Source organism: Pseudoalteromonas fuliginea, from assembly GCF_000690055.1.
Lineage (GTDB): Bacteria > Pseudomonadota > Gammaproteobacteria > Enterobacterales > Alteromonadaceae > Pseudoalteromonas > Pseudoalteromonas fuliginea.
Window position 1 is genome coordinate 1 of the sequence record NZ_JJNZ01000009.1, and the last position, 57,671, is coordinate 57,671.

Below are 57,671 nucleotides of genomic sequence, written 5' to 3' on the forward strand. Positions count from 1 at the left end.
TCTTTGATCAATTTAACGAATTAAATTGCACTATAACGTCGTTAAAAATTTTTTATTTAGAACAACTAGATACAAAAACTTTTGCCTAGTTCTAGCGTAATTTTCTTAACGTTAAATAGACCCCATACATAAGCAGATTGGTATAAAAATTTTATTTAGAGACGCTGAGTTTTTTGGAAATAAATAACTTTTCGTGCGTATGCTCCACATTAAGTTAAATAATATGTACAAAACTAGAGTACATATTATTTAACTAATTAGTGTGTTTTAAAATACCTGATGCCTGGGTAAGTTGAGGTTTATAGGCTGTGGCACTTTTTATATTTTTTAGTACTGCCACATGGGCAATCATCGTTCCTGCCAATTTTTATATCTGCAACAGGTAATATAACGCCGTCAGAATATTTCCACTGATTTTTTTCTTTAATGAATTTTGATTGTTCGTGCAATTCACAGTATAAATTATCATAAAAGTAGTGCGCTTTAAATTCTACAAAACCATGACTATCATCGTGCCCTGAGTCTATAATTGTCAGTTTTATAAAGCGGCAACCATCTGCAAATTCTTTAATTTCTTTAACGGGGTTTTCGGGCTGTTTATCTGTTGTATATGTTTGATAAATATACTTAGCATTTTTGAGTGCATAAGCACTATAACGAGAGCGCATAAGTAGCTCTGGTGTTTGAGGATGCTGTATTGCCAAATGAAAAGGTTCGCAGCAGTCAACATAATTTTGTTGGCTGCCACAAAGACATAATGTTTTATTCAGTGAGGTCATAATTTTGGTGTAAAGCTAAAATGTTAGTTTAACAAGATTATTGAGCTAGTAATATCTCTGTGGTTTGTTTGTTTTTCGTGAAGCAATATAACTTTGTATTTGTTTTACTCATATCCAGAGATAAGCTAGTTAATAGCTGGTTATTAACTATATCAGTCCAAGTAATTACAGCTGCAAAATTACCGTTGTGTAAAGCCGAATTTAATACGTACTCTAGATTCACTAAGTGTTTTTGTCTAATAACGAGTAATTTACTCGTATCGATAGAGCACGAATCAAGTAGCGCTTTACTAGGGACGTGATCGGGTGCGATTAATAATGTCCAAGCATTTAAGCTATTGTATTGATGTAATACTTTTAATAGCTCAAATGTTGCCGAAATTTCATCTTCAATTTCAATTAAATTAACACAATCGCTTTTATTGTCTTGTTGGTAGCTTTTAACTGTTCGTACGGTAATTGGTTGTAACATATCGCTTCACTCACTGGGTTTTTATACAGTATTTACATACAGTAGTTTATACAGTGTTTGTGTGCAAGTGTTTTTTGCTATTTTTTTGTACGATAATTTAAGATTTAGACTTTTTTTAAATTGTTATTTTTTTAAGTTGTTAATATTTAATGATTTAAATTTACCTTTATGTTGTCGTTTCCAACTGTGCATTATTGTGTTGAATACTGTATACACCTGTTGAAGGTTGATATGGCAGCTTTAAATAATGATTTCATGTGTAAATTACAGCATAGTTTCGTATGTGTAATTTACTCTTCGTTAGCGTTATTTGGTATTAGGTGAGAAAACTGCAATTGGTGAATTTGTTCATATAAACTTGCAGCGTAGCATTGGGCATCTTTAAAGCGTTTAGTTTCAATGTGTTTACGCAAGTCAGTTAATGCAGTAGTTGCTGGCTCGTGACCTTGACTACTTGATAAGCTTAGCCATGCAACAGCATGAAATACACTTTGCGGAACACCTTGGCCTTTTACAAAAAATAGTCCTAAGTAAAATTGTGCTCGAAGTTCTCCAGACATCGCAGCTAAACGCATCCACTTCGCAGCAAGTGCATTTTGATTGTTTTTTAAATAATACAGTGCTTTGTTCAGTGTATTTTGCTGACTATTTTCGTTAGTTGGCGTTGAGTTAGTGTCGCTAGGTTGCGTGACAAAGGACAGTATATTGTCTAACTGCTGCTCTAAATCTTGGCCTGTCGGTGTTGTTTTTATCATGCTCACTCATTCGTTATGTAACTAAGTCAATAGTTTAGTATATCGCAAGGTAAAATGTCCTGTAAAAGATGATTTTTATGTTAAAATATTGCCACTTTTTACAACCATAAGTCTATTATGCTCGAAGCTTTATTTAAAATTAGTGAGAATGGCTCATCAGTCCGCCGTGAATGCATTGCGGGTATTACTACATTTATCACAATGGTTTACATTGTATTTGTTAACCCTGCCATGTTAGCAGAGGCTGGAATGGATCAGGGAGCTGCTTTTGTAGCAACTTGTATTGCAGCTGCTATTGGTTGTTTTATTATGGGGTTGTGGGCTAATTATCCTTTAGCATTAGCGCCTGGAATGGGGTTAAATGCATTTTTTACATATGGTGTTGTATTAGGGATGGGTTACACATGGCAGGCGGCATTAGGTGCTGTTTTTATGTCTGGGTGTATATTTTTACTTCTAAGCCTGTTTAAAGTTCGTGAGTGGATTATTAATGCCATTCCTTTGGTTTTAAAGCGGGCCATTGCAACGGGTATTGGCGCATTTTTAGCTTTAATTGCTCTTAAAAATGCGGGGATCATCGTTGCCAGCCCTGCAACGTTAGTACAATTAGGTGATATAACTTCAGCTGGCCCATTATTAGCTATTTTCAGCTTTTTTATTATTGCTGCGCTTTTATATCGTAACTTTAAAAGTGGTGTGTTAATTAGTATTTTATTAGTGACCTGTATCGCACTGGCTTTAGGGCTTGTTGAATACCATGGAATTGTTGCTACGCCTCCTTCTATTTTACCTACTTTTATGCAGCTTGATTTTGGTGCTGCACTTGAATTGTCTATGTTGAGCGTTATTTTCGCATTTTTGTTTGTGGATTTATTTGATACCTCGGGTACTTTAGTTGCAGTTACTCAAAAAGCAGGGCTTGCTGATGAAAAAGGAAATATGCCTCGGTTAGGAAGAGCGCTAAGTGCTGACAGTACAGCAACAATTGCAGGCGCTATGTTGGGCACTTCTACTACAACATCTTATATAGAGTCTGTTGCAGGTGTATCTGTAGGTGGGCGTACTGGTTTAACAGCGGTTGTGGTAGGTATTTGCTTTTTACTTATGATGTTTTTTGCACCACTTGCGCAAATGGTACCAGCTTACGCAACCGCTGGAGCCATTTTATATGTTGCAGTTTTAATGCTACAAAATCTGAAGTTTGTTAATTGGGATGATATGACCGATGCCATTCCCGTTACAGTCGTTTTACTGATGACGCCATTAACGTTTTCAATTGCTCATGGTATAGCACTTGGTTTTATATCTTATACGGTAGTAAAAGTGTTGTGTGGTAAGCAAGACGAAGTCACAATTAGCGTATGGATTTTAACGGCACTGTTTATTATTAAATTTGCATTTTTGTCTTAAATTTATACAGCTAGATAAAAAAGGCCATACAAATTTGTATGGCCTTTTTTAGTTATTTTTAACATTCAATAATATTAACAGCCAATCCACCGCGAGCGGTTTCTTTGTATTTGGTTTTCATATCATTGCCGGTTTCAAGCATGGTTTTAATCACTTTATCAAGTGATACCTTTTGCTCGCCACTGCCACGAATAGCTAAACGTGAGGCATTAATTGCTTTAATCGCGCCCATTGCATTGCGTTCAATACACGGCACTTGTACTAAGCCACCAACAGGGTCGCACGTGAGGCCTAAATTATGTTCCATACCAATTTCTGCTGCGTTTTCTACTTGCACAACATTGCCACCAACAATTTCTGTTAATGCGCCTGCTGCCATAGAGCACGCAACGCCAACTTCACCTTGGCAACCTACTTCGGCACCCGATATAGAGGCATTCTTTTTATATAAAATACCAATAGCAGCAGCCGTTAATAAATAACGTGTGGCTATATCGCGGTCTACTTCTTTCACAAATGTGTGATAGTACATAAGTACAGCTGGTAAAATACCCGCAGCACCATTAGTTGGTGCGGTAACTACACGGCCACCTGCCGCATTTTCTTCGTTTACGGCAAGGGCAAATAAATCAACCCAGTCCATTGCACGAAGTGGGTCGTTACTGACTTCTATATTTAGTTTTAAGTATAAGCTAGGCGCACGGCGCTTTACTTTTAAGCCGCCAGGTAAAATACCTTCTGTACGCATACCACGGTCAATACAGGCCATCATTACTTTCCAGATATGAAACAGCGTGTCTTTTATTTCATCTTCAGTGCGCAGTGTTTTTTCGTTCTTCATCATCAAGCTTGAAACACTAAGCCCTGACTCTTTACACATTTCTAGTAACTCTTTTGCGCTACCAAATGGGAATGGGGCTGGGTTTTCTTCTCTAATATCGAGGGCTGCTTGTTTTTCGTTTTCAAACTCTTCGTCAGTAACAATAAAGCCACCGCCAATAGAGTAATATACTTTGCTGTAAACTTTTTCGCCGTTGTTTGAGGCGATAATTTCCATTGCATTTGAGTGCTTAGGCAGCGTTTTGCGACGATGAAAAACAATAGCGCCTTGTTTTGGAAACTTAGCTTTGTGTGTTTTGTTTAAATAAATAACCTGATCTTGTTCGATGGTCGCTAAAATGTCGTCGACTAAATCGGCATCTATAGTTTCAGGGTCGTAACCGGCTAAACCAAGAATTACGGCTTTACCCGAACCATGGCCAACACCTGTTTGACCCAAAGAGCCATAAAGCTCTACTTTAATATCGGTAACATTTGCTAATAATTGTTGTTCTTGTAGGTCATTAACAAATAAGCGTGATGCGCGCATTGGGCCAACGGTGTGTGATGACGAAGGGCCAATACCAATGCTAAACATATCAAATGCACTGATCATAATGTGTGTGTCTCTACTTTGTTTTATCAGCACGAAGCTGCTCTTTGAACGGTCGAGCATGATAACGTGGAATTGTGATTGTGTAACTATTAATAACGAAGATTTAAACTGGTAAGGCGAGTTGTTTTGTAAAGTTTTTTATAATGCTTGCAGTCGCACCCCAAAGTAAACCATGCGGCGTTTTAAAACCTTGCAAAATAACCGTTTTCCCAAATCGTTGAAAAGGTAAGGGTTGCCAGTTAGCTTCGTTATTTAGCTCAGTGACCGAGAGCAAAAAGCTCGCTTGTACTTCATTATAGTCATTTTCCCAGGTGGTGCCTTTATTAAGTAAACCCACATAGGGGCTAATACTAAAACCCGTTAATGTTGAATACTCAGGTAAGTGACCTAATACATTAACGTTGTTTTGGGCAATATTTAGCTCTTCTTTTAGTTCGCGAAGGGCTGTGGAGCGAAGGGTAATGTCGCTTACTTCAAACTTACCCCCTGGCAAACAAATCTCTCCAGGGTGATGGTGTAAATAAGTAGGGCGTTTACACAGTAAAATATGTGCATGGTTATCTATATCAATAATTGGCAGCATAACAGCGCTAGCGCGTTTTTTACGCGTGTCTTTTAACTGGTTTGGCGCAGCTGTAGGGCTTAACAGAAACCGCGCCATAATGTGTTCACTATTCAAAGCGACCTACTGTTTTAATAAAGGGAGGATTTTATTTACTTTATCGTAAGTTTCTTGATATTCCAATTCGACTTTAGAATCAGCGACTATTCCGCCACCTGCCCAGCAGTAAATTTGCGCTTTGTGGCACACCAAGGTGCGAATAGTGATACTCGTATCCATATTTCCACATGCACTTAAATAACCTATTGAACCACAGTAAATGCTGCGGCGATGCGGCTCTAGCTCTTCAATTATTTCCATCGCTCTAATTTTGGGCGCACCGGTGATTGAGCCACCCGGAAAAGCCGCTTTTAGCTGATCGACGGCTGTTTTACCTTCATCAAGTTCAGAGGTTACCGTGCTTACTAAATGATGCACTGCCGGAAAGCTTTCAATAGCAAAAAGAGAAGGGACGTGAACGCTGCCAGGTTTTGCCACTTTGCCTAAGTCGTTACGCAGTAAATCAACAATCATGACATTTTCAGCGCGATCTTTATCTGATGCTGCGAGTATTTGGGCTTGGCGTTGATCTTCCAGCGCATCCGCTTTTCGCGGTAGTGTGCCTTTAATAGGTTTGGTTTCTACAACGTTATTATTTACTGATATAAAGCGCTCAGGGGAAATTGATAAAATAGCCCCTTGAGGGTGATTTATAAAGCTTGAAAACGGTGCTTTATTTGCCTCACGCAATTTAATATAAGCAGCCCAAGGGGAGCCTTCAAACTGAGCGTTGAAGCGCTGCGCTAAATTAATTTGGTAGCAATCGCCACTTTTTAAATACTCCTCAATTTGGGCAAATTTTGTAGCGTATTCTTTTTTACTCATATTTGATTGCCAGTCGCTGTTTAGGGCAAAGGACTGCGTATTAACTTGGGAGTTAACGTGCGTATTTAAATATTGCTCATAAAGCGCTAATCGATCGGTGTTTGGCTGCGATACATAAAACCAGCTTTGTTGCAGCTTGTCGTAAATAAGGGCATCTAAGTAAAGGCCAATAGCCATTTGGGGAAGATTAATGTCTTCAATAGCATGAGTGGGGATGTTTTCAATTGTACGCCCCAGATCGTAGCCAAAGTAGCCAAGCCAGCCGCCGTTAAAGGGTAAATCGTAATCGGCTTTTGTTTTATCAAGATGCGAAAGCTCATTATTCATAATTTCAAAGCAGTTATCACTACTTTCTATATTATTTAAAAAGCTTTTATTATTTTTTACTTCAAGGGTACTTTGCGGCTCAATGGCAACAATATCAAAACGACTGTTTATATGATTACTATTTGCAGAATCTAATAGAATTGCATAGGGCAAATGTGAAAAATGCGCAAAAACGTCAATGCAGTTTTGTGTTATGCCTAATTTAATACAATTTTTTTTATTGTTTAGCATTTACTGCCCCTTTAAGAACTGGCTCGAAACGGGCTGGGAGGGTATCATAAGTCAAATTTTTTGGCAGCACTAAGCTGCAAAAAACAGTGCAAACCACCGTCACCGGTTTGATTTAGATTACGCGACAACGCGTAACGGTAACTTAAGGAACCACTATGAGTACAATTTGTCAGCAAGACTTTATTGATAGCATTGAAGATGCATTGCAATATATTTCGTTCTATCACCCACTTGATTTTGTTCAAGCACTCGAAAAAGCGTACAACAAAGAACAAAGTAAAGCGGCTAAAGACGCCATTGCACAAATTTTAATTAACTCACGCATGTCGGCTGAAGGCAAGCGTCCACTTTGCCAAGACACCGGTATTATTACCTGTTTTGTTAAAGTAGGTATGGATGTTAAGTGGGATAAAACAGATTTAACCGTTCAACAAATGGTTGATGAAGGTACTCGTCGTGCATATTTGAATCCAGATAACCCTTTACGTGCATCTATTGTTGCAGACCCTGCTGGTACGCGTAAAAATACTAAAGATAATACGCCTTCGGTTGTGCATATTGATTTAGTAGCGGGTGGAAAAGTAGAAGTAATGGTTGCGGCTAAAGGCGGCGGCTCTGAAAACAAAAGTAAAATGGTTATGTTAAACCCGTCAGATGATGTTGCTGCATGGGTAGAAAAAACACTACCAACAATGGGTGCTGGTTGGTGTCCGCCAGGCATGCTAGGTATAGGTATTGGTGGTACGGCTGAAAAAGCAGCAGTAATGGCTAAAGAGTCGTTAATGGATCCGGTTGATATCCATGAATTAATGGAACGCGGCGCAGAGACAACTGAAGAAAAACTGCGTTTAGAAATTTTTGACCGTGCTAATAAATTAGGTATTGGCGCACAAGGCTTAGGCGGTTTAACAACGGTTGTTGATGTTAAAATTAAAACAGCACCAACGCATGCAGCTTCAAAACCTGTAGTAATGATCCCAAATTGTGCGGCAACTCGCCATGTACATTTTACACTTGACGGTTCTGGCCCTGCTAATTTAAAAGCACCTAAGCTAGAAGATTGGCCACAAGTAACATTTGAAGTGGGCGAAGGCACACGTCGCGTTGACTTAAATACACTGACTAAAAAAGATGTTCAAGAATGGAAAATGGGTGAAACCGTTTTACTTTCGGGCACTATTTTAACAGGTCGTGATGCAGCGCATAAACGTTTGCAAGATATGATCAACTCAGGTGAAGGTTTACCTGAGGGCGTAGACTTTGATAATAAATTTATTTATTACGTAGGCCCTGTGGATGCGGTACGCGATGAAGCAGTAGGTCCTGCTGGCCCTACAACAGCCACTCGCATGGATAAATTTACCGATATGATGCTAGAAAAAACAGGCATTGTAGGCATGATTGGTAAAGCTGAACGTGGGCATGCAACGGTTGAGTCTATTAAAGAGCATAAATCTGTTTATTTGATGGCTGTAGGCGGCGCAGCTTACTTAGTATCTAAAGCGATTAAAAAAGCGCGTGTAGTTGCTTTTGAAGATTTAGGTATGGAAGCTATTTACGAATTTGAAGTAGAAGATATGCCAGTGACTGTTGCAGTAGACAGTGAAGGCGCCAATGCGCATACACAAGGCCCTGCTATCTGGAAAGCTAAAATTGAAGAGCTTGATAGCAAGCTAAAATAACGTACGTTTTGTATTTTTAAAAAGCGAGCCTAGTGCTCGCTTTTTTGTTTTTTTAAATAGAGTTATTAGTAAGTTTACAGCTCTGACCAGTTTGCGAAAAAGCTCACTTTTTACTGAAAACCTATAGGCAGCAGTACGTGTCGGGCAAGTAGCACTTGTATATTAAACTTTACATGCAATAACTGTGTTACGTTCACGTAAACGTAAGTAGGTGTGGTTGTTCTATTTATAGTTTTTAAAACTTACAAACGACGCTTTTGTGAATTTTTTATCTATATAAAAGTTTTAATTAGGTTATTTAATTTAAGCTTAATGTTTTCATTGGTTTTATCATCTGTGAGTATAGCGAACACGTATATGAAGTGATAAAGTCTCGGCAATTTCCAGCGCGCATACCCTCTCACGGGTTAACTATTTCGGAGTATTTTAAGTGGCTGTGTTTAATCGAGTTGAATTTGATAACCATGAACAAGTGGTTTTTTGTTCTGATGAAGAGTCGGGTTTAAAAGCAATTATTGCTGTACATAATACCAACCTAGGTCCCGCAGTTGGCGGATGTAGAATGTGGGACTATGCGAACGACGAAGATGCTGTTTATGACGTGCTACGTTTATCAAAGGGCATGACTTATAAAAATGCAGTTGCGCGCTTACCGTTTGGTGGCGGTAAATCTGTGATTATAGGTAATGCGAAAGAAATTAAATCTGAGCAATTATTTCGTGCATTTGGCCGTCAGTTAGAGCGATTAAATGGCAGTTATTACTCAGCAGAAGATGTAAACATCACATGTGCTGATGTAGCTATTATGAATAAAGAAACTAATTACGTACTGGGTCTTGAAGGTAAAAGTGGTAACCCATCGCCATTTACAGCATACGGTACGTTTTTAGGAATTAAAGCAGCGCTACAGCATCAACGTGGCCATCAAAATTTTGCAGGCGTAAAAGTGGCTGTTCAAGGTTTAGGTGCTGTTGCTTATGGTTTATGTAAACATTTACATGATGCGGGCGCTGAGTTGTTTGTAACTGATATTAACCAAGCTGCCATTGACCGTGTAGTAAGTGATTTTGGTGCAACTGCGGTTGGCATTGATGACATTTACGACTTAGATGTTGATGTTTATGCACCTTGTGCATTAGGTGCAACCGTTAACGATTTAACGATACCGCGTTTAAAAGCGACTATTATTGCAGGCTGTGCTAACAATCAGCTGGCAGAATCTCGCCACGGTGAAGTTATTCGTGAAAAAGGCATTTTATATGCACCAGATTACGTAATTAACGCCGGTGGTATTATTAATGTTTATTATGAAACAGCGCCAGATGGTTACAGTGCAGCAGCGTCTAATAAACATGTTGAAGGTATTTTTAATACGTTAACTGAAATTTTTGCTCGCAGCGAAAAAGAGCAAAAATCAACGCATTTAATTGCTGACGAATTAGCCCAAGAGATCATCAAAAACGGTCTGTAATCTAAGTTTGAATTTATATAAAGGTGTGCAATTGCGCACCTTTTTTTTATCTGTAAGTTAAGGGGGGTTGATCTTTGCGGATTTAACCTTGAAAGATCAGCAGACTCTAATGCAATTATTACTGAACAGCGGTACACTTTATTTTTAATTTTGTGCGGCAAATTATGACTCCCTCAACTTCTCTCATGCAGCCCATCGATTTAGATAATTGGCCTAGAAAGCAACACTTTGAATTATTTAAACACTTTTCTCAGCCTTATTTTAATGTGTGTGTGCGTTTAGATGCTCAAGCGCTGTATGACTATTGCAAAACCAATCAATTTTCTTTTTTTCAAGCATATGTATATTGCACCTTAAAAGCGTGCCATGAGTACGATTCAATAATGCTACGTATTATAGATAGTAAGCCATGGCTACTTAACAGTGTTCGCGCTAGTGTGGTTGAGTTGTCTGAAAACGATACGTTTGTTTTTAGTTATTTTAATAGCGCAAGCGATTTTAAAGAGTTTGCAAATCATGCAAGTGACGTAAGCAAAAAAGCGAAATTACAGCCGTTATTTTCTGATGCATTTGCCCAAACAGAAGGGCAGGCAGATTTAATTCATATATCTGTTTTGCCGTGGCTGAATTTTAGTGCGTTTTCGCATGCATTTAGTGCAGGGCAGAGTTTAGGCATTCCTAAATTTGTATTTGGTCAGTTTGATAAACACACAGGTACAATGCCTTTAGCTATCGATGTACACCACTCATTAATGGATGGTTTGCACGTAGCGAAATTTATAAGCACATTGCAGGATACATTTGACACTTTTTGCAAAAATTAACTTTAAACACATCATTTAACGGCAGTGCAAAGTAGTAATTAATCTGAACTCTGGATAATAAATCTATCTTAAGCAGCTATTTTTAGCGCTAACTGCGTTGAATTTACTTGCAATAGGCCCGCTATTGACGCGTAAATTTGCCTTGTTTTCACTGAAAATCTCAGGCTAGAGAAAATAAATTTAAATATCACCATGATCCAATACGTTAGTAAATCTCTTAACCAAAGTTCAGGTTAACTAATCTATAAGCAATGCGATGTGAATTACTTTATATTTAAATACATAACCTTATATGCTTGAAAAGCACGTGTGCTGGACATATTTATATACCATACCTTAGCTCAGGAAATCCCCATGATAAATGGACTGTTAATTGTTGTTTTAATTCTTTTTGTGGTGATTTTCTGGCGTTGGCCATCAATTCAAAACCGATTATGGCGCAGTAAATATAAAGACTTTGCTTTAAATTCGCAGCAAAAAGATATTTTACTGCGTTGCATGCCCATCTATAAAAAAATGACCGACGCCGACAGAGAAAAATTAGAGCGACATATTACGTGGTTTTTAAACGAAAAACGCTTTGTTGGTTGTGATGGTTTAAAATTGACACCCGCAATGAAGTTAATTGTAGCCGCTGATGCGTGTGTATTAGTGCTTAATAAGCCTTGGCCGTTATATAAAAATGTAAAAGAAATTTTATTATACCCAAGTGCTTATTACGCCCCGCAATCAACACGCGATAGTGCAGGACTTGTGAGTTACCACAATACGGTAAGACTAGGCGAGTCATGGCCTGGCGGCACGCTCGTTTTAAGCTGGCATGACGTGCTTGAAGGTAATCGCTTGCCAAGTGATGGACATAATTTAGTTTTTCATGAATTTGCGCATCAACTCGATCAAGAAACAGGAAAAACAACAGGCACGCCACTTTTAAAAAGCTCAGCAGATTACAAAGAGTGGGGCCGAGTATTTAGCCGCGCGTTTACGCAGTTGAAAAGTCATGTTGCTTATAGCATGCCACACGTTATTCACAGCTATGGTGCAACTAATGAAGCCGAATTTTTTGCTGTTATCACCGAAACCTTCCTCGAAAAACCCGCAGAGCTGCGCCGATACGATCCTGAAATTTATAGTATGCTCGTTAATTACTATCAATTTGACCCTATAGTTTGGCATTAAACTTATATAAACCGCGCTTTATCATATAACACTGGCAAGTTGTGCTTGTTTTTGTTGCAATTGTGTAAAATAGTTTTACAGCAACAAAAACAAGCGAGAAACGCATGAAAAAAATGCTTCATACAGTATTGGCATTGTCGGTGTCATTAGCGATAGGGCAAGTGAATGCCGCCGAAAAAGACGAACAAAAATGGCAAGTAGATTCACCTAAGGGGCAATTCGTTGACGCTGCAATTAGTGTTGAGCAAGGCACATGGATGAATATAGATATTAGCCCTGATGGTAAAACCGTGGTGTTTGACTTACTTGGCGATATTTACACTATGCCAATGAGTGGTGGTACAGCTACAAAGCTCACCTCTGATATTGCATGGCAAATGCAACCACGCTTTAGTCCTAACGGCAAAAGTATTGCGTTTACCTCCGACCAAGGTGGTGGCGATAACATTTGGATAATGGACTTAAATGGCGAAAATCAACACGCTGTTACCGATGAAACCTTTAGATTACTAAATAGCCCTGCATGGAGTCCTGATGGCGACTACTTAGTTGCGCGTAAACACTTTACAGCTAGCCGCTCATTAGGTGCCGGTGAAGTGTGGTTGTATCATAAAGCGGGTGGCAAGGGTGTGCAGCTTACAAAACGCGAGAACGATCAAAAAGATTTAGGTGAGCCAATGTTTTCACCTGATGGTCGTTATGTATACTTCTCGCATGATGCAACACCCGGTAAAACCTTTCATTATTCAAAGGATTCTGTAGCGGGCATTTATAAAATTAAGCGCTACGACCGTGAAACGGGTGAAATTGAAACCATAATCGATACGATGGGCGGTGCTATTAGGCCTACACCGTCACCTGATGGTAAAAAACTGGCGTATATAAAGCGTGATGATTTTCAAACTAGTCTTTATTTATATGACTTAACCAGCGGTGAGCACACTAAGCTTTACGATAAGCTTGAGCGAGATATGCAAGAAACCTGGGCTATTCATGGTGTATACCCAACCATTGCATGGACACCCGATAATGAAGAACTGGTATTTTGGGCTGGTGGCACAATTCACAAGCTAGATGTTGCAGACAAATCTGTTAAAACCATACCTTTTAAAGTGCAAACAAGTAAAAAAATTCAAAAAGCAGTGCGATTTACACAAAACTTAGATACCGACGAGTTTGATGTAAAAATGCTGCGTAATGTGCAAGTAAGCCCAGATGGCGAAACTGCAATTTTTGAAGCGCTTGGGCATATTTATAAACGTGATTTAGAGTCAGGTAAAATTAAGCGCTTAACAAAGCAAACTGATCATTACGAATTATTTCCACAGTACTCTCGCGATGGTAAAAAAATAGTTTACACCACATGGGATGATAACAAACAAGGGTCTGTAAGAGTGGTTTCTGCGCGTAGTGGTCGTGGCGATACAATTACTAAAGAGCCCGGGAAATATGTAGAGCCTACGTTTAGCCCAGATGGTAAAACGGTTGTTTATCGTAAAGCCACTGGCGGCAGTATTTTAAACCCTAAGTGGTCACTTAATCCGGGGGTTTATAGCGTAAGCGCTAAAGGCGGTAAAAGTGAGCTTATTTCAAAAAGTGGTTATCAACCACAATTTGGAGATGCAAACGATCGTGTTTTCATTATGAGTCCTTGGCCAAAACCAACGTTAAGTGTAGTAGAGCTTGAAAGTAAAAAAGTTAGCAAACTATACGAGTCAGAGCATGCGACAGAATTTAGAGTATCACCAGATGGCAAATATTTAGCGTTTGCAGAGCGATTTAAAGTATTTGTAACCCCGTTTGTACAAAGTGGTAAAACAATTAATATTGGGCCTAAAGACAGTCAATTTCCAATAGAGCAGTTATCGGTACGTGCTGGTGAAAACATTAGCTGGAGTGCTAAGAGCAACAAACTTTATTGGACATTAGGGCCTGAGCTTTATCATGCAAGCCTTGAGGGGATGTTTGCCATTAACAAAGCCGAAGATGCCGACTTTAAAGTGAAAAGTGGCGATAATATTGGTTTCAGTAAAAAAATGGCAGAGCCTAAAGGCATGATTGCGCTCACTGGTGCAAAAATTATAACGATGGACGGCGAAAAGGTTATTGAAAATGGTGTAATTATCACTGATGGCAAGCATATTAAAGCAATTGGTACAGCCAGCGAGATAAGCATCCCTAAAGGTGCTGAGGTTATTGATGTAACAGGTAAAACTATTATGCCTGGTATTGTTGATGCTCATGCACATGGCTCGCAAGCAAGTGACGAAATTATACCTGAGCAAAACTGGAAAAACTTTGCAGGTTTAGCGCTGGGTGTAACTACAATTCACGATCCATCAAACGATACCTCTGAAATATTTACCGCAAGCGAAATGCAAAAGGCAGGCATGATTGTTGGCCCGCGTATTTTCTCAACGGGTACTATTTTATATGGCGCAAATATGCCAGGTTATACGTCGCATATTGACTCGTTAGACGATGCAAAGTTTCATTTAGAGCGCCTTAAAAAAGTAGGGGCGTTTAGTGTTAAATCGTATAACCAGCCTCGCCGTGAGCAGCGCCAACAAGTTATTGAAGCAGGCCGTGAACTTGAAATGATGGTTGTCCCTGAAGGTGGCTCATTATTACAACATAACTTAAGTATGATTGTAGATGGACACACAGGTATTGAGCATTCAATCCCTGTAGAGCACATATATGACGATATAAAGCAGTTATGGTCACAAAGTGATGTTGGTTATACGCCAACTCTTGTAGTGGCTTATGGTGGCATTTGGGGGGAGAACTACTGGTACGATAAAACTGATGTGTGGAATCATCCGCGTTTAAGTAAATTTGTGCCAAAAAATCAATTATTACCGCGCTCTATGCGCCGCATTAAAGCGCCCGATCATCACTATAATCACTTTAATAACGCACGCGTTGCTGCTGAGCTGCAAGACCTAGGTGTATTAGTTAACTTAGGTGCTCACGGTCAGCGTGAAGGCTTAGGTGCACACTGGGAGATGTGGATGTTTGCACAAGGCGGAATGACACCGCTTGAGGCTATACGTGCTTCAACACTCGATCCGGCTAAGTATTTAGGGCTTGATAAAAACGTAGGCTCACTTGAAGTGGGCAAACTGGCTGATTTAATGGTTATAGATGGCGATCCGCTTAAAAATATTCGAGATTCGGATAAAGTAGATTACACCATGATCAATGGTCGATTATTCAATGCAGAGACAATGAATGAAGTGGGTAAAAAAGAGCGCGAACCACTTTATTTTGAAAAACTGTAATTTATTTTGATCTTTTGGAAGCGGCTATTAGCCGCTTTTTTTAGCTTTGTGTTATGTGTTTTAGCAAAGTAATACTTGGCATAACGAGAGATTGGTTACGCATTACACGTGCTTGGCATATTAATCCCTCTTTGAGAGTAAGTAAGGTATGTGCAATTTCTAGCGCTTTAACTTTATTATTTTTGAGTTCGGGTGTAGCAAGTAATGCAGTTAAAATGATGTCTAATATGGTTTGTTTATGTTGCATACATTGCTTTGCTATAGGGTGTTGAGCATTAGGATACTCTGCTGCAGCATTTATAAAAAAACAGCCATTGAAATGCCCAAGCTTTGGTACTTGGTTGGCAAACCATAGTTTTAACCCAGTAAATAACGAAATAGCGACTTCAATAGCTAGTGGTTTATTACAGATCTCTTCAAACCAGCTATTAAACTGTGTATCTCTTTTGGCTAAGCACGCGCAAATTAACTCATCTTTACTGGCAAAGTGATTATAAAGTGTTTTTTTTGCCACGTTAGATTCTGCTAGAATTTCATTAATGCCAACAGCATGTAAGCCTTTGGTGTAAAACAAAGTAAGTGCAGTATTTACAATATGTTCTTGTTTAGTCATTTAGTCTCCTCAAAAACAAAGGTTGACACAAGTAGACTGAGTTGTCTACCCTATGTGTGTAGACAAGTCGGTCTACTTTTAATGTAAGAGATTAAAATGAATTTAAGTGATATCAAATTAGCCTGTGTTGCCGGTGTTTTTTCAGCGCTTGTGCTTGGATTTCTAGCGTGGTTGAACAACATGGGTGATTATGGGATATGGTTAATGGCACCCTTTGGTGCAACAGCAGTACTTGTATTTGGTATTCCAAATAGCCCATTAGCACAGCCAAAAAATGTGATTTTTGGTCATCTTTTAACTGCATTTGTGGGTATCGTTTTTGTAACTTATGTTGGCGATGGCAGTGCATCAATTGCATTGGCCGTTGGCATTGCAATTACACTAATGATGCTCACTAAAACAGTACATCCGGCGGCAGGTGCTAATCCTATTCTGATTATTGCATCTGGGCAGAGTTGGGACTTTTTGATTATGCCTGTATTAGCCGGGACGATGTTTATTGTTATTTGTGGCTTTGCTGCAAAATGGTTACTGGCTTTCTCGGTAAATAGTAGGCATAAAAAAACCGCTTAACGCGGTTTCTTTTAAAAATCATAAATGTTGATTAAACAACACCGCGCGGTAAGCGACAATCATGATCTTTACGAGCTAAAATTACAATCCAAAGCTCTTCCGCTGTGTAGCCTTCTTCATTTTCGGTGACAACAGTGAATGGGGCTTTTTTCTGTGCTTTTACAGGCGCAGCCGCTTTGGTTTTAGTTTTTTTAGCAGGCGCTTTGGGTGTCGTTTTACCAGAGCTTAATTCTTCAGTTAGCTCTACTAAATCAGCTAGGCGTAAGTTTTTACCGCCATCGATGCTGTACCAGCCAGGTTTAGTTGTGATTTCAGGTTTTTTACCATTGGCAGCTTCGTACGCTGATTCAAAGGCAGATAACACTTCTGTTTTGTCTAGTTTGCTCATCAGAGACCCTATACGTTGTGAACACAGATAAAGAAGACGTATTTATACCTATTTTAAAACAGTTTTTCAATTTTTTGCGATTTTCCTTCCATTTTAAACCTATAAACGCCAAAATTTGCACAAAATTCAGTGCAAAGTAAGGTAAGTTATATGCAACGTAGAGAATTTAACCAACTTCTAAATGACATTTTAAAGCCTCATTTAATTAAAGACTTTTGCCCAAATGGCTTACAAGTTGAAGGTAAAAATGAAATTAAAAAAATTGTGACGGGTGTAACCGCGAGTCAAGCATTAATAGATGCTGCTATAGAGCAACAAGCAGATGCTATTTTGGTTCACCATGGTTTTTTTTGGAAGGGGGAATCCCAACCTATAACGGGAATGAAAAAGCGTCGTATAGGCGCGCTACTAGCTAATGATATTAATTTATTTGGCTATCACTTACCACTCGATATTCACTCGGCAATAGGCAATAACGCGCAACTGGCAAAGTTATTAGATATTGAAATAGAGGCTGGGCTTGAGCCAGTTACAAATAGCGTAGCAATGAAAGGACGTTTAAAAACGCCTCTAAATGGTGAAGATTTTGCAAATAAAATAGCAAAAGTACTTAATCGGGCCCCACTCACAAGCTTAGTACGCTCAGCTAAAATTGAAACTATTGCACTGTGCACCGGTGGAGGGCAAGGGTATATTGATTTAGCTGCAGAGCAAGGTATTGACGCGTATTTAACCGGTGAGGCATCAGAGCAAACAATTCATAGCTCTCGTGAGCAAAATATTGATTTTTTTGCAGCAGGGCATCATGCAACAGAGCGCTATGGTGTAAAAGCTTTGGGTGAGTTATTAGCGCAAGAGCATGGTTTTGAGGTGATATTTATAGATATAGATAACCCAGTTTAACTAGGCTATCTATTAGCTAACCTGAACTTTGGTTGAAATAGATTTTATTGTCCAGAGTTCAGGTTAGGACTATATAAGTTACAGCGCCTCTGGATCTATCCAGCGGCGCAAACTTATCCATGTATTTCCTACTACTTCGTGACTATATTGCGTAACCACAAGTAAGGCTTGAGCATTTGGAATAAACTGCTTGCTCCACGGCAGCGCTGCAAAATTATGGTAATCAGTGGCTGCGGTTATGACTTTAATGCCTTGAGCATTAAATAAGTCTTTGGCACGGGGCATGTGCAGTACAGATGTTACTAGTGCAACTTTAAAGTCGACTAATTTTGATGCGAGTAACTTAGCTTCTTCACCGGTATCCATTGCTTTTGGGTTTTGGAATATACGGCTTTTATTAATTCCTAAACTCACCGCTGTTTGATACATAAGCCCGCTATTAGTGGTATTTTGATAGCCCCCGCCTGAAACTATAAGCTCTGCATTAGGGTAGTGCTTTGCCAGTTTTACACCTTCGACTAAGCGCGTTAGCGCACAATTACCTAATTGATTATTTGAACTTAAAGCCGAATTTGGGTTTATGTCGCAACCTAGCACGACTATTTTGTCTATTTTAGGGTGCTTTAGGGCATTAAATGCAAGCGACGCAGGTTCATTATTTTGGATAATTAAATTGGCGATAAAGGGTGTACTCAATACAAGTAATACAATTAAGCTTAAAGTAGATAAGAAGAGAGCTGATTTACGGCCTTTAAATGCGAGTAGGAGCATTAGACACGCAAATAAACCAAATAGAGGTAGTGGCATAAGTAAACCACCAATCATTTTTTTAATAACAAACATAATAAGCAACATAAAAACAAGAGTATTGCTTTCATGTTACTCATTAGATTGCGATTTATCGACCGTTATTTAGCTTACAGGTATTTAAAAAATGGCGATAAACAGGGTTATCTTTCATATCTTTTTTCATTGCTAAGTACATCGGCCGAGTAAGCCCAAGCGCACCTAGCGGGATGGACTTTATTAAACCTTGGCTTTCATAAGGGGTAACTAGCCAATCAGGTAATGCAGCAACACCCATACCAGCACTCACTAATTGAAAAATAAGGAGTCCTTGATCAACTGTTTTTAAGGTGCCATCGAAACGTGCATTTTGAATAAAGTATTTAAAAATATCTTGGCGTTCGCGCGGGATAGGGTATGAAATAATGGTTTCGTTTTTCAAATCAAGCGCTGTTACATATGCTTTTTTAGCAAGTTCATGATCAGGCGCCACAATAAGCTTCAGTTTAAAATCAAACAAGTGCGCGTATTCTAATGTGTCGGGTTCACGTATATCAGACGTCAAAACTAAGTCGAGTTCATCGTTTAGTAGGTCAGGAATAGCGTCATAACTAAAACCACGCTCGTAATCAATTTTTATATCAGGCCAAAAGTTATTAAATTCTTTGATCGTAGGCAATAACCAATGAAAACATGCATGGCATTCCACACTTAAACGCAGTTGAGAAATAGGCTGGTTTAAGCTTTCTTTTAAACGGCATTTAGTCGCTTCCATTTTTGGTAATATTTCGTGAGCTAACTCAAGTAATAACATTCCTTGGGGCGTGAAGCGGACTGGCTGAGTTTTACGTTCGAATAATTGGCAATCTAATTTATTCTCTAAGTCTTTGATTTGATGTGATAAAGCAGACTGTGTTAAAAATAATTCTCGTGCTGTATTAACCAAAGATCCTGTTTCTTTTAGGGTTGCTATGGTTTTTAAATGTTTAATACCAATCATCTTTAAAAATTCTCATGGAAAAAGTGAGTTTAGCTCAGATTAATTACATACTACGCCTATATAAAAAACGTTTCAACGTCTAGATGGCTAAAGTTTTTCTGTTTATTGTCATAAATTTATTAAAAATTTAAATTTCTAATGATAGAAGTCATTTAATACTGACTTTACAAGTTTTATATGAGTTTGCTTCATGTTGAATCAAAGGAAGGAAAAATATTATATATTTTAACTGGACGTAATTTTTAGCGTCGAAAATAACTGCTCGAGATAGATTTATTATCCATAGTTCAGGTTATCTAAGGATGATTACCATTTAATCGTGGTGTGAAGTGTGTAGTGAGCTCGATAACTACTTCTGCGTTACTTTAGAGGCTTACATCCATGTAAAAATAAGTAAAACCGATTAACAAAGAGTAAAATCGGCTATATTATAGGGGGTTATTTATTAATAATATGGCTTCGTTTGCGCTGACAGGTTTTGATTTCAAAAATCCTTGCCCAAAATCGCATTGCGTCGATTGTAATATAGTTAGTTGTTCTACAGTCTCTATCCCTTCAGCTACGACAGCAAATTTTAATGATTGCGCCAGAGATAAAATAGCCTCAACCAACGGGTTAGTTGAATCTTGAAGGTGGTCAATAAAACTCTTATCAATTTTTAAAACATGAATCGGAAGTTGATGTAAATAGCCTAATGCAGAGTATCCAGTGCCAAAATCATCTAAACAGAGCTTAACTTTTAGAGGGGATAGGCCTTCTATAATTTGCGTTGCTAGATCTAAATTCTCTATTAAACCTGATTCTGTAATTTCTAGGCATAAAGAACCCAAAGGCAATTGATATTTGTTGTAAATAGCATGAATTTGCGCAACAAAATCAAGACTAGCAAAATGCCGAGATGATACATTAACTGTAATTTTTAAGAATCGATGGCCTTGCTGGTGCCAGTCTGAAATTTGTTGAGCAGCTAAATCGAGCAAGTGCAAATCAAGGTTTATAATCTGCCCAGTGGTTTCAGCAATAGGAATAAAGTCATTCGGTGAAACAAAGCCTTTTTTAGGGTGATGCCAACGAACTAAGGCTTCAAAACCAATGACTTCACTTTCAGCGATGGTAAAAATTGGTTGAAAATAGAGTTCAAATTCGTTGTGCTCAATACCGTGTTGCAAATCGTTTTCGATATCAGCATGGGTCTTAAGCTTTTTACGCATGGTATTATTAAAAAACTTAACTTGCCCACGACCTGTCGATTTAGCCTCGTACATAGCAGCGTCAGCTTGTTGAAGTAATATATAAGCTTTATCATTTATATTATCACTATATGCAATACCGATACTGGTTGAAGCTTGTAATAAATGACCATCAACATCGATTGGTTTTGAAAGTACAGTTTGAATCCGTTTAAGCGCTTCGTTGACTTGGTTCCGATGCGTAATATTTTCCATGAAAATAGCAAACTCATCGCCACCTAAACGGGCAAAGGTATCGGTATTACGAACGGTGGCTTTAATTAATTCACATATTCGAATTAAGAAGTGGTCACCAACTTCATGGCCTAGAGAATCATTAATACTCTTAAATCGGTCAAAATCTAAATATAACAGCGCATGGCTGGTGCCTTTTTTGGCACGTGTTAGTCTTAATATAGCGTGCTTCGCACGTTCTATTAATAGTGAACGATTAGCTAGTCCAGTCAATTCATCGTGTAAAGCACGGTGTTCAAGCTCCTGGCGAGCAAGTTGCCTATCTATTGCCATGCTAATTTGACGGCTCACATACGTTAATAATGAGCTGTCATGCTCACTGTAATGTAAAGACTTATCATAACTTTGAACAACAATAACACCACTGATACGTTCATTTGCTTTAAATGGTACGCCCAACCAAGACTCGGATTGTCGGCCTATCATTTTGAAGTGGCCATCTGCTATTTGTTGTTTGTAATCTTTTTTTGTAAAAAGTAATGGCTGATCTTTTTGTAGTAAATAATATGAGGCAGTGTCTTTAAGTTGCTCTTTTGAAAATTTTTGATGGGTGCTTGTTTGAATACCCTCTTCAACAATGTAGACAATGTCGAGTATATCTACTTGTTTATCGTAAAGTGCAATAAAAAAATTATCTGCACGTAACAAGCTATTAATTATAGCGTGAAGAGATTCAAAAAAAGTATCTAGGTCACTGGCTTTATAAGTTAAGTTAGCTATTTGCAAAAGACTATTTTCAAGCTTTTGCGCATTATTTAATTGCTCAACAGTTTGTTGTAAATTATTGACAGTATTAACTTGGTTTATTTTGGCACTAAGTAAATGTGCGACAGTGGTGAGTATTTCAAGATGGGCATTAGTAAAATAGTTCTTAATGGGATGTTCACAATCAATTACCCCTAAAATTTGCTCTTTATATATAAGAGGAACACATAATTCTGACTGAGCAGGGCGTTCATCTGCTATATAGCGGCTATCAGTACTTACATCACCAAGCATCACTGCTTCACCGGTGCGTGCAACAAAGCCCGAAATTCCCTCACTAAACTGTATTACCTTTCGTTGCGCTCTATATTTGTAGCGTTGATGGGGGATCCCCATAGATGCAACTTGGTTTAATATAGAAGCTGAGTCATCGGCAAGGTAGATAACACAATCAACAAAGCCAAGTCTATTAACGACTTGAGTTGTTACGTATTCTAGTAACTCTTCTAGAGTATCAAGCTGTAATAAACTAGATGAAAACTGATTAATGATACTAAGCTGTTCAGTTTTTATTTCCAGAGCTTCATTGGTATCGACTTTGTTCGACATAGGCAGCTAATTTTATTCTTTATATTTATAAACACAGCAACTAAGTTAACGTAAACTTTATCTTTCTACAAAATAAAACGATGAATGCTTTTTATGAGCTGTAAAGTTTTATTTAATAGTAGAGCTGAGTCCATTATTTTTAATAAGGTCTTTACTCGAAAACCTCCTATGCCTATGATCGGATAAATTCAGCCGTGGAATAAAAAAATGATTAGTAAAACTAAAGATGCAATCACAACACTCACTATAACTCGACCAGATGACTGGCATGTACACTTACGTGATGGCGATCAGCTAAAAGATACCGTTCGCGATATTAGTCGTTATATGGGTCGTGCGATTATTATGCCTAACTTGGTTCCTCCGGCAACATGTACTGATACAGCACTTGAATACCGTGCACGTATTATGGCGGCAGGTCCTCAAGGTGATTTTGAGCCATTAATGGTTTTGTATCTTACTGATAAAACAACACCTGAAGAAATTAAAAAAGCTAAAGAAACAGGTAAAATAGTTGCGGCTAAACTTTACCCAGCAGGCGCTACAACAAATTCTGACTCCGGTGTGACTTCCGTTAAAAATATTTACTCAGTACTAAAAGCAATGCAAGAAGTGGGGATGCTTTTATTGGTTCACGGTGAAGTTACTGATTCGTCGATAGATATTTTTGATCGAGAAAAGGTATTTTTAGATACAATTTTAGGTGATGTTGTTAGCGATTTCCCTGAACTTAAAATTGTACTAGAGCATATTACAACGAAAGATGCGGTAGAGTTCGTAGTAAATGCACCGGATAATGTAGCGGCTACTATTACAGCTCATCATTTACTTTATAATCGTAATCATATGTTAGCAGGGGGGATACGTCCCCATTATTACTGTTTACCAATATTAAAACGTAATACACACCAACAAGCATTAATGGCTGCAGCAATAAGTGGCAATAAAAAATTCTTTTTAGGAACTGATTCGGCTCCGCATTATAAAGACAAGAAAGAAGCTGCTTGCGGTTGTGCTGGGGCATACACAGCTCACGCTGCGATTGAATTATACGCCGAGGCATTTGAAGAAGTTGGTGCACTGGATAAATTAGAAGGTTTTGCTAGTCACTTTGGTCCTGATTTTTATGGTGTTATGCGTAATCAAGATACAATAACACTACAAAGAAATCCTTGGAGAGTTCCCGCTAGCTATTCGCTAGGTGATTCGCAAGTTGTTCCCATTAAAGCCGAAGACATGATTGAATGGGAAGTGAGTTAATCATTCAGTAAATCAGCTTAAACTTTATAAATTATTATGTGATTTTTACTTGCGCTGATCATTGTACAATTTTTGTTTTGATCAAATATTTCGCATTTAAAATACGCGACTGATTCTAAAAAGAGTAACCGAATAGTATTTTTTTGTATTAAAATTAGCCGTTTAGACATTATTTAATAAAAAAATATATTTTTAATAAATAATGTCTAATTAATAGAGCGAAATAAAAAATAATGTGTTAATCTTAACTTGCTTTGAGTTTTTGCGTATTGAATTTACGGATATTGTGCTGCGTTTAAGGTTACCGGTTAGGTTATTACTTCTTCCTGTACTATACCTCCATTTTGTGGGCATTGACTCGGGGAGGATATTGCCATAATAATATGGCTGAATTTTAATTATTGACTTACAGGAAAATTTAGTATGTCGGTTACTGGTAAAGTAAAGTTTTTCAACGAAGCTAAAGGCTTTGGTTTCATTGAACAAGAAAATGGTCCTGACGTGTTTGTACATTTCAGCGCAATCACTGGTTCTGGTTTTCGCACTCTTAGCGAAGGTCAAGCAGTGACATTCAGCATCAAGCAAGGTCAAAAAGGCCCTGAAGCTGAGAACGTAGAAGCAGCATAATTTATTATGTGAACCTTCGTTCAACGTGGTGAAACAGTTATCTGTTTCACCATAATTCCTTTGTTAATACTATTAAATCTTCCTCACTATCTCCTATAAAGCTATCAATTATTACACTGCATACTTAAATTAATTAATTTTAAAGCGCTGACATTTGTTAAATGCATCTTTATTGTTCAAGTAGCAATATTCTTTGAGCATTTGGTTGATCAAGTCGTTAAGCGAAATACCACGTGTATTAAATGACAGGGTTATCTTTTTGCTATTAAAGTTTATTATTTTTCTGAGTTAAATTTTATTCTTAGAGATTTTTTGCGACACGATTTTTAATCTAGTGCTCTCGTTAGCGGCTAAAGCCTTACATTCCTTATAGTCATATCGATCTACATAAGCACTTTATCAATTCAACGAATAAAATAACCATTTAACCTATTTGAAGTTTATTCTTTTTGTCGACACGATTTTCTTATATCAAAATAGATCACTTAATTAAGCGAATTGCTATTATGCAATTTTCTTGGCGTTAAATTGACCCCATTTCTAAGCAGACTTTTATCATAAATCGAACAAGTAAAGCTTCATTTGCTACTTTCAGCCCTTATCTAAGCATACAACAAAGAGTCAATTACCTCTAGCAAGACCCTTTGAATAAAATGTATTTGGCATTAATGCATTGTTATCGCCTTTATGAGCATAACGGCACTACAGTAAGCATTGCTGTGTGTGATTGAGCTACGGTATTAAAATTAAAAAATTAAACTTCAACTGCTTTTAGTTATTATAAGACTACCTTTAAAGCATAGTAGCGAGCTATGTAACGAGGTGAAATGATATAGTTTTCACAGAGCCTACCATAAAAATTGTAATTGAATTAAATAGATCATATTCAAGATAGGTGACTAACGTTGATTGTAGTAACAACTTCAAGCTGCTCAGATTGGAGTATGGTATTTCATTGAAAGCTTGTTCCTAAAATTAGCCATCTCTAATACATGCCCAGCAAAAGATAAATTCAAATATTTGGACAACTTCTGAGAGTAATAAATTAATAACTAATTGCACACTGTGCATCATTTGGTTTGTAACCAACCACTTTACTCTCCATTAATATTGGGTAATGGAAATATCAATATGCGATATTCGAAGTAAATATTAATTCAATATAAAGGCATTTTGTGATGTTTTCTTGTGCGATAAACGGTTTGTTTTTTCAGATGAAGCGTTTAAAACCAGTTAAAAAGGCATGAAGTTGGCCAAAAAAAAACTTATATAAGAAATAAGTATATTTTTTTTTGTTTTTTTTCAGGGCGAATTCATTTTCAATTGAATGTTGCATTTTTGTTGTTTTTATAAGGGCGACACCCAATAAACATACCCCTTAAAAGGCTTTGATAGAAATATTAAGAATAAGACTGGTTACAATATTGTTAACATTTGGTATGCAGTCCTTTAGTGTAAGCTTTGAACTGGCTATTTATTTACTGAGATAAGCAAACATCAAGTTGACAGCGCTTATTGCATTTAGCATTATTGGAAGGTTGATATCTATTAAAAGATATCAGGGTTGTCTTCCTTATGGGTTGATAATTAAATTATAAAAGTAACATTACTTAATTGGTTGGGAACTATGTCTGTTAAAATCAGAAAGAGTCTTGTAGCAACTGCGTTGGTTGGCGCATTTGCATTTGCAAGCAGCAATGTGATTGCAGATCCTTTGAATGACGTGCAAAAAGCAGGTCAACAAATTCAAAAGGCTGCTGTTAAGTCTCAAACTAAAATTGACAATGTATATGGTCAAACTCAAGAGCTAATCGCTGAGTACCGTAGCATCGTTGATGAGACTGAACTTATGAAAGTGTATAACGATCATGTATCACGCTTGGTTGATAGCCAAAATGCGTCTATTGAATCGTTTGATCGTCAAATCGCTACTATTGATAACACTAAACAAAACGTTGTGCCTTTGATGTATCGCATGATCGATACGCTTGAGCAATTCATCAAAGCGGACGTTCCATTTAATCTTGAAACGCGTTTAGGACGTGTTGAAAGACTACGTGAAATCATGGTTTCTGCGTCTGTAACGACGTCTGAAAAATTCCGTCAAGTACTTGAAGCTTACACTATTGAAACAGCATACAGTTCACTTGTATCTGCTTCACAAGGTACATTAGAAGTTGATGGTAAGAGCATTAACGTTGATATCGGTCAATTAGGTCGTATCACTTACGTTGCTCAATCTTTTGACTTGAAACATGCTTGGGTGTGGGATAACAACACTAAACAGTGGAAAGAATTAGGTGAAGAATACCTAAAACCTGTTAAAGAAGTTATTCGTATGGCGCGTAAGCAAGCGACATTAGAACTTGTTAAACTACCTATCTTTGGCGCGGAGTAATCAATAATGAAGAAACTATTTAAAGGTTTTGCTGTTGCAGCAGTACTAACTGTTTCTGCAGGTACCGCGCTTAATGCACATGCAAATACTGGAGCTCTAGATAAAATCCTTGAGCAAGTAAAGCAAGAGCGTATCTCTGAAGGTAAAATTAATAAGCAACGTGAGCAAGAGTTCTTATCTGAACGTGCTGACAAGCAATCATTACTTAACAAAGCTAAAAGCCAACTTGCTTCTGAAAAAGCACGTGGCGTTAGTTTAGCTAAGCAATATGCACAAAATGAAAATACTTTAGCAGAGAAAGAGCAAGCTCTTCAAAGCGCACAAGGTACTTTAGGTGAAATGTTTGGTGTTGTACGTCGTGCAGCTCAAGACGCTATCGGTTCGATCGAAGCATCACTTGTTAGTGCTGAAAAGCCAGGTCGTGCTGAAATATTACGTTCATTAGCTGCTGCTAAAGAACTTCCAACTGTTCGTGAATTAGAAGAACTTTGGATTTCACTACAAACAGAAATGACTGAATCAGCTAAAGTTTCAACATTCGAAACTGAAGTTGCTGGCCTTGATGGTAACCCGTCAATGAAGAAAGTAACGCGTATCGGTAACTTTAACTTAGTTACAGACGATGGTTACTTAATTTATTCACCAGAGACTAAGTCTATCCAGCCTCTAGGTAAGCAACCAGATGGTTACATTTTAGACGGTATCACAGCGCTTGAAAATACATCTCCAGATAACTACGCTGGTGTTTATATTGACCCGACTCGTGGTGCTATCTTACGTATCAATACTCAAAAAGCGACCCTTATAGAATACTTCCATCAAGGTGGCGTAGTTGGTTATATCATCACAGCCTTACTAGGCCTAGGTATGCTAATTACTCTAATTCGCTTTGTTGACCTTACGCTTACTACAAGTAAGATTAAGAGCCAACTTAAAAATGTTGCTACACCGAATACAAATAACCCACTGGGTCGTATTCTTAAAGTGTACCATGACAACAAGAACCAAGATGTTGAAAACCTTGAGCTTAAACTTGATGAAGCGATTCTACGTGAAACGCCACGCATCGAAGCTGGTATCAATATAATCAAGATTCTTGCTGCAATCGCACCATTACTAGGTCTACTAGGTACTGTAATCGGTATGATCTTAACGTTCCAAACAATCACATTGTTCGGTACGGGTGATCCGAAGATCATGGCAGGTAACATCTCTCTAGCACTTGTAACTACAGCGCTAGGTCTAATTGCTGCATTACCACTAATTCTACTTCATGCTCTAGTAGCTGGTCGTAGTAAGTCGGTATTACACATCCTTGATGAGCAAAGCGCGGGTATCGTTGCTACTCACGCGGAGAAGGAGAAAGCCTAATGCTAGTCCTGATGGAGATATGGGAATCTATCAGGGATTTTGTTGGCACAGGCGGCCAGGTTTTATACGTGGTCGCGATAGCACTCTTTCTGATGTGGGTTTTAATGATTGAGCGCTATTGGTTCTTACTTGCAGAGTTTCCTCGCACAGCGAAAGAAATTGTAGCAAAGTGGGATGCCCGCCAAGACACTACGTCTTGGTACGCACACAGAATCCGTGAAGCATGGATTTCTGAAGCGTCTGAAAAATTAGATCAGCGTATGTTGTTGATTAAGACATTAGTAGCTGTTTGTCCTTTAATAGGCTTACTTGGTACTGTTACTGGTATGATCTCGGTTTTCGAAACCATGGCCAACCAGGGTACAGGTAACGCAAGATTAATGGCATCAGGTATTTCAATGGCAACAATCCCGACAATGGCTGGAATGGTTGCGGCACTATCTGGAGTATTTTTTAGCTCACGTCTTGAGACAAAAGCTAAAATGGTGAAAGCCAAACTTATTGATAGTATGCCTCATCACTAGAGAGAGAATTAAATATGGCACGTAAACAACGTTTTCGTGAAGAAGAAGAAGCAGCGGTTGATATGACGCCAATGCTTGACATCGTATTTATCATGCTTATTTTCTTTATCGTAACTACATCGTTCGTTAAAGAGGCTGGTATCGAGGTCAATAAACCAAAAGCTGCCCAAGCTACTAAGCAAAAAAATGCTAACATTTTTATTGCTATCCGTAGTAACGGCGAAATCTGGATTGATAAACAGCAGGTTGATGTTGAACGTATTTCAGCAAAAATCGAAAGTTTATTAGCAGAACAACCTACTGAAGTTGTGATTTTGCAAGCTGATAAAGAAGCAAAACATGGCGTAGTGGTTAAAGTTATGGACCAGATTAAAGCGACGGGTGATAACCTGAGAATTTCAATAGCTGGAGATCAGTAATGATTCGTTTTCTGTTTTCACTGATTGCAGGTGGGGCAGTTACTTTCGGCTTGTTCTACTTCATGGCTTTCTTCATCTCTGGTGGGGCTGACCGTAATACGGAACAAAAAGAGCAGATCATAGTCGAAATAATGACGAATCCGCCTGAATCTAAGGTGCAGGAGAGGAAGCGTGTACCGCCTCCGCCTCCTCCGCCACCAAAGCAGCCGCCTAAACCGCAGCCGCCACAGCCGGAAAATAACAGTCCAACACCTGGTGCTATGTCATTTAATATGGGAAGCATTGATGTTGGTAGTTCGGCAGGTGGACTAAGTGGTCCTGGTGCATTTGGACGTGATGGTGATGCGACACCTATCGTTCGTATAGAACCAAAATATCCAACGCAAGCAGCACGTGATGGTAAAGAAGGTTGGGTTCAACTTTCGTTCACAATTGATGAGTTAGGTGGAGTGACTGACGTTGAAGTAATTGACGCCGATCCAAAACGTATCTTTGACCGTGAAGCTAAGCGCGCATTGCGTAAGTGGAAGTACCGTCCTAAGATCATTGACGGAAAACCTCAAATACAACCGGGTTTACAAGTTCAATTAGACTTTAAACTTAACCAAGGCAATTAAGGAGGCGAGTAATGAGAAATTTTTCTAAAGTAACTGCTCTTGCGATTCTTATGTCTGTGTCAGGTGCTACATTAACAGCATCTGTTTTAGCGGCGCCAGACTACGCAAAGATTGAAGAGCGTAAGAAAGCAAAAACTAAAATCATGGGCGAGCGTACTGGTAAAAAGGTAATTAAAGCGTTTGATTTGTACGGTGAAGAAAAAGTTGAAGAAGCAATTGTTCTGCTAAAAGATATTGATCCATCTAATGACTTTGATAAGGCGACTGTAAATCGTTACTTAGGTAGCATGTACGCGCAGGTAGAAAAGTATGATGAAGCGATTAAATATACTAAGCAGGCGGTTGCGCCAGATGTTTTAAACTTTGCTGATCAGGAACAATCCCTTAAGTTATTAGGCGATTTACTTATTGGTACTCAAAAGTATCAAGAAGCTAAAAAAGCATATTTAGCATGGATTGATTTTACGGGCGATGAAGATCCGAAAGTTTACACACGTATTGCGCAAGCTAACTACGAGTTGAAACAATTTCGTGATGTTTTCGGTCCAGCAGACAAAGCAATTTCGCTTCAAAAGGAGCCGAACAAAGCTCCTTACCAATTAAAGTTAGGCTCTTATTTCGAGCTTAAAGACTATAATAATATGGTCAAAGTTGGTGAAGAAATTGTTCGTGTTTGGCCTGATGATAAAAAAGCTTGGGTTAGTTTAGGTAAATATTACCTACAAACTGAAAACTACAAAAAAGGTCTTTCGACCATGGAAGTAGCATTCAACCAAGGTTTTTTTGAAGCTGAAGTCGATTACAAAGTATTGTCTAACTTCTATTCTTTAAATGAAATTCCTTTTAAAGCGGCTGTTACGCTTGAGAAGGCTATTAAAGAAAAGAATGTTAAACGTACTAAGCAAAACGTTAGCGCGATTGCTAGTAATTACCATCGTTCTAAAGATCTCGTTAAAGCTGCTAAGTATTATGAAGAAGCTGCTAAATTTGATGAAGACGCTGAGCTTTACCGCAAAGCAGGTTCATTACTTTTACAGTCTGAAAAATTTAGTGCTGCTGTTGTTCGTTTGAACAAAGCATTAGAGCTAGGCTCTGATAAAAAGGGCACTATTTACTCAGATTTAGCTGAAGCATATTATTACCAAGGCAAGTACAAGCAAGCTCATGCTGCTATTACTAAAGCCATGGATGACCCACGCACTCGCAAGTTTGCAAAGGGTTGGGCTACATACATTAAAGATAAAGCCGCTCGCAACGGTGTTAAAATTTAATTTTTATTAGCTAAAGCAACTTTTAAAAAGCCCCTCTGGGGCTTTTTTTATTGGAATTACTATGTATAAAAAGCTCTCTTTTTCATTACTACTGTGTCTATTTTTAGTCGCATGTTCAAAGCAGCCTCAACCTTACGAGTCATTTGAAGATGCACAAGTCGGTTTAAAAACTTTAAACATGGCGCTTGTACTATCAGGCGCTAATAAAACAGATAAAATTACTAAAGAGCAATTGGTCTTTTCTGATGCATATTTAGCTAAACGCCATACTATTTATCAGAACTTAATGGACATGGAGCTTAATCTCAATCAAATAGCGCAAGTAAATTACTTGGTTATTGCAGAGCGTTTTCCTGAGCGCTATTTTAATTGGCCGGCTCAAGTAGATGTATTAAAGAACATGCTTGCTTTTGAAGGCACAAAAAACACACCGGATAATGTTATTACCTGGCTTAAGTTAACCCAAGAAACGTTAGACAGTGCTAAACAAAGCAATTTAAAACTGAATAAAGTTGAACTTGCATTGTTACAAAGTTATGTATTGAGTGCGATAGGCACTAACGACGTTCAACCAGCGCTTAAAAGCCATATAAGGGCTTTTAGCGATTATTTAGCTAGTTACAGGCCCAGGGGGAGTGTTGGTCTAAGAGGCCTGCCAAATGGAACCCAGTGGTATCAGAGCAAACTTAATTACTTTAGTGGCGAAGTACATTCACCATTAGAATGGGTTACTCTTTTAAATGAAAAAATAAAAGTATTAGATCGTGTTGCATTCGACAGTAAACAGCCAACTTCTCACCAGAAATCGTTTTTAGTTCAGTATTTATCTGATGAAAAATTAATAGAAGGCTTGGATTGGCAGGCTAACTATCAAGACTTACCTGCAATGGCGAGCAATATGGACATGTCTGATAAAGATAAAACATTGATGCTTGCGATGATGGAATCAGATATAGGTATTCACTATCATGCGTGGACTTTGCCTCAAGCAAAGGTGAACCTTGTAAAGCGCCTAAAAATGAGTCCAGAAGAGGCTCAGTATTTAGTTGAAGATATAATTCTCTACCCTGGGCAATCATTTAGTTTTATAAAGCAAATGATGTAATGATGTGAAAGTGCGCTTATGGTGCGCACTTTATACATCGTTGAGTTGCAGGGTCTTGCTCAAGTAACTTTGCTGATATTTTTTCTTCGCAGTCACAACAGTAACCATATTGGCCAATCTCTATTTGGCTAACGGCAGCTTCTAATTTAGTCATGCGACTAATTAAAATAGCATACTCCGGACCTAACTTTTCTGCCGCACAGTCTAACCATTCATTGTTGGCTTTATTATCTAAAATTTGTATTAAATGGTGATGTGCAGGGTAGGCTGATTTAGAAAGCATAGTTAATATATTTAATTTAACTTGCGCTATTTCATCGTTCAGTCTTTGTTGATGATGCATTATCAGTACAACCTTATTAAATTGGCTTTACGTTATACTGATATTATCTATAGGCTTTAAGTTAGCTGTTATGATTTGAATCAAGTTGCGGTGCTTTGGCGTATTTATTTAATACGCTTGCCACATCTTCTTTACTTTTTAAACGTCTGATTTCATCAAATAAATCGATAGCTTGTGGGTATTGGCGTTTTAGGTAACCAAGCCATTGTTTAGTACGTGACGCAAAATATTTTTCATCCTTTGCAGGGTCTTGATGAATAGCAGAGTGGATTAAGTGATAAATAATATGCTCCCACTCAAGTCCATCGTATTGTTCATTATTTACATGAGCTTTAATTTTTTTTGCTAAATCAGGGTGCGAAAGGGCGCCACGACCAAGCATTAAATTAGTACATCCACTTCGTTTTTGGCAAAGCATTGCGTCTTCTACTTGCCAAATTTCACCATTGGCAACAACGGCAATATTTTTATCTTTTATTATTGGTGGAATTTTTTCCCAATAAGCAGGCGGATTATAGCCATCACGTTTGGTGCGAGCATGTATTGCAATGCTATTTGCTCCAGCACTGACAACCGCATCTACAATTTCTTGGCTGTTACTATCATCATCAAATCCTAAGCGGATTTTTGCACTAACTTCATGCTGATCATCTACAGCGTCTCGGACTGCTTTAATAATCGTATACATGTGGTCAGGATCTTTAAGCAGCACAGCCCCGCCTCGACTACGGTTAACCGTTTTTGCTGGACAGCCAAAATTAAGATCAACACCGTGAGAACCTAATGCTATAGCTCTAATCGCATTTTCTGCTAAAGGGTTCGCTTCTTGTCCGAGTAGTTGGATACGCACAGGCGTTCCTGCTCGCGTAAAACCATTATTATGTAATTCAGGGCAATAGCGGTGAAAAACTTTATCGGGTAAACATGTTTCAACCACTCTTACAAACTCGGTAACGCATAAATCGAACCCACCGATGTCGGTGAGTAATTGACGCATTTTAAAATCGACAACACCTTCCATAGGCGCTAAAACAAGTTTCATAAGGTGATTATTTCTGAGAAAAACAGGACGCATAGTTTACCTGTAAATCTTACATTGATAAATCTGTAATTACCGACCATATTTAATGAAATAAGTGCAAAAGCAAATATTATGAAAATAATTGAAAGTTTTTATTTTTGTGCGGGTCTACTTAAGCATACAAGCAATTTAAAAATACATTTATATTGCTGAGATTTACAATCCTTGATTAAAGAGAGTCATAAAATGAATACAGTTAGAAAAAATACAATCGCGTTAACTTTAGGTGCAGTAGTTGTTGGCTCTGCAAGTTTTGTATCTGCTGATGTACAAGCTAACCCATTTGAGTTTCAACAGTTAGTGACAGGTTATCAACTAGATGCTGCTGAAGGTAAATGTGGTGAAGGTAAATGTGGCGGCGATGCCAAAGGTAAAAAAGAAGGCAAGTGCGGCGAAGGCAAATGTGGCGGCGATGCTAAAGGCAAAAAAGAAGGCAAAAAAGAAGGCAAGTGCGGCGAAGGCAAATGTGGCGGCGATGCCAAAGGTAAAAAAGAAGGCAAGTGCGGCGAAGGTAAATGTGGCGGCGATGCAAAAGGTAAAAAAGAAGGCAAGTGCGGCGAAGGTAAATGTGGCGGCGACGCAAAAGGTAAAAAAGAAGGTAAGTGCGGCGAAGGTAAATGTGGTGGCCGTTAATATCTTATTTTAAATAAGGTATGCTAAAAGGGCCTTAAGGCCCTTTTTTGTTAAGTTAGAGGTAGTTATGACACAAACTAAAAGTATAGATTTCGGAATGGTTGGTCTTGGCCTCCGACGAGAAATGCTTAATGAACTGCTTGAACACGTACCTAATCAAGTAGATTTTTTAGAAGTTGCACCAGAGAATTGGCTAAAATTAGGTGGGCGCTTTAAGAAACAGTTTAAAACATTAACAGATGCAAATAATTTTGTGTGCCATGGATTGTCACTTTCTATCGGCTCGCCCGAGCCACTGGATGTTGAATTTGTTAAATCTTTAAAAGTTTTTTTTAAAGAGCACAATATAAAATTTTTTAGTGAGCACTTAAGTTACTGCTCTGGCGCGGGCCATATGTATGACTTAATGCCTATTCCGTTTACTCAAGATGCGATAGCACACGTTGTACCACGTATTAAGCAAGTTCAAGATATACTTGAGCAACAAATTGCGATAGAAAATGTTTCTTATTATGGTGCTCCTGGGCAGCAATTATCAGAGCTTGAATTTACGAATACTATTTTAGAGCAAGCTGACTGCAAGCTTTTACTCGATGTGAATAACATTTACGTTAATTCGATAAATCATGCCTATAACGCGCAAGCATTTTTAACAGGGTTACCTTCTGAGCGTATTGCTTATGGACACGTTGCAGGGCACTACAATGAGGCTGATGACTTAATAGTTGATACACATGGCGCAGATGTCATTGATCCTGTGTGGAAGCTACTTGATAAGGCGTACGAAGTACATGGTGTGTTTCCAACTTTGCTTGAGCGTGACTTTAATATCCCTACTATGAATGTGTTAACCAAAGAGTTGGATATAATTCATGGGCTGCAAGCTAAATACCTTAATTCAAGTGTTTCAAAACAACGAGCTTAATATAAGCCTTTATAAACATTAAAAGAGTGCCTAGTGATGAGCTTTATTGAAATACAAAACGAATTTATGGCGCATATTCGCGAGCCTAAAAAAAATAAACGGCCCAGCGGTATTGAAGATAGACGTATGGCCATTTATCGCGATCTATTTTTTAATAATATTGAAGGTTTTGTATCATCAGGTTTTCCGGTGTTAAAAACCTTATACACAGACAAACAATGGCATTCCCTCGTACGTCAGTTCTTTAGCGAATATGATTGTCATTCGCCGTACTTTTTAGATATAGCAGGGGAGTTTATTAATTACTTATCAAGTGATTATAAAATGAAAAAACACGACCCCGTGTTTATGCTAGAGCTTGCTCATTACGAATGGGTAGAGCTAGATGTATCGATTGCACATGAAGATGAGCAAGCGCAAAAATTACAAACAACAGCACTCACTAGTTCTGCTTTGTATTTATCTAACGCTGCAAGAAATTTAAGTTATCAATTTCCGGTTCAAAATATCAGCACAGAGTTTATACCTAAAGAGCCATCAACTCAGCCTAATTACTTTGTTGTATATAGAGACGAAAATGATGATGTGCAGTTTTTAGCAACAAATGCGATGACAGCTTTGCTATTGTCAATCATAGAGGTAAGTGAAGGTGCGACATTTGACAACGTTTGCCAACAGGTATTAGCTCACGCTCCACAATTTAATGCAGAGCAAATTGCTCAAGGTGCGTTGGTTACCCTTAATGCAATGGTTGAACGCGGTGTCATTGTGACAAAAAATCAAGATTAAGGTCTTTATTGATAATTTTACATCGTCTATTATGACAGCCTTATTTGCCGTGCTTAATAAAAGGTTGTACCAATGTCAGATGATAAAGACTTTAAAGATCCGTTCAACGCTACTTACTTTCTTGCATTTTTAGCTATATTTGCAGGAATTGGTTGTTTAAATGCAATTTTAGGTTGGATCACTAGCTTAACCTAAAATGCATAGCGTTTATTAAGGCTGTTGTTTACTTCAGCCTTGAACCTCTTTATTTTTAATTACCCCGCTTAAACTATAATAACGTCAAACTCGCATTTAAAGGTCAGTTAAGGTTATAATCACCTGCTTTGTAATATAAATAATTGAGCAGTTAAAATTATGACTCAAGTAACACCAGCAATTATCAAAAACAGCATCACTACAATTGCTGATTATCCAAAAGCGGGCATTATGTTTCGCGATGTAACTACTTTAATGGCAAATCCAGAAGCCTTTAAAGCCACAATTGACGCTTTTATCGCTGAATATAAAGATCAAGGTTTTACTAAAATAATTGGCACAGAATCGCGTGGCTTTATTTTTGGTGCGCCGTTATCTTACGCGTTAGGCATTCCCTTTATTCCAGTACGTAAACCAGGTAAGTTGCCGCGCGAAGTTATTCGTCAAGATTACTTGCTAGAATACGGTGAAGATACATTAGAGCTGCATGTAGATGCAATTGTACCTGGCGATAAAGTATTGTTAGTGGATGATTTATTAGCTACTGGCGGTACAATTGAAGCCACTGCTAAATTAGTTCATAAACTAGGTGGCGAAGCTACAGATGCAGCATTTGTTGTGTCATTACCAGAACTAGGTGGCGAGCAGCGCATCAAGAAAATGGGTATTAAAATCCTAAAATTGGTTGAATTTGAAGGCGAGTAATCGATGAGTTATCAGGTTCTAGCGAGAAAATGGCGTCCTCAAACCTTTCATGAATTGGTTGGGCAGTCTCATGTTAAGCAAGCGCTTGTAAATGCGCTTACACAAAATAGACTGCATCACGCTTATTTATTCACTGGAACCCGCGGTGTGGGTAAAACGACCATTGCGCGTATTTTTGCTAAAAGCTTAAATTGCGACGAAGGTATATCTGCAAATCCGTGTGGTCAATGTAGCAGCTGTTTAGATATAGAAGCAGGACGCTATATTGACTTACTCGAAATAGATGCGGCTTCTCGAACTAAAGTAGAGGACACCCGCGAAATACTCGATAACGTTCAATATGCGCCAACGCGTGGACGTTATAAAGTATATCTAATCGATGAAGTTCATATGCTCTCAAAGCACAGTTTTAATGCACTTTTAAAAACGCTTGAAGAACCACCAGAGCATGTGAAATTTTTATTAGCGACGACCGATCCACAAAAGTTACCAGTTACTATTTTATCTCGTTGTTTACAATTTAACTTAAATGCCTTGTCGCAAAGTGAAATTAAAGCACAGCTTGAGCACGTACTTACTCAAGAACAGCTCAGCTATGACAATGATGCACTTAGTATTATTGCAAAAGCCGCTGACGGCAGTATGCGTGACGCACTGAGCTTAACCGATCAAGCTATAGCACAAACAAATGGTGATATTAATAATCAAGCAGTACAAACAATGCTTGGTTTGATGGATACACATTATAGCCAAAGCCTATTAGCTGCACTACTTGCCCAAGATGGCACAGCTTTAATGAGCGAAATAGCACACGTTGCGAGCAGAAACCCAAACTATATTGCCTTACTTGATGATTTAATTGCGTTAACACATTTAACTCAACTGACTCAATTAGTACCACAGGCAGCAGGGCTTGATGAAACGAACGCTGATTACATAACGCACGTTGCACAGCATACGAGTCCGCAACAAATACAAATTTATTACCAGTTACTTTTAAACGGTAAAAAAGATTTACAATGGGCACCAGAGCCTAGATTAGGTTTTGAAATGCTTATGCTAAGATTATTAGCATTTAAGCCTACAGATGCCCAACAAGTTGTCCACACAGCCAACGAAGAGCCCGTCCAAAATAAACAAGGCCGAGCAAATGCACTGCGAGATATATTAAATAAAAACAAAACATCGCAAGACACCGTAGCTAGCCAAAGCAGTGCTCCAGTAAATAATACTAAGCCAGTTAGCAATACAGAACAGCCTAGAGCCGTTGAGATAGAGCCTTTACCTAATGCTGCCGCTCAGACATCAAATAATGACGTCGTGCAAAGTAATAATGAGCCAGCCCAAGTTGCAGTAGTTCAACCAGTTCAACAAAGTGAAAACGCTTCAAAGCAACAGGCTTCAGCTAATGAGCCACCGCAAACCAATGTTGTTTCGGATGCTCAAACACAGCATCAAAGTGAAGATGAAGCTTACATGCAACACAGTGATGTAGAGCAAACATTGGCCGCGCAGTTTGATGATGTGATGAGTAGCGCTGTTGATCAGGGGTTTAATCCACAAAAGGATATAAGTGCTAATCAGCAAAATCATTTGCCGGAACACTCAACAAGTATTGAAAAAAATAGTTTTGACCCGCAATCAGACTTGCAAAACCAGCAACAACACGATGAAAATGCTTCGATAGTTGAACGCGAGGCAAAAGCGCAATCGGCTATTGCGCGCATATTGCGTGATCGTAATATATCAGGCTCAGGAAAGCTTTCTGGGACAAACTTAAATACGGCAAAGGCTAGTTCATCAAACGTATCTAACAGTACTGTTATTAGCCGTACTCATAATGTCGGTGCAGTGCCAAAAAATGAAAATACAGTGGCTCAGTCAGCTGAGCGGCCAAATAGCGCTGTATCACAAAACCATAAGTCAGTACCTACACAGTCAGACAACCCGCCTTGGGCTACTGATACAGTAGGTGAAAGTGAAAAAAAGCCACCGCTCCCAGTAACGGGGAGCCAAACACCGGCTAATAATCAAGGTTTTGACAAACCTGAAAAAATAGATTTTAAAGCAAAGCACCAAACAATTACTGAAAATCTAGCGCCAGAGCTGCTTGAGCAAATAAACCCTCAAAAAGTACCTGAAGCAGCGCCCGAGGAAATTAGCATTCCCGTGCCTGATGATTTTCAAAGTCCAATTAGTGAAATTAGGTTTGCACACCAACAAGATGAGTGGGCTTATTTAATTAAACGTATGGGACTGGGCGGTCGTATGCGCCAATTTGCGTTGCATTCAATATTTACCAAGCAAGGCAACAGTTTACATATAGATGTTGATGAATCTCAAAAGCATTTAGATACACCGATGCTTCGCCAAAGGTTAGATGCCGCATTGTCGAGTATTTATGAACATAACGTGTCGTTAAGTATTAATTTTGCTAAGGGAGTTATTGATTCTCCTTATCTTATTCAGCAAAAAATTGATGCAGGTCGTCATCAACAAGCAATCGATGTGATCACATCGGATGAAAACATAGTACAATTTCAGCAAGTATTTAGCGCCGAAATTGACGAAAACAGTATTCAGGCATTGTAATTACTTACAATCGCCCTTATGTTCATGTTAATTAATGTATTAAAAGAAAGAGAGAAAGTTATGTTTAAAGGTGGAATGGGCAACATGATGAAGCAAGCGCAGCAAATGCAAGATCGCATGCAAAAAGCCCAAGACGAAATCGCAACTCTTGAAGTTGTTGGTGAAGCCGGTGCAGGTTTAGTTAAAGTAACTATGCTTGGTAACCACAATGTACGTCGTGTTCAGCTTGATGAGAGCTTAATGGAAGACGACAAAGACATGATTGAAGACTTACTTGCAGCAGCATGTAACGATGCTGTACGCCGTGTTGCAGAAGAAACACAAGAGCGCATGGGTAAAGTAACTGGCGGTATGCAATTACCACCAGGTATGAAAATGCCGTTTTAAGTAAATAATGCAACTTTCAGATAGTTTAAATCAGCTTATAGAAGCACTGCGCTGTCAACCGGGCATTGGTCCAAAGTCAGCGCAACGTATTGCCTTTCATTTATTAGAGCGCGACCGAAAGGGAGGCACTCAGCTGGGCAATGCATTGACTAAAGCAATGACCGCCATAGGGCATTGCCAGTCTTGTCGCACCTTTTGCGAACAAACGCAATGTGATATTTGTTTAAGTACAAAGCGCCAAGACAGCGGCATATTATGTGTTGTTGAATCGCCTACTGATGTGCTTGCTATTGAGCAAACGGGTCAGTACTTAGGGTTATATTTTGTTTTAATGGGTCATTTATCGCCAATTGACGGTATCGGCCCTAAAGAAATTGGCTTAGACGTTTTAGAGCAAAAACTTGCTCAAGGCGTTATTAATGAGGTTATTTTAGCGACCAACCCTACCGTTGAAGGTGAAACTACTGCTCATTATATTGCGCAGCTTTGTCATAAATATAAAGTAGATGCCTCGCGTATTGCTCACGGTATTCCTGTGGGGGGCGAGCTTGATTTGGTTGATGGTAGAACGCTGATGCATGCCTTTAGTGGCAGACGCGCTGTTACTCAAGACTAACTTAAAGTCACTATTTGAAAACATATTGTAAAAGCCTACATGATTAACTTATGTAGGCTTTTTGTTTTTAAGGTAAGCTTAGAAGCAGTCTAATACCAATCCGCAATAATACTTAATCATTTTGCGGGGCTAAACGTGTCGCTACCTGCGTTAAAAAGTTCTCAGTTAGAGCAACTAAATAGCGAATTTTTGCCTAGCTATCAACACGTTTTTCCGCCCTAAAAGTAGATCATTTAATTAAACGAATTGGTATAATATATTTTTGGGCTATGTCTCTAATTCGTAAGGAATACAATGAAAGATAATCAACCCTACCAAGGTACACTACTGGGTAGTAAGCGTTTTTTACCGCTTTTTATTACGCAGTTTTTCTCAGCAATAAACGATAACGTGTATAAGCAATCAGTGCTTATTCTATTGATATTTCAGGCTGCAACGCTTGCAGATGGCGCACTTTATTCAAATATTGCTGCTGGGTTATTTATCCTACCTTTCTTTTTATTTTCAGGGATGGCGGGGCAGCTTGCTGAAAAAACAGAAAAATCCAAACTTATCAGAATCGTAAAACTATTTGAAATCCCTATTATGGTTGTAGGGGCAGTCTCTATTTTAACTCAGTATGTGTGGTTAATGTTAGCCACCGTATTTTTAATGGGTGTACAAAGTACGTTTTTTGGGCCATTAAAATACTCTATTTTACCCCAGCACGTAGCACCTAGCGAATTAACAAAAGCGAATGCCTTGGTTGAATCGGGCACGTTTGTAGCAATACTGATTGGTACAATTTTTGGCACTTACTATATTACTCAATCGGTAGGTCCTACGCTTATAAGTATTGCCGTATTAGTACTGGCCGTTATGGGGTATGTGAGCAGTCGCTTTATACCCATTAGTGAGGCAAACGAGCCTAACTTAAAATTCACCTATAATATATTTTCATCCACAAAAAACGTATTTTCAGCACTTAATTCGCAAACAGAATCGGTTGGTAAATCAGTCCTTGGGATCAGTTGGTTTTGGTTAATTGGCGCAATTATTTTAACGTCCCTACCAAATTATGTAAAACACACAATGGGCGGCGATGAACTGGTTGTAACTAGCGCGCTTGTTGTGTTTTCACTAAGTATTGCTATTGGTTCGTTATTGTGTGAAAAGCTTTCTCGCTCTCGAATAGAATTAGGAATTGTGCCTTTTGGCGCTATTTTAATTACCTTGTTTTTATATTTACTGAGCCAAGAGCCCGCTATTAGTACCTATAAACCTCAAAATACTGAATTATTAACACTCGAACAGGTATTGAAAACAGGCGATATGATGTGGCATTTCATATGGATGGCAGGCATAGGCATTGGCGCCGGTTTTTACACTGTACCGCTATATGCGCTTATTCAACAACGGACTGAAGAAGCGAGTCGATCACGAGTAATAGCGGCTAACAATGTATTAAATGCCTTGTTTATGGTCGGTAGTGCTGTTTTAAGTATTGTCACGTTGTCTATTTTTCAGTGGAGTATTTCAGAGCTATTATTGCTACTTGCGGGGCTAAATTTACTTATTTCTGCTTATATTTATACTAAAGTACCTGAATTCTTTTTACGCTTTGTTATTTATATTTTGGCCATTTGTATGTACAGAGTGCGTACTAAAGGTGAAAGTAATATACCTGATGAAGGCGCTGCTGTTATTGTGTGCAACCACGTGAGTTTTGTTGATTGGATGTTTATTTTAGCCGCCTCACCAAGGCCTATTCGATTTATGGTATTTGCCCCTATTTATTATTCGTCAGCTCTGCATTGGTTATTTAAAATGGCTAAAGCTATTCCCATTGATAGTGAAAAAACCAATCCTGAAGCGTTTAAAAAAGCGTTTGATGAAGTGGCTGCTGCGCTTGAAAAAGGCGAGCTTGTTGGTATTTTCCCTGAAGGAAAACTAACCAGTGACGGCTCAGTGGATATCTTTCGCCGTGGAATAGAGCGTATTATTGAACGCTCACCTGTGCCCGTTATTCCTGTGCATTTAGGGGGCTTGTGGGGGAGTATGTTTAGCCGTAAAGCTAAGTGGCAATTACCGCGATTAAAATGGTCTTTGGTGTCGGTTGCAGTGGGTGGCCCGATTGCAGCTGACAAAGTAGTAGCAGACGATTTACGTGAGCATGTTTTAGCTTTGAAAGCGCTTCACTCTAAAGGTGTTGATTAATTTAATGATTAATTTAATAGATAACTCAACATCGCATACACCTTCAGAGCCACATATTATTGTTGATGATTTTGTAGCGCCTAAGTGCGACGGGTTTATTGAAATATTATATCGAGATGATGATATTTTATTGATCAATAAACCCAGTGGGTTATTGAGTTTGTCGGGCAAAAATACGCTTAATTGGGATTCAGTGCATTACCGTTTAGTACATGGTCAAAAAGGGTTAACAGCCGCTTTTGCTGAGGCTAAGTTACCGCATCGGCTAGATTTGGGTACATCGGGCATTATGATTGTTGGATTAAACGCGATTGCGTCAAAGCATCTTAATAAACAGTTTCAGGCACGTACTATTCAAAAGCGTTATGTAGCAATGCTTGAAGGGTGCTTGGCTGTTAGTGAGGGGGAAATTACTGCACCAATAGCAAAAGATAAGCTGCTTTTTCCGCGAGTTAAAATTTGCCAATCGACTGGCAAAACCGCAGTCAGTGAATATAAAGTACTGGAACGGCTAAAACAACCATACAGAACCTTAGTGCAATTTACGCCAGTTACTGGGCGTACTCATCAATTGAGAATACACAGCCAGTTTATAGGCCACCCTATTTTAGGTTGCGATTTATATAAAAGTGCGCAAAGTGAAAATATGGCAGGACGCTTACAATTACATGCCAGCGATTTATATTTTGAGCACCCCGTCAGCGGCGAGAAAATTCATATTAATTGCCCGCACTCGTTTTAAATAAATTTATGGTTCTTTGTTTTCGTTTCACCTTTTTTAAATTTTTCCCTTGAAGTTCTAACACCTCACCCCATATTAAGTGCATAACGCAGACACTTTGCAAATTGGAGATATATAAATGACTGCAGCACAAAAAGAAACATTAGGCTTTCAAACAGAAGTAAAACAATTATTAAACTTAATGATTCATTCTCTTTATTCTAATAAAGAAATATTTTTACGCGAACTTGTGTCAAACGCATCAGATGCGGCAGACAAGTTACGCTTTTTAGCGCTATCTCAAGGCGACCTTTACCAAGGTGATGCCGATTTACGTGTTCGTATTAGCGCAGATAAAGAAGCAAATACAATTACCATTTCTGATAATGGTATTGGTATGACACGTGATGAAGTAATAAGCTCATTGGGTACTATTGCAAAGTCGGGTACTGCTGAGTTTTTCAAAAACTTAACGGGTGATCAAAGTAAAGATTCACAATTAATTGGTCAATTTGGTGTTGGTTTTTACTCAGCATTTATTGTTGCCGATTTAGTAACTGTTCGTACACGTAAAGCCGGTGAAACAACCGCTTACGAGTGGGAATCTCAAGGTGAAGGCGAATACACGCTTCAAGAAATTGAAAAAGAAGGCCGTGGTACCGACATTATTTTACATCTTCGTGATGAAGAAAAAGAATTTGCTGACGATTACCGCCTGCGTGGCATTGTTACTAAATACTCTGATCATATTTCTACCCCAGTACAAATGTTTAAAGCAGAAGTACCAGAGTCTGAAGGCGAAGACGGCGAAAAAATTCCAGCAGTACTAGGTGAGTGGGAAAGCATTAACCGCGCAACTGCATTGTGGACGCGTGATAAGTCAGAGCTTTCTGATGAAGAATACAAAGAGTTTTACAAGCACGTAAGCCACGACTGGGAAGATCCACTTAGCTGGGCACATAATAAGGTTGAAGGTAAAACTGAATACACGAGCCTTTTATACATCCCTAAAAAAGCACCTTTCGATTTATGGAACCGTGAACGTCAAAGTGGCTTAAAACTTTACGTACAACGTGTATTTGTAATGGATGATGCTGAGCAGTTCATGCCAAGCTACCTTCGCTTTGTAAAAGGGTTACTAGATTCAAACGATTTACCTCTAAACGTATCTCGCGAAATTCTACAAGACAACAAAGTAACGCAAGCTATTCGTAAAGGGTGTACATCGCGCATTATTAAAATGCTTGAGCGTATGGCTAAAAACAAAGCTGACGATTACCAAGTATTTTGGAATGAGTTTGGTCAAGTAATGAAAGAAGGCCCAGCTGAAGATGCGGCAAATAAAGAAGCTATTTGTAAGCTACTTCGTTTTTCTTCGACACACACTGACTCAGAAACACAAGATGTGTCGCTTGAGCAATATGTTGAACGCATGAACGAAGGCCAAGACAAAATTTACTACGTAGTAGCTGATACATTCACCGCTGCGAAAAACTCACCGCATTTAGAGATTTTCCGCAAAAAAGGCATTGAAGTATTGTTACTAAGTGACCGTGTTGACGAGTGGATGATGAGCCACTTAACTGAATTTGCTGATAAGCAACTACAGTCAATCACACGTGGTGATTTAGATTTAGGTAAGCTTGACGACGAAGAAACTAAAAAAGCGCAAGAAGAGTCTGAAAAAGAAATGGCAGGCCTTGTTGAACGTATTAAAACAGCACTTGGTGATGACGTTAAAGAAGTGCGCTTTACGCACCGTCTAACAGATTCTCCAGCATGTGTTGTAAGCGATGACAACGACATGAGCTCACAAATGCAAAAGCTAATGGAATCTGTGGGCCAAGCAGCCCCTGAAGCAAAACCTGTGTTTGAGCTAAACCCAGAGCATCAACTTGTTAAGCACTTAAATGACGAACAAGATGAAGATAAGTTTGCACAGTGGTCACATGTTTTACTAGACCAAGCATTACTTGCAGAACGCGGTACACTTAAAGATCCAACAGGATTTGTTACTCGCTTAAATAAACTAATGCTTGAACTAAGCAAATAGCTATTTACTCAGTTAATAAAGTATAAATTATGTACTTTAAAAAAAAGGGAACGTGTGTTCCCTTTTTTAATGCCCTGTAAACACCCCAACGGCTCATCAATTAGTATAAGTTGCTTGAGTATCGGCGGCGCTTGTGGAAGAATTCAGGCTTTAAAATAAATATCCATACTAGGGGACAATAATATGCGCATTATTCTTTTGGGCGCGCCGGGTGCAGGTAAAGGTACTCAAGCTCAGTTTTTAATGGACAAATACGGTATTCCACAAATCTCTACTGGCGATATGTTACGTGCAGCAATTAAAGAAGGCACACCACTAGGTCTAGAAGCAAAAAAAGTAATGGATGCTGGTCAACTAATTTCTGATGATATTATTATTGGTTTAGTAAAAGAGCGTATTACTAAAGCGGATTGTGAGAAAGGCTTTTTACTTGATGGCTTCCCGCGCACAATTCCTCAAGCCGATGCAATGAAAGAAAATGGCGTAGTGGTTGATCACGTTATTGAATTTGACGTGGCTGACGAAGTGATTGTTGAGCGTATGGGCGGACGTCGTGTTCATCCTGGTTCTGGTCGTGTTTACCATGTTGTTTATAATCCACCAAAAGTGGAAGGTAAAGATAACGAAACTGGGGATGACTTAATTGTTCGCGCAGACGATACTGAAGAAACAGTACGTAAACGTTTAGGTATTTACCACGAGCAAACTATGCCGTTAGTTGATTACTACCAAGCAGAAGCGGCGGCTGGTAACACTCAATATCACAAACTAGATGGTACGCAAGCTGTTGAGGCTGTAAGTTCACAACTTGGTGAGCTTTTAGGTTAAATTTAAAAGCCTATTAAAAAACCGCCAATTGGCGGTTTTTTGTTTTAAGTCTAGAATACTTAATCAATTTGAGAGATTAAATATGACGTTAACAGCGTTAAAAATTCTGATATACGACGGCATGGATGCCGAAAGTAGAGCAATGCAGGAGCAATTAGTGATAACAACTCAATAACGAATTTTTTGCCTTGTCATGGATACGATTTTCTTATCTAAAAATAGATCACTTAATTAAGCGAATGGGTATATTAACTTTACAGCGTTTTAAGCTTCTCAATTACGCTGTTGTATTCTGGTTCAGTTGAAAGGCTACTAACGAGTTGTTTATAAATAATGCTGTGGTTTTCGTCTAATATTATTACTGAGCGAGTTAGTAACCCCATATCTTTAATAATTAACCCATATTTTTGGCCAAAATCGCGCCAAACAGAATCAGATAATGTAGTTATTTTGTCTATGTTCTCAGCTTTGCAAAATCTTTTTTGAGCGAATGGCAAATCGGCACTAATAGTAAGCATTACAACTGCAGGAAATTGCGTCGCAACTTTTTCGTTAAAGTGTTTTGTTTGTAGACTACAAATACCTGTGTCTAAACTTGGTACTACACTAATTAAAATAGCTCGGCCCTTATAATTATCCAGTGTGACAGGTGTAAAGTTTCCATCGACAACTTTAAAATTAGGTGCGTTATCACCAACTGATACACCTTTACCGAGTAAAGTAACCGTCTTACCCTGTGCAGAGACTTTACCTATATCGAGAGTGTTTTCTGGGATATCAGAAGCGAAAGCCATAGAACAAAAAATACTTAAGGCAAAAGTTAATGAGCGGAGCATAGGAGTTTCCTTTTTAAATTAACGCAATAGGCGTCAGTGTATTATACTGCGTTGGAGTAACCAAGGTATTATCTGTCTCTCTATAAAATTGGTAATGATTCAGTCATATAAAAAAACTGTAAATAGGCTATACTTTGGTTAACATGCAGTTACAAAAATATCTTCTATAATAAAAATGCGTGTATCACTTTTGGTATGTATAACTGGTTAAAAATAGAGAGATAGTATGTCAACATCTGTATTAATATGTGATGATTCAAAATTAGCGAGGCGTCAATTAGCCCGTTCTCTACCTGATGATTGGGATATTAAAGTTGAATTTGCGATAGATGGTGTTGATTGCATCAAACAAATAAAGTCAACTGAACCTGAAATCCTTTTCCTTGATTTAAACATGCCAGAAATGGATGGCTATGAAGTTTTAATGGCCATGAAAGAGCTTGGGCTCAATATACTTACAGTTGTAGTTTCAGGTGACATACAGCCTAATGCTCATCAAAGAGTGCTTGAACTGGGGGCTATCGATTTCATCCAAAAGCCATGTTCCCCTCAAAAATTAGCCGATATTATTGAACACCATGGCATTAAAGATAAAGCCATGCGTGAACGTCTTTCTCATTCTCTAGGTGAGCAAGTAGACCCAGATGTGCGAGATATATACCAAGAGCTAACTAATGTTGCTATGGGTCAAGCCGGTGATTTACTTGCGCGATTACTTAATGTGTTTGTTGAGCTGCCAATCCCAAATGTGAATATCTTAGAGGTTAGTGAACTCGATATGGCGCTACGCTCTATTGATAATAATGCAACCACTTCTGGAGTTTGTCAGGGATTTATTGGAGGAGGTGTATCTGGAGAAGCATTATTATTACTTAATGACTCTAGCTTTAAAGAGATAGCCTCACTGATGAATTACGATGGTGAGCTTAATGACAAAGTGGAACTTGAGTTACTTATGGATATAAGTAATATTTTAATCGGGGCTATTTTGACTGGTCTTTCAAAACAACTCGATATGTCGTTTAGCCAAGGTCATCCTATCGTACTTGGCCAGCACAGAGATGTATCTGAATTAGTGAAAGCGAATAAGTCGCGCTGGCAGCGTACGCTTGCTATAGAAATTAGCTATGGTATTGAAAATCACGATATTAACTGTGACCTTATGCTGTTATTTACTGAAGATTCACTTAAAACTTTGAAATACAAAGTTGCTTACCTATTAGAAGACTAAGTTATGGCTGCTGATTTAGATATGAATGAAATCCATTGGTTAATGGATATGTTTAACACCGTTGATGTAGGTTTAGTTGTACTCGACAGGGAGTATAAGGTGTGTGTGTGGAATGGTTTTATGGAAAACCATTCGGGGTTATTACCAAGTGCTGTAAAAAATAAAGATTTATTTGATTTATTTCCTGCTATAGATGAAAAGTGGTTTAGAAGTAAATCAGAGCCAGTATTTGTACTAAAAAATCGCTCGTTTACCATTTGGGAACAACAACCCTATATATTTCGCTTTAAAAACTATCGCCCAATTACTGGCAAAGCTGAGTATATGTATCAAAATGCGACATTTATACCGCTTACTAATATACGAGCAGAAGTTAGCCATATTTGTATCATTCTTTATGATGTAACTGATATTGCAGTTAACAAAAAAGAGTTAGAAGAGCTAAATAAAAGACTTGAGCAAGTAAGCCAAACCGATGGCTTAACGACGTTATACAATCGTGGTTATTGGGAAAGTATGCTTAAGCAAGAGTATTTACGAACAAAACGTAATGCAGGGTGTAGCTCTCTGTTAATGTTTGATATTGATCACTTTAAAAAGGTGAATGATAAGCATGGTCATAGTTGTGGTGATGAGGCGTTACGCCATATTGCAAAGTTATTACGTACCACATTACGTGAAACAGATATTGCTGGACGTTACGGTGGTGAAGAGTTTGTATTAACTCTACTTGATACCGATAAGCAAGGGGCTGAAATATTTGCTGAGCGCTTAAGGGTGTTGATTGAATCAAGCCCTGCCTTTTATAAAAATGTTGAAATCAAGATGACAATAAGTATCGGAGTTGCGTGCTTTAGTAATGAATTTAAAGATCATGAACGTTGGATTGAAGCCGCTGACAGGGCTCTTTACTTTTCTAAAAATAATGGACGCAATAAAGTCACTGTTTTTGATGATATAAAAAATGACGCTTAAGCATCATTTTTATTAATCACTCTTTATACCAATGCGCAATAATATTTAATTAATTTGAGTGATTAAATCTGACGTTAACTGCGTTAAAAACTTCTGATATACGACTGCATGGATGCAGAAGGTAGAGCAATGTAGGAGTAATTAGCGATAACAACTAAATAACGAATTCTTGCCTTGTTATTGATACGATTTTATTACCTCAAAATAAAGCACTTAATTAAGAAAATTGGTATTAAATTGAGTGGGGGGTAAAATAAGTAAATCGGTTTTAAGTAAGCGCATTATTTTTTCTGCTGTGTTGCCAATAAGCTTTCCCTTAATACCCACGTTGCCTACTGAGCCAATAATCACTAACTCAGCATCAAGTTTTGCTGCCAAGCTTGGTATGACTTGCTCCGCTAAGCCCGCTTTAATGTGTAATTTATCACGCAAGTTGTATTCATTAATCAGATCACGTTGCAGTGCCGGTAATTTTTCGAATGCATTGAGTACTTGTTCATCTGAAAATACAATGCCTAAGTCTCTCAAAATAGGTGAGACGTGCACGGTATAACATGCATAAAATTCGCAGCCCTCTGAGTTAGCATAATCTAAGCCACAGTTAATAATAGCTTTATTTAACTGATGCTTAGATGCCTTTTCGCTGCCTAAATCAAGAGCAGCTAACACATTACAGTTATTTCTCCATTTATTATCTGCGGCCAAATAAAGTGGTATTGGTGAAAATCGAATAAGCTGCCAGTCAAGTTCGCTAAATTGAGTTTGAGCATCAATATGCCTAGTTTTTATTGCCATATCATAATTAGTTGCGTTTATTTCGTTATTTAACCATTGCTCTGGTGATTCATGCCAAACCGTTTGAAATGTATACTCACAATCAGTTAGCTCTTTTTTTAATAGAGGTTCTAATGTTGCTCTGAGTAATGAAAGTTGTTTGTCTTGAATCGCAAGTACTTGCTCTGGTGATAATGAAAATAATATATTACCAGTGTCTTCATAGCTAAACGCAACAATATCAATATGTTTACTGTCTTGTAGTGCTTTTTGTTTTGCGTGTAATAATGCTGTTTTTGCACAATTTACTGAGTCGATCAGTACGAGAAGCTTTTTCTTATCCATTATATTCACTCTGTTGTATGACGAGTGTCATCTGTTGGACATTGACCAATAGTTGAAATCTCACCAGAATTAGACCCTTCTTCCAGTTTTACCTTAAAGCCCCATAGCCTGTAAAGATGTTTTAGCACTTCTTCATGTGAGTTTGCCAATGGAATGCAATTATGAGGTACATAGCGAAGTGTAAGTGCTCTATCACCTCTAATATCAACATCATATACCTGAATGTTAGGTTCATGATTACTTAAATTATATTGCGCGGAGAGCACTTCTCTAACTGTTTTATAGCCGCTATCATCGTGTATCGCACCAATCTCTAAATGGGGATTATTAGTATGGTCAATAATAGTAAATAATTTGAAATCACGAATTAACTTCGGCGATAAAAACTGGCTAATAAAGCTTTCATCTTTAAAGTTTTCCATGGCAAAGTGCAATGTATCTAGCCAATTACTGCCTGCATACTCAGGAAACCATTTTTTATCTTCTTCAGTTGGATATTCACATATTCTGCGAATATCAACCATCATATTAAAGCCTAAAGCATATGGGTTAATGCCTGAATAATACTTACTGTTATAAGGTGGCTGATAAACTACGTTGGTATGACTTTGTAAAAACTCTAACATGAATGAGTCGGTGAGCTTCCCTTCATCATATAAGTGATTAAGGATGGTGTAGTGCCAAAATGTTGCCCAACCTTCGTTCATTACTTGAGTTTGTTTTTGCGGGTAAAAGTATTGCGATATTTTACGGACAATACGAATCACTTCACGTTGCCAAGAGTCGAGTAATGGGGCATTTTTTTCAATAAAATATAAAATATTTTCTTGAGGCTCAGTAGGAAAATGGCGTTCTTTCTTTTTAGTTTCCTGTTGCTGTTCGGGAATCGTACGCCACAATTCGTTTACTTGTGATTGTAAGTATTCTTCACGTTCTTGTTGGCGTTTTTGCTCTTCAAATAGTGATATTTGCTGTGGACGTTTATAGCGATCGACCCCGTAATTCATTAACGCATGACAAGAGTCGAGTAAGCTCTCTACCTGAGTAATACCATATTTTTCTTCACAGCGGCTTATGTAGTTTTTAGCAAATACCAAGTAATCAATAATTGAGCCAGCATCGGTCCAGGCTTTAAATAAGTAATTACCTTTAAAAAATGAGTTATGTCCGTAACATGCATGCGCCATTACAAGTGCTTGCATAGGTAGGGTATTTTCTTCCATTAAGTACGCAATACAAGGGTCTGAATTTATCACTATTTCGTAAGCGAGGCCCATTTGCCCGCGCTTATAATTTTGCTCTGTTTGGATAAACTTCTTACCGTAAGACCAATGACTGTAGCCAATAGGCATGCCAACGCTTGAATAAGCATCCATCATTTGCTCAGCCGTTATCACTTCAATTTGATTAGGGTAGGTGTCTAATCTGTAATGAGCAGCAACGCGAGCAATTTCACCTTGGTACTCATCTAATAAATCAAAGGTCCAATCTGGGCCATCACTCAATCGTTTATCATTCATAATGCTACCTCGCTTTTGGCTATGCAGAGTTTTGCTGTTGACGACCTTTTTTAAATAGCTCCCTAAAAATTGGGTAAATATCTTCAACGCTTTGAATATGCTGTATGGCGAAATTATTATGGCTGTGTGTTATAGATTCATATTCGCGCCATAGGCTTTGATGAGCACGAGTGCTTATTTCAATATAAGCAAAATAACGTACTGCGCTTAAGAGCTTATTACGCAAAATTTCACCACATTGCGGTGTGTCGTCCGCCCAGTTATCGCCATCGGAGGCTTGTGCAGCGTACACATTCCATTCATCTGCGTGATAACGCTCTTTTATTATTTCATTCATTAATTTAAGAGCACTCGAAACAATAGTGCCGCCAGTTTCTTGGGAATAAAAAAACTCTTGTTCGTCTACTTCTTTAGCCTGTGTGTGGTGGCGAATATAAACAACTTCTATGTCTTTATAGCTGCGCGTTAAAAATTGATAGAGCAAAATATAAAAACGTTTTGCCATGTCTTTTGTTGGCTGATCCATTGAGCCTGACACATCCATAATACAAAACATCACCGCTTTGCTGGTGGGATGAGGGCGCTTTTCGTAATTACGAAAACGTAAATCGTAGTTATCAATAAACGGAACCGACTTAATTTGCACTTTTAATGCTGCAATTTCTTTTTGTAACAAAGCAATTGCCGCTTTATCGTTATGTGGACCAGCAAGCAGCAGAGCAAGTTGTTCTTCGAGCTCTTTTAAACGGCGTTTTTTACCTGCACTCATGGCAACACGCCGTGCAAGCGAGCCTTGAAGAGAGCGTACAATGTCAATATTACTTGGCATGCCGTCGCTACAAAATCCTGCGCGATGGGTTTTCATTTGCACTAACTTATCAAGCTGGTTCTCTTGTAAGTTAGGAAGTTCTAGATCTTCAAACAGTAAATCAAGGTATTCATCTTTTGATATTGAAAATACAAACTCATCTTGTCCCTCGCCCGAATCGCTGGCGTCACCTTCACCGGCACCACCGCCTTGTCCGCCTTTAGGGCGCTCAATTTTATCACCTGTAGAAAACTGATCGTTACCAGGGTGAATTTGCTCTCTATTCCCGCCTTGCCCTTGATGAAATGTAGGTTCGCTGATATCGCGTTGTGGAATAGAAATACTCTCACCAGAGCTTGAATCGGTAACGCTGCGTTTGTTAATCGCATCTGAAACCGCTTCTTTAATTTGCTTTTTATAGCGCCTAATAAAGCGCTGGCGATTAAGCGTACTTTTATTTTTTCCGTTTAAACGCCTATCTATAAAATGCGCCATATTGACCTCCTATATACTACGACTATGAAGGTTATTGCGATTTTCTAACCCGTAAATACCACTCAGAAAGCAAGCGAACTTGTTTTTGTGTATAGCCTTTTTCGACCATACGGTTCACAAAGTCTTCGTGCTTTTGCTGATCCTCTGCAGACGTTTTAGTATTAAACGAAATAACAGGGAGTAAATCTTCGGTATTAGAGAACATTTTTTTCTCAATCACCGTGCGTAGTTTTTCGTAGCTTGTCCATAGTGGGTTTTTACCGTTGTTGTGTGCACGGGCACGCAGTACAAAGTTCACTATTTCATTACGAAAATCTTTAGGATTAGAAATACCCGCTGGCTTTTCTATTTTTTCAAGTTCAGCGTTTAGCGCTGCGCGGTCAAATAGCTGTCCTGTATCGGGGTCGCGATATTCTTGGTCTTGTATCCAAAAATCTGCATAAATAACATAACGGTCAAAAATATTTTGTCCGTATTCCGAGTACGATTCTAGATAAGCGGTTTGCAGTTCTTTACCTATAAACTCGACATATTGTGGAATTAAATAGCCTTTTAAAAAGCTTAAATAACGCTCTTCTATTTCACTTGAAAATTGCTCGCGCTCTATCTGTTGCTCAAGCACATAGAACAAATGCACCGGATTTGCAGCAACCTCAGTGGTATCAAAGTTAAACACACGGGACAAAATTTTAAACGCAAAGCGGGTAGAGAGCCCCGTCATACCTTCATCAACCCCTGCGTAATCACGATACTCTTGATACGATTTTGCTTTAGGGTCGGTATCTTTTAGAGTTTCGCCATCATATACCCGCATTTTAGAATAGATACTTGAATTTTCTGGCTCTTTTAAACGTGATAGCGTCGTAAATTGCGCCAATGTTTTAAGTGTACCCGGTGCACATGGCGCGTTGTATAGCTCGCTGTGCTCAAGTAATTTGTCGTAAATTTTAATTTCTTCAGTTACACGTAAGCAATAAGGGACTTTTACAATATAAACACGGTCTAAAAATGCTTCGTTGTTTTTATTGTTTTTAAAGGTTTGCCACTCAGACTCATTCGAGTGAGCGAGGATCATGCCATTAAAGGGCAGGGCACTAATGCCTTCTGTGCCGTTATAGTTACCTTCTTGGGTTGCGGTAAGTAAAGGATGCAGCACTTTAATAGGCGCTTTAAACATTTCTACAAATTCCATCAGCCCTTGGTTAGCTAAACATAAAGAGCCAGAGTAGGCGTATGCATCAGGATCGTTTTGGGCAAAGTGCTCAAGCTGGCGAATATCGACCTTACCAACCAGTGCTGAAATATCTTGGTTGTTTTCATCTCCTGGTTCGGTTTTGGCAATGCCTATTTGGTTTAAAATAGAAGGGTAGCGTTTAACCACTCTAAACTGGCTAATATCACCATTGAACTCTTTTAAGCGTTTGCCTGCCCAAGGCGACATAATGGTTTTTAAGTAGCGCGGTTTAATACCGTACTCTTTGCTGAGTACGTCTGCATCTTCGATAGGATCAAACAAGGAGAGGGGGTGGTCGTTTACAGGAGACCCTTTAATTGAATAAATAGGCACTTGTTGCATTAAATACTTTAGTTTTTCAGCAATGGATGATTTACCCCCACCTACAGGCCCGAGTAAATAAAGCACTTGTTTGCATTCTTCTAGCCCCTGAGCCGCATGTTTTAAATAAGAGACTATTTGCTCAATGGCGTCTTCCATACCATAAAAATCAGCAAAGGCAGGGTAGCGCGCAACCACTCTATTAGAAAATAACCGACTTAGTCGTGCATCCGTTGCGGTATCTACCATGTGTGGTTCGCCAATTGCCATGAGTAGGCGTTCTGGTGCGCTGGCGTAGGCAGACTTATCGGTTTTACAAATCTCAAGAAATTCAGCGATACTGTATTCTTCTTCCTGTGCCGCTTCGTATCGTGCTTGGTAATGCTCAAAAATCGTCATAATAACCTCCGAAACCCGCTGTAAAAAGGTGCTTACCTTTTAAAGTCTAGTCACGAATTGGTATTTTTGTGCAATAAAATTAAAAATTTAAGTGAAAAAAGATCATGTTGAACTAATGAACACAACAACACGTATAAACGAAAAAGTAAAAGAATAACATACAAAAAAAGACGCCTAAGCGTCTTTTTAAAATTAGCGTTTAAAGGCTAATTAAGCGAAGTTAGCGTTCGCGAATTCCCAGTTAACAAGCGACCAAAAACCTTTAAGGTAATCTGGACGAACGTTACGGTAATCAATGTAGTAAGCGTGTTCCCATAAATCCACAGTAAGGATTGCAGTAACGCCATCATCAGTTAATGGTGTAGCAGCGTTAGATGTATTAACGATGTCTAGTGAACCATCAGCAAGCTTAACTAACCACGTCCAGCTTGAACCAAAGTTATTTACTGCTTTATCGTTTAATGCCGCTTTAAACGCATCAAAAGAACCCCATTTAGCGTTGATTGCATCAGCAACTGCGCCAGTAGGCTCGCCGCCGCCGTTTGGAGATAAGCTGTTCCAGTAAAAAGTATGGTTCCAGATTTGTGCTGCGTTGTTAAATACGCCGCCTTCTGATGAACATACGATCTCTTCTAGAGATTTGTTTTCAAACTCAGTACCAGGAATTAAACCATTAAGCTTAACCACATAAGTGTTGTGGTGTTTGCCATGGTGAAACTCTAGTGTTTCTTTTGAAATATGTGGCTCAAGTGCGTCGATTGCATATGGTAGTGACGGTAGTTCAAATGCCATTTTTTTATCTCCATCTTCTTTGGTTGATAGTCCATTTGGTAATACGTAATGCCTGTTGAAACAGACCAGTTACCTATACCAAGCGGTAATATAGTGTTACTATAATTGTTGAGTATTTTACTCAAGTTTAAGCAAACAGCAATGCTATTGCGAAAGACTATTTCAATTGCGGCTTTATTTGCCCATTTTAAGTTATATATTTGTGGTCACGATGAGTTATTTTCAAGACCAAAATATATTTAGCTATCGTTACTTTGAGGTTGTAGATGGAAACCATTGATAAAATTAAACAGCAAATTTCAGAAAACCCAATAATCCTTTTCATGAAAGGGTCACCAAAATTACCAAATTGTGGTTTTTCTTCACAAGCATCGCAAGCGTTAATGTCATGTGGTGAACCATTTGCATACGTTGATATTTTACTTAATCCAGACATTCGTGCTGAGCTTCCAGCATATGCTAATTGGCCAACATTCCCACAACTTTGGGTAGATGGTGAATTAGTTGGTGGTTGTGACATTATTATCGAAATGTTTCAACGCGGTGAATTACAGCCGTTAATTACAGAAACTGCTGCTAAATACAAAGAAGCTGACGCAGAGTAATTTATTACTCAACCTGAACTCAGGTTATTAAGCTCTTTAAACACAAAGCCACTTTAAAAGTGGCTTTGTTGTTTTTAATTTGTGTGAATTTATGAATAAGGAAGGCTCACTTGCACGTTTAAGCCGCCCTCTATTTTGTTATGTAAACTTATATGCCCTTGGTGTGCTTCTGCGATTTCTCTGCATAAGGCTAACCCCAAACCACTCCCCGTACTTTTTGTAGAATAAAAGGGCACTAAAGCATTTGCCATTACTTGCTCGCTCATTCCTTTGCCGCAGTCGCTTACATTTATAACACATGCTTGGGGTACAAACTCGACCTGAATATGTATTTCATTTGAGTTGGAGCCTGACTCGTGTGAATTTTTTAATAGGTTTATCAGCAGCTGCTCGAGTTGTGTTTGATCAGCTTGTAATTCATTGTGTGAATTTTTTATTTCGTAGCTAAATTGCCAATGATTTTTTAAATTATTGAGTGTGTTTTGCCAGTTAACCCGCGTTTTTTGTGGCTGAGGTAGCTTAGCAAACTTGCCATAGCCTTGTACAAATTCAGCTAAATGACTAATTCGCTCATCAATAGTTGCAAATACACGGGCAAGGCGAGGCTCATCAACTTTATTTGCGAGCAATTGTGCGCTGTGTAGCATGGATGACATAGGGCCGAGTGAATTATTTAATTCGTGGCTAATAATGCGTATTACTTTTTTCCACACTGCAACTTCTTGGCGACTAAGTTCACGGGTTAACTGTTTAAATATATATAAATGATGCTTTTGATTATTAAGTAAAAACTCCCCAGTGGCTAAATGCCAAGTTTGTGAGTCTTGATTCTCTATTTCTATATTAAAGAGGCCATCAATACCGTGCTCTATAGCTGCTACTAATTGCAGAGGCGAATTTTCGAGTAACTTGCTTAGTTGCATACCTTCAAGGCGAGATGCGCTATTAAATAAGCTACGGCTAATTAAATTACTAAATACCACCGTATTATTATCATTGACCAGCAGTAGCGCTTGCGGCGAGCTTTGCAATACTTTATCAAGCATTAACTCGCGCTGGTAAATCCATTGTTTTTCTTGGCGAAGCTGTTTTGCGGTTTGATTATAAAGTTGGCATAGCTTTCCAAGTTCATCATTACTTTTATACGCAAGCAAACTGGAGAGCTCACCATCTTTAAAATTAAGTAATCCGGTTTCGAGCGATTGCATGCCAAGCTTTATTGGCTTGGTGATGGCTCTTGAAAGCAAGGTGCTAAATGTAAGCGTTAGTAATATTAAAAGCAGG

At 38.5% G+C, this 57,671-nt stretch carries 52 protein-coding genes (1 of these 52 running past the window's edge); 32 read left to right on the forward strand and 20 right to left on the reverse strand.

Features of this window, described 5'->3' with window-relative positions; genetic code table 11:
- Positions 1–299 precede the first annotated feature (299 nt).
- The 3 genes from DC53_RS16935 to DC53_RS16925 form a co-directional block, all read right to left on the reverse strand.
- Positions 300–779: a YchJ family protein gene (locus DC53_RS16935; RefSeq protein WP_033028594.1), complete on the reverse strand. Its 480-nt coding sequence runs from the start codon at positions 777–779 to the stop codon at positions 300–302.
- A 37-nt stretch (positions 780–816) separates the two neighbouring features.
- Positions 817–1,251 carry a SulA-like leucine-rich domain-containing protein gene (locus tag DC53_RS16930; RefSeq protein WP_007375894.1) on the reverse strand — a complete coding sequence of 145 codons (435 nt, stop codon included), beginning with the start codon at positions 1,249–1,251 and terminating at the stop codon, positions 817–819.
- A gap of 290 nt (positions 1,252–1,541) precedes the next feature.
- Positions 1,542–2,006 (reverse strand): tetratricopeptide repeat protein, encoded by a 465-nt coding sequence (locus DC53_RS16925; RefSeq protein WP_007375893.1) that lies wholly within the window; start codon positions 2,004–2,006, stop codon positions 1,542–1,544.
- Positions 2,007–2,123: 117 nt separating this feature from the next.
- On the opposite strand from DC53_RS16925, the gene DC53_RS16920 reads away from it, so the two are divergent.
- A complete protein-coding gene (locus tag DC53_RS16920; RefSeq protein WP_045984411.1) occupies positions 2,124–3,416 on the forward strand; it encodes an NCS2 family permease in 1,293 nt (430 codons plus the stop codon).
- Between the two features lie 58 nt (positions 3,417–3,474).
- Here DC53_RS16920 and DC53_RS16915 read toward each other — a convergent pair whose 3' ends face one another.
- The 3 genes from DC53_RS16915 to pabB form a co-directional block, all read right to left on the reverse strand.
- Complete coding sequence (locus DC53_RS16915) at positions 3,475–4,851, reverse strand: L-serine ammonia-lyase (protein WP_007375891.1); 1,377 nt, start codon at positions 4,849–4,851, stop codon at positions 3,475–3,477.
- Between the two features lie 103 nt (positions 4,852–4,954).
- The gene (locus DC53_RS16910; protein WP_033028595.1) at positions 4,955–5,530 is read right to left on the reverse strand and encodes an NUDIX hydrolase; all 576 of its coding nucleotides are present in this window, start codon (positions 5,528–5,530) and stop codon (positions 4,955–4,957) included.
- Between the two features lie 6 nt (positions 5,531–5,536).
- Positions 5,537–6,895, reverse strand: a complete 1,359-nt coding sequence (gene pabB, locus DC53_RS16905; RefSeq protein WP_033028597.1) for an aminodeoxychorismate synthase component I — start codon at positions 6,893–6,895, stop codon at positions 5,537–5,539.
- 155 nt (positions 6,896–7,050) lie between these two features.
- On the opposite strand from pabB, the gene DC53_RS16900 reads away from it, so the two are divergent.
- The 5 genes from DC53_RS16900 (at position 7,051) to DC53_RS16880 (ending at position 15,335) form a co-directional block, all read left to right on the forward strand.
- Entirely contained in the window at positions 7,051–8,577 is a 1,527-nt protein-coding gene (locus tag DC53_RS16900; RefSeq protein WP_033028598.1) for a fumarate hydratase, read from the forward strand.
- 430 nt (positions 8,578–9,007) lie between these two features.
- Entirely contained in the window at positions 9,008–10,048 is a 1,041-nt protein-coding gene (locus DC53_RS16895) for a Leu/Phe/Val dehydrogenase (RefSeq protein WP_033028599.1), read from the forward strand.
- 185 nt (positions 10,049–10,233) lie between these two features.
- Positions 10,234–10,872 (forward strand): CatA-like O-acetyltransferase, encoded by a 639-nt coding sequence (locus DC53_RS16890; protein ID WP_081824536.1) that lies wholly within the window; start codon positions 10,234–10,236, stop codon positions 10,870–10,872.
- 354 nt (positions 10,873–11,226) lie between these two features.
- Positions 11,227–12,051 carry a M90 family metallopeptidase gene (locus DC53_RS16885; protein WP_033028601.1) on the forward strand — a complete coding sequence of 275 codons (825 nt, stop codon included), beginning with the start codon at positions 11,227–11,229 and terminating at the stop codon, positions 12,049–12,051.
- Positions 12,052–12,155: 104 nt separating this feature from the next.
- Entirely contained in the window at positions 12,156–15,335 is a 3,180-nt protein-coding gene (locus DC53_RS16880) for an amidohydrolase family protein (protein WP_033028602.1), read from the forward strand.
- Between the two features lie 40 nt (positions 15,336–15,375).
- Here DC53_RS16880 and DC53_RS16875 read toward each other — a convergent pair whose 3' ends face one another.
- On the reverse strand, positions 15,376–15,948 hold the full coding sequence (locus DC53_RS16875; RefSeq protein ID WP_033028603.1) for a TetR/AcrR family transcriptional regulator: 573 nt from the start codon (positions 15,946–15,948) through the stop codon (positions 15,376–15,378).
- A 96-nt stretch (positions 15,949–16,044) separates the two neighbouring features.
- Between DC53_RS16875 and DC53_RS16870 the strand changes: the two genes are divergently transcribed.
- Positions 16,045–16,521 (forward strand): HPP family protein, encoded by a 477-nt coding sequence (locus DC53_RS16870; RefSeq protein ID WP_007375881.1) that lies wholly within the window; start codon positions 16,045–16,047, stop codon positions 16,519–16,521.
- Between the two features lie 31 nt (positions 16,522–16,552).
- Here DC53_RS16870 and DC53_RS16865 read toward each other — a convergent pair whose 3' ends face one another.
- Positions 16,553–16,909 carry a hypothetical protein gene (locus DC53_RS16865; RefSeq protein WP_007375880.1) on the reverse strand — a complete coding sequence of 119 codons (357 nt, stop codon included), beginning with the start codon at positions 16,907–16,909 and terminating at the stop codon, positions 16,553–16,555.
- 150 nt (positions 16,910–17,059) lie between these two features.
- Between DC53_RS16865 and DC53_RS16860 the strand changes: the two genes are divergently transcribed.
- Entirely contained in the window at positions 17,060–17,812 is a 753-nt protein-coding gene (locus DC53_RS16860) for a Nif3-like dinuclear metal center hexameric protein (protein ID WP_033028604.1), read from the forward strand.
- A 78-nt stretch (positions 17,813–17,890) separates the two neighbouring features.
- Here DC53_RS16860 and DC53_RS16855 read toward each other — a convergent pair whose 3' ends face one another.
- The 3 genes from DC53_RS16855 to DC53_RS16845 form a co-directional block, all read right to left on the reverse strand.
- Positions 17,891–18,655 carry a YdcF family protein gene (locus DC53_RS16855; RefSeq protein ID WP_188085253.1) on the reverse strand — a complete coding sequence of 255 codons (765 nt, stop codon included), beginning with the start codon at positions 18,653–18,655 and terminating at the stop codon, positions 17,891–17,893.
- Between the two features lie 55 nt (positions 18,656–18,710).
- Positions 18,711–19,598 carry a LysR family transcriptional regulator gene (locus tag DC53_RS16850; protein ID WP_007375877.1) on the reverse strand — a complete coding sequence of 296 codons (888 nt, stop codon included), beginning with the start codon at positions 19,596–19,598 and terminating at the stop codon, positions 18,711–18,713.
- Between the two features lie 428 nt (positions 19,599–20,026).
- Positions 20,027–22,396: an EAL domain-containing protein gene (locus tag DC53_RS16845; protein WP_007375876.1), complete on the reverse strand. Its 2,370-nt coding sequence runs from the start codon at positions 22,394–22,396 to the stop codon at positions 20,027–20,029.
- Positions 22,397–22,603: 207 nt separating this feature from the next.
- On the opposite strand from DC53_RS16845, the gene pyrC reads away from it, so the two are divergent.
- The 9 genes from pyrC (at position 22,604) to DC53_RS16800 (ending at position 31,988) form a co-directional block, all read left to right on the forward strand.
- Positions 22,604–23,656, forward strand: coding sequence for a dihydroorotase (gene pyrC, locus DC53_RS16840; protein ID WP_033028606.1), 1,053 nt, complete (start codon positions 22,604–22,606; stop codon positions 23,654–23,656).
- A 423-nt stretch (positions 23,657–24,079) separates the two neighbouring features.
- Entirely contained in the window at positions 24,080–24,283 is a 204-nt protein-coding gene (locus DC53_RS16835) for a cold-shock protein (RefSeq protein WP_002961702.1), read from the forward strand.
- 1,627 nt (positions 24,284–25,910) lie between these two features.
- Positions 25,911–26,681, forward strand: a complete 771-nt coding sequence (locus tag DC53_RS16830) for a DUF3450 domain-containing protein (RefSeq protein WP_033016274.1) — start codon at positions 25,911–25,913, stop codon at positions 26,679–26,681.
- A gap of 6 nt (positions 26,682–26,687) precedes the next feature.
- The gene (locus DC53_RS16825; RefSeq protein WP_033028607.1) at positions 26,688–28,052 is read left to right on the forward strand and encodes a MotA/TolQ/ExbB proton channel family protein; all 1,365 of its coding nucleotides are present in this window, start codon (positions 26,688–26,690) and stop codon (positions 28,050–28,052) included.
- A complete protein-coding gene (locus DC53_RS16820; RefSeq protein ID WP_002961709.1) occupies positions 28,052–28,576 on the forward strand; it encodes a MotA/TolQ/ExbB proton channel family protein in 525 nt (174 codons plus the stop codon). Before DC53_RS16825 ends, DC53_RS16820 begins: the two co-directional genes overlap by 1 nt.
- Positions 28,577–28,590: 14 nt before the next feature.
- Positions 28,591–28,995, forward strand: a complete 405-nt coding sequence (locus DC53_RS16815) for an ExbD/TolR family protein (protein WP_002961710.1) — start codon at positions 28,591–28,593, stop codon at positions 28,993–28,995.
- On the forward strand, positions 28,995–29,612 hold the full coding sequence (locus DC53_RS16810; RefSeq protein ID WP_033028608.1) for an energy transducer TonB: 618 nt from the start codon (positions 28,995–28,997) through the stop codon (positions 29,610–29,612). The genes DC53_RS16815 and DC53_RS16810 overlap by 1 nt, the downstream gene beginning before the upstream one ends.
- 11 nt (positions 29,613–29,623) lie before the next feature.
- Positions 29,624–30,883: a tetratricopeptide repeat protein gene (locus DC53_RS16805; RefSeq protein ID WP_007375869.1), complete on the forward strand. Its 1,260-nt coding sequence runs from the start codon at positions 29,624–29,626 to the stop codon at positions 30,881–30,883.
- Positions 30,884–30,944: 61 nt separating this feature from the next.
- Positions 30,945–31,988: a hypothetical protein gene (locus DC53_RS16800; RefSeq protein ID WP_033028609.1), complete on the forward strand. Its 1,044-nt coding sequence runs from the start codon at positions 30,945–30,947 to the stop codon at positions 31,986–31,988.
- Between the two features lie 16 nt (positions 31,989–32,004).
- Here the strand turns inward: DC53_RS16800 and DC53_RS16795 are convergent, their stop codons facing one another.
- Positions 32,005–32,331 (reverse strand): TraR/DksA family transcriptional regulator, encoded by a 327-nt coding sequence (locus DC53_RS16795; protein ID WP_007375867.1) that lies wholly within the window; start codon positions 32,329–32,331, stop codon positions 32,005–32,007.
- Between the two features lie 61 nt (positions 32,332–32,392).
- A complete protein-coding gene (locus tag DC53_RS16790; RefSeq protein WP_007375866.1) occupies positions 32,393–33,373 on the reverse strand; it encodes a tRNA-dihydrouridine synthase in 981 nt (326 codons plus the stop codon).
- A gap of 225 nt (positions 33,374–33,598) precedes the next feature.
- On the opposite strand from DC53_RS16790, the gene DC53_RS16785 reads away from it, so the two are divergent.
- The 12 genes from DC53_RS16785 to adk all read left to right on the forward strand — a co-directional run bounded on the left by DC53_RS16785 (position 33,599) and on the right by adk (position 46,052).
- Entirely contained in the window at positions 33,599–34,045 is a 447-nt protein-coding gene (locus DC53_RS16785) for an HvfA family oxazolone/thioamide-modified RiPP metallophore (protein ID WP_033028610.1), read from the forward strand.
- Positions 34,046–34,112: 67 nt separating this feature from the next.
- Positions 34,113–34,970 carry an HvfB family MNIO-type RiPP peptide maturase gene (locus DC53_RS16780; protein ID WP_033028611.1) on the forward strand — a complete coding sequence of 286 codons (858 nt, stop codon included), beginning with the start codon at positions 34,113–34,115 and terminating at the stop codon, positions 34,968–34,970.
- A 36-nt stretch (positions 34,971–35,006) separates the two neighbouring features.
- Entirely contained in the window at positions 35,007–35,759 is a 753-nt protein-coding gene (locus tag DC53_RS16775; RefSeq protein ID WP_007375863.1) for an HvfC family RiPP maturation protein, read from the forward strand.
- A gap of 72 nt (positions 35,760–35,831) precedes the next feature.
- Complete coding sequence (locus DC53_RS22675; RefSeq protein WP_007375862.1) at positions 35,832–35,954, forward strand: hypothetical protein; 123 nt, start codon at positions 35,832–35,834, stop codon at positions 35,952–35,954.
- Between the two features lie 159 nt (positions 35,955–36,113).
- Positions 36,114–36,659: an adenine phosphoribosyltransferase gene (apt, locus tag DC53_RS16770; protein ID WP_007375861.1), complete on the forward strand. Its 546-nt coding sequence runs from the start codon at positions 36,114–36,116 to the stop codon at positions 36,657–36,659.
- Positions 36,660–36,662: 3 nt separating this feature from the next.
- Positions 36,663–39,251 carry a DNA polymerase III subunit gamma/tau gene (gene dnaX, locus DC53_RS16765; RefSeq protein WP_033028612.1) on the forward strand — a complete coding sequence of 863 codons (2,589 nt, stop codon included), beginning with the start codon at positions 36,663–36,665 and terminating at the stop codon, positions 39,249–39,251.
- 60 nt (positions 39,252–39,311) lie between these two features.
- Positions 39,312–39,638, forward strand: coding sequence for a YbaB/EbfC family nucleoid-associated protein (locus tag DC53_RS16760; RefSeq protein ID WP_002962306.1), 327 nt, complete (start codon positions 39,312–39,314; stop codon positions 39,636–39,638).
- Between the two features lie 7 nt (positions 39,639–39,645).
- Positions 39,646–40,254 carry a recombination mediator RecR gene (gene recR, locus DC53_RS16755; protein ID WP_033028613.1) on the forward strand — a complete coding sequence of 203 codons (609 nt, stop codon included), beginning with the start codon at positions 39,646–39,648 and terminating at the stop codon, positions 40,252–40,254.
- 294 nt (positions 40,255–40,548) lie between these two features.
- Entirely contained in the window at positions 40,549–42,450 is a 1,902-nt protein-coding gene (locus tag DC53_RS16750; RefSeq protein WP_033028614.1) for an MFS transporter, read from the forward strand.
- 4 nt (positions 42,451–42,454) lie between these two features.
- Entirely contained in the window at positions 42,455–43,192 is a 738-nt protein-coding gene (locus tag DC53_RS16745; protein WP_033028615.1) for an RluA family pseudouridine synthase, read from the forward strand.
- A 118-nt stretch (positions 43,193–43,310) separates the two neighbouring features.
- The gene (gene htpG / locus DC53_RS16740; RefSeq protein ID WP_033028616.1) at positions 43,311–45,224 is read left to right on the forward strand and encodes a molecular chaperone HtpG; all 1,914 of its coding nucleotides are present in this window, start codon (positions 43,311–43,313) and stop codon (positions 45,222–45,224) included.
- 183 nt (positions 45,225–45,407) lie between these two features.
- Complete coding sequence (gene adk / locus DC53_RS16735) at positions 45,408–46,052, forward strand: adenylate kinase (RefSeq protein WP_007375855.1); 645 nt, start codon at positions 45,408–45,410, stop codon at positions 46,050–46,052.
- 254 nt (positions 46,053–46,306) lie between these two features.
- Here adk and tpx read toward each other — a convergent pair whose 3' ends face one another.
- Positions 46,307–46,888 (reverse strand): thiol peroxidase, encoded by a 582-nt coding sequence (gene tpx, locus DC53_RS16730; RefSeq protein WP_007375854.1) that lies wholly within the window; start codon positions 46,886–46,888, stop codon positions 46,307–46,309.
- Positions 46,889–47,114: 226 nt separating this feature from the next.
- On the opposite strand from tpx, the gene DC53_RS16725 reads away from it, so the two are divergent.
- Both DC53_RS16725 and DC53_RS16720 read left to right on the forward strand, forming a co-directional pair.
- On the forward strand, positions 47,115–48,119 hold the full coding sequence (locus DC53_RS16725) for a response regulator (protein WP_007375853.1): 1,005 nt from the start codon (positions 47,115–47,117) through the stop codon (positions 48,117–48,119).
- A 3-nt stretch (positions 48,120–48,122) separates the two neighbouring features.
- Positions 48,123–49,094 (forward strand): sensor domain-containing diguanylate cyclase, encoded by a 972-nt coding sequence (locus DC53_RS16720; protein WP_033028617.1) that lies wholly within the window; start codon positions 48,123–48,125, stop codon positions 49,092–49,094.
- Positions 49,095–49,307: 213 nt separating this feature from the next.
- Here the strand turns inward: DC53_RS16720 and DC53_RS16715 are convergent, their stop codons facing one another.
- The 5 genes from DC53_RS16715 to DC53_RS16695 form a co-directional block, all read right to left on the reverse strand.
- Positions 49,308–50,213, reverse strand: a complete 906-nt coding sequence (locus tag DC53_RS16715; RefSeq protein ID WP_033028618.1) for a universal stress protein — start codon at positions 50,211–50,213, stop codon at positions 49,308–49,310.
- Positions 50,214–50,218: 5 nt separating this feature from the next.
- Positions 50,219–51,733, reverse strand: a complete 1,515-nt coding sequence (locus DC53_RS16710; RefSeq protein ID WP_033028619.1) for a SpoVR family protein — start codon at positions 51,731–51,733, stop codon at positions 50,219–50,221.
- 19 nt (positions 51,734–51,752) lie between these two features.
- Positions 51,753–53,036 (reverse strand): YeaH/YhbH family protein, encoded by a 1,284-nt coding sequence (locus DC53_RS16705; protein WP_033028620.1) that lies wholly within the window; start codon positions 53,034–53,036, stop codon positions 51,753–51,755.
- Positions 53,037–53,067: 31 nt separating this feature from the next.
- Positions 53,068–54,990, reverse strand: coding sequence for a PrkA family serine protein kinase (locus tag DC53_RS16700; RefSeq protein ID WP_007375848.1), 1,923 nt, complete (start codon positions 54,988–54,990; stop codon positions 53,068–53,070).
- A gap of 210 nt (positions 54,991–55,200) precedes the next feature.
- Positions 55,201–55,782 (reverse strand): superoxide dismutase, encoded by a 582-nt coding sequence (locus DC53_RS16695; protein ID WP_007375847.1) that lies wholly within the window; start codon positions 55,780–55,782, stop codon positions 55,201–55,203.
- 266 nt (positions 55,783–56,048) lie between these two features.
- Between DC53_RS16695 and DC53_RS16690 the strand changes: the two genes are divergently transcribed.
- Positions 56,049–56,387 (forward strand): Grx4 family monothiol glutaredoxin, encoded by a 339-nt coding sequence (locus DC53_RS16690; RefSeq protein WP_004335359.1) that lies wholly within the window; start codon positions 56,049–56,051, stop codon positions 56,385–56,387.
- An 89-nt stretch (positions 56,388–56,476) separates the two neighbouring features.
- On the opposite strand, the gene DC53_RS16685 is transcribed toward DC53_RS16690, so the two are convergent.
- Positions 56,477–57,671 carry the 3' portion of a sensor histidine kinase gene (locus tag DC53_RS16685; protein ID WP_033028621.1) on the reverse strand. Its footprint extends 119 nt past the window's final position, so 1,195 of the gene's 1,314 nt are visible here — the last part of the coding sequence; its start codon lies beyond the right edge, outside the window — the gene reads right to left on this strand; it ends in the stop codon at positions 56,477–56,479.

What these genes read in the sequence shown, in the direction of transcription:
- DC53_RS16790 (WP_007375866.1), bottom strand. Translation starts at nt 33,373, where the DNA reads ATGAAACTTGTTTTAGCGCCTATGGAAGGTGTTGTCGATTTTAAAATG.
- DC53_RS16805 (WP_007375869.1), top strand. Translation starts at nt 29,624, where the DNA reads ATGAGAAATTTTTCTAAAGTAACTGCTCTTGCGATTCTTATGTCTGTG.
- DC53_RS16850 (WP_007375877.1), bottom strand. Translation starts at nt 19,598, where the DNA reads ATGATTGGTATTAAACATTTAAAAACCATAGCAACCCTAAAAGAAACA.
- DC53_RS16785 (WP_033028610.1), top strand. Translation starts at nt 33,599, where the DNA reads ATGAATACAGTTAGAAAAAATACAATCGCGTTAACTTTAGGTGCAGTA.
- DC53_RS16835 (WP_002961702.1), top strand. Translation starts at nt 24,080, where the DNA reads ATGTCGGTTACTGGTAAAGTAAAGTTTTTCAACGAAGCTAAAGGCTTT.
- DC53_RS16795 (WP_007375867.1), bottom strand. Translation starts at nt 32,331, where the DNA reads ATGCATCATCAACAAAGACTGAACGATGAAATAGCGCAAGTTAAATTA.
- DC53_RS16690 (WP_004335359.1), top strand. Translation starts at nt 56,049, where the DNA reads ATGGAAACCATTGATAAAATTAAACAGCAAATTTCAGAAAACCCAATA.
- DC53_RS16870 (WP_007375881.1), top strand. Translation starts at nt 16,045, where the DNA reads ATGAATTTAAGTGATATCAAATTAGCCTGTGTTGCCGGTGTTTTTTCA.
- DC53_RS16825 (WP_033028607.1), top strand. Translation starts at nt 26,688, where the DNA reads ATGAAGAAACTATTTAAAGGTTTTGCTGTTGCAGCAGTACTAACTGTT.
- htpG (WP_033028616.1), top strand. Translation starts at nt 43,311, where the DNA reads ATGACTGCAGCACAAAAAGAAACATTAGGCTTTCAAACAGAAGTAAAA.
- DC53_RS16695 (WP_007375847.1), bottom strand. Translation starts at nt 55,782, where the DNA reads ATGGCATTTGAACTACCGTCACTACCATATGCAATCGACGCACTTGAG.
- DC53_RS16800 (WP_033028609.1), top strand. Translation starts at nt 30,945, where the DNA reads ATGTATAAAAAGCTCTCTTTTTCATTACTACTGTGTCTATTTTTAGTC.
- adk (WP_007375855.1), top strand. Translation starts at nt 45,408, where the DNA reads ATGCGCATTATTCTTTTGGGCGCGCCGGGTGCAGGTAAAGGTACTCAA.
- DC53_RS16760 (WP_002962306.1), top strand. Translation starts at nt 39,312, where the DNA reads ATGTTTAAAGGTGGAATGGGCAACATGATGAAGCAAGCGCAGCAAATG.
- DC53_RS16815 (WP_002961710.1), top strand. Translation starts at nt 28,591, where the DNA reads ATGGCACGTAAACAACGTTTTCGTGAAGAAGAAGAAGCAGCGGTTGAT.
- DC53_RS16860 (WP_033028604.1), top strand. Translation starts at nt 17,060, where the DNA reads ATGCAACGTAGAGAATTTAACCAACTTCTAAATGACATTTTAAAGCCT.
- DC53_RS16915 (WP_007375891.1), bottom strand. Translation starts at nt 4,851, where the DNA reads ATGATCAGTGCATTTGATATGTTTAGCATTGGTATTGGCCCTTCGTCA.
- DC53_RS16780 (WP_033028611.1), top strand. Translation starts at nt 34,113, where the DNA reads ATGACACAAACTAAAAGTATAGATTTCGGAATGGTTGGTCTTGGCCTC.
- DC53_RS16715 (WP_033028618.1), bottom strand. Translation starts at nt 50,213, where the DNA reads ATGGATAAGAAAAAGCTTCTCGTACTGATCGACTCAGTAAATTGTGCA.
- DC53_RS16890 (WP_081824536.1), top strand. Translation starts at nt 10,234, where the DNA reads ATGCAGCCCATCGATTTAGATAATTGGCCTAGAAAGCAACACTTTGAA.
- DC53_RS16875 (WP_033028603.1), bottom strand. Translation starts at nt 15,948, where the DNA reads ATGACTAAACAAGAACATATTGTAAATACTGCACTTACTTTGTTTTAC.
- DC53_RS16930 (WP_007375894.1), bottom strand. Translation starts at nt 1,251, where the DNA reads ATGTTACAACCAATTACCGTACGAACAGTTAAAAGCTACCAACAAGAC.
- DC53_RS16935 (WP_033028594.1), bottom strand. Translation starts at nt 779, where the DNA reads ATGACCTCACTGAATAAAACATTATGTCTTTGTGGCAGCCAACAAAAT.
- DC53_RS16820 (WP_002961709.1), top strand. Translation starts at nt 28,052, where the DNA reads ATGCTAGTCCTGATGGAGATATGGGAATCTATCAGGGATTTTGTTGGC.
- pabB (WP_033028597.1), bottom strand. Translation starts at nt 6,895, where the DNA reads ATGCTAAACAATAAAAAAAATTGTATTAAATTAGGCATAACACAAAAC.
- DC53_RS16710 (WP_033028619.1), bottom strand. Translation starts at nt 51,733, where the DNA reads ATGAATGATAAACGATTGAGTGATGGCCCAGATTGGACCTTTGATTTA.
- tpx (WP_007375854.1), bottom strand. Translation starts at nt 46,888, where the DNA reads ATGCTCCGCTCATTAACTTTTGCCTTAAGTATTTTTTGTTCTATGGCT.
- DC53_RS16705 (WP_033028620.1), bottom strand. Translation starts at nt 53,036, where the DNA reads ATGGCGCATTTTATAGATAGGCGTTTAAACGGAAAAAATAAAAGTACG.
- DC53_RS16700 (WP_007375848.1), bottom strand. Translation starts at nt 54,990, where the DNA reads ATGACGATTTTTGAGCATTACCAAGCACGATACGAAGCGGCACAGGAA.
- DC53_RS16750 (WP_033028614.1), top strand. Translation starts at nt 40,549, where the DNA reads ATGAAAGATAATCAACCCTACCAAGGTACACTACTGGGTAGTAAGCGT.
- DC53_RS16720 (WP_033028617.1), top strand. Translation starts at nt 48,123, where the DNA reads ATGGCTGCTGATTTAGATATGAATGAAATCCATTGGTTAATGGATATG.
- DC53_RS16830 (WP_033016274.1), top strand. Translation starts at nt 25,911, where the DNA reads ATGTCTGTTAAAATCAGAAAGAGTCTTGTAGCAACTGCGTTGGTTGGC.
- DC53_RS16775 (WP_007375863.1), top strand. Translation starts at nt 35,007, where the DNA reads ATGAGCTTTATTGAAATACAAAACGAATTTATGGCGCATATTCGCGAG.
- DC53_RS22675 (WP_007375862.1), top strand. Translation starts at nt 35,832, where the DNA reads ATGTCAGATGATAAAGACTTTAAAGATCCGTTCAACGCTACTTACTTT.
- dnaX (WP_033028612.1), top strand. Translation starts at nt 36,663, where the DNA reads ATGAGTTATCAGGTTCTAGCGAGAAAATGGCGTCCTCAAACCTTTCAT.
- DC53_RS16920 (WP_045984411.1), top strand. Translation starts at nt 2,124, where the DNA reads ATGCTCGAAGCTTTATTTAAAATTAGTGAGAATGGCTCATCAGTCCGC.
- DC53_RS16845 (WP_007375876.1), bottom strand. Translation starts at nt 22,396, where the DNA reads ATGTCGAACAAAGTCGATACCAATGAAGCTCTGGAAATAAAAACTGAA.
- DC53_RS16745 (WP_033028615.1), top strand. Translation starts at nt 42,455, where the DNA reads ATGATTAATTTAATAGATAACTCAACATCGCATACACCTTCAGAGCCA.
- DC53_RS16855 (WP_188085253.1), bottom strand. Translation starts at nt 18,655, where the DNA reads ATGTTTGTTATTAAAAAAATGATTGGTGGTTTACTTATGCCACTACCT.
- DC53_RS16810 (WP_033028608.1), top strand. Translation starts at nt 28,995, where the DNA reads ATGATTCGTTTTCTGTTTTCACTGATTGCAGGTGGGGCAGTTACTTTC.
- recR (WP_033028613.1), top strand. Translation starts at nt 39,646, where the DNA reads ATGCAACTTTCAGATAGTTTAAATCAGCTTATAGAAGCACTGCGCTGT.
- DC53_RS16725 (WP_007375853.1), top strand. Translation starts at nt 47,115, where the DNA reads ATGTCAACATCTGTATTAATATGTGATGATTCAAAATTAGCGAGGCGT.
- DC53_RS16880 (WP_033028602.1), top strand. Translation starts at nt 12,156, where the DNA reads ATGAAAAAAATGCTTCATACAGTATTGGCATTGTCGGTGTCATTAGCG.
- apt (WP_007375861.1), top strand. Translation starts at nt 36,114, where the DNA reads ATGACTCAAGTAACACCAGCAATTATCAAAAACAGCATCACTACAATT.
- DC53_RS16885 (WP_033028601.1), top strand. Translation starts at nt 11,227, where the DNA reads ATGATAAATGGACTGTTAATTGTTGTTTTAATTCTTTTTGTGGTGATT.
- DC53_RS16925 (WP_007375893.1), bottom strand. Translation starts at nt 2,006, where the DNA reads ATGATAAAAACAACACCGACAGGCCAAGATTTAGAGCAGCAGTTAGAC.
- pyrC (WP_033028606.1), top strand. Translation starts at nt 22,604, where the DNA reads ATGATTAGTAAAACTAAAGATGCAATCACAACACTCACTATAACTCGA.
- DC53_RS16865 (WP_007375880.1), bottom strand. Translation starts at nt 16,909, where the DNA reads ATGAGCAAACTAGACAAAACAGAAGTGTTATCTGCCTTTGAATCAGCG.
- DC53_RS16900 (WP_033028598.1), top strand. Translation starts at nt 7,051, where the DNA reads ATGAGTACAATTTGTCAGCAAGACTTTATTGATAGCATTGAAGATGCA.